This window comes from Roseovarius gaetbuli (assembly GCF_900172365.1).
GTDB classification, from domain to species: domain Bacteria; phylum Pseudomonadota; class Alphaproteobacteria; order Rhodobacterales; family Rhodobacteraceae; genus Roseovarius; species Roseovarius gaetbuli.
In genome coordinates, this window is sequence record NZ_FWFJ01000002.1 from 111,449 (window position 1) to 168,523 (window position 57,075).

Here is a 57,075-nt window from a genome sequence, read left to right on the forward strand (position 1 = left end):
TGGACATCGGGGCGCGAGGCCGGCTGGGGCCTGTTCCTGATCGTGATCATCCTTGGCGGCATTTATGGCGGTATCTTCACCCCCACAGAGGCGGCGGCGGTCGCGGCGGTCTATTCCTTCTTCATCGCCTGTTTCGTCTATAAGGACATGGGCCCACTCTCGGCCTCGGATGGCACCTCGATCAGCCTGATGCGCAAGCCACAGGCGCTTCTGACGGCCTTTGTGCATCCGGATACGAAAAAGACCCTGCTGGACGCGGGCAAGCTGACGGTCACACTGCTTTTCGTGATCGCCAACGCGCTGATCCTCAAGCACGTTCTGACCGACGAACAGATCCCGCAAAGCATCGCCAACGCCATGCTGAGCGCGGGCTTTGGCCCGGTGATGTTCCTGGTGATGGTCAACGTGATCCTGCTGATCGGTGGTCAGTTCATGGAGCCCTCGGGCCTTCTGGTGATCGTGGCGCCGCTGGTGTTTCCGATCGCGATGGAGCTGGGCATCGACCCGATCCACCTTGGCATCATCATGGTGGTGAACATGGAAATCGGCATGATCACCCCGCCGGTCGGCCTCAACCTCTTCGTCACCTCGGGTGTGGCGGGGATGCCGATGATGGCGGTGGTGCGCGCGGCGCTGCCCTTCCTTGCGGTGCTCTTCGTGTTCCTGATCATCGTGACCTATGTGCCATGGATTTCGACGTTCCTGCCCAATACCTTCATGGGTCCCGAAATCATCACCAACTAGCGCCGCTCCCTCGGACGCTATGACAAAAACCGCACCACGCAGGCCCCGGCTTGCGTGGTGTTTTTCTTTTCAAATCCCGGCGACCGCGCTCATTTCAAAATAACCCGAGGGCAGGGTTTGAAACCGCGCCCGGCCCGCGCTACATGCCGCCAGAGCGGGAAATCCTTTACCGCGCCACATTTCGCCGATAACCATAAGCCCCGCCCATCCCGGACAGGAGACAGCCGCGTGACCAAAAAGCCCCAAAGGCACCAGCCATGAGCGTTGATCGCGACGTCTTTCTCGCCGCCATGCGCCAGGTTGCGGCCACGGTCACGGTTGTCACCACCGATGGCCCCGCCGGGCGCGTCGGCGCCACGGTCAGCGCCTTTACCTCGCTCACCGCCGATCCGCCCTCGGTTCTGGTCTGCCTGCGCTCCGATAGCCGGATCGCGCGCGCCGTCATCGAAAACCGGGCCTTCTGCGTCAATGTCCTGCCCGAAGATGCCGTCGACGTGGCTCAGGCCTTTGCCGGCCCCTCGCCGGACACCCCCAGCGACCGGTTTTGCGGCCTCGCAGTCACCCATAGCGACCAGGGTCCGATCCTGCCCCGCGCCACCGCCTTTTCCTGTGCGCTCAACGACCAGATGATCCACGGCAGCCACGCGATCTGCATCGGCAGCGTGCTGGATCTGGCAAATGCCGGGGAAAAGCCGCTGACCTACCTCAGCGGCAGCTATCATATCGTGCGCCCCCACGAGAGCTAGAGCATGTCGCGTGTTCGAGAAGCTCAAAACCGGCTCCCACTTTTGAGCAACATGCTTTAAGCGCGCCCTGCCCTTCTTCTTGGTCCAAATACTCAAATCTCCAGTGCTGGCCAAACCGGGCTGCGCCTGCCATATCTCGCGCGACATTTGCCAAGCCGGAGCGCGCCCATGACCAGGATCATCACCTCCCTTTCCGATATCGCCGCGAATTACGACGCCTTGTTCGTCGATCTTTGGGGCTGTGTGCATGACGGGGTGCGCGCCCTGCCCGCCGCCGTGGCGGCGCTTCAGGCCTATCGCGCAAGCGGCGGCGCCGTGGTTCTGGTGACCAATTCGCCGCGCGCCCGTCACGGCGTCGAAAAACAGCTGGTCGGCTTCGGCGTGCCCGAGGATGCCTGGGATACCATCGCCACCTCGGGCGACAGCGCGCGCGCCGCGATGTTTCGCGGTGTGGTCGGCGAAAAGGTGTTCTTCATCGGCGAGGATCGCGATACCAAGTTCTTCGAGCCGCTGCACCTGATCGAAAACCCCGCCGATATCCGGCGCGTGCCGCTGGACGAGGCCGAGGGCATCGTCTGTGCCGGCCCGTTCGATCCCACCGCCGACCCCTCGGTGATGCGGCCCGAGTTCCTTTATGCCAAGCAAAAGGGCATGAAATTTCTCTGCGCCAATCCCGATATCGTGGTGGATCGCGGCGAAAGCCGCGAGTGGTGTGCCGGCGCCCTGGCCCGGCTTTATATGGAAATGGGCGGCGAGAGCCTCTATTTCGGCAAGCCGCACCCGCCGATCTATGATCTTGCCCGCCGCCGCCTTGCAGAGCTTGGCCGCGACGTCGAGGACGCGCGCATTCTGGCGATTGGCGACGGGGTTCTGACCGATATCGCCGGGGCCATGGGCGAGGATATTGATTCTCTTTTCATCAGTGGCGGCCTTGCGGCGCAGGAAACAAAAACGTCGCAGCAGCCCGAACCAGAGGCCCTAAGCGCTTACCTTGAAAAGGAAAACTCATCACCAAGCTATGCCATCGGGTTTCTGCGGTGACAGAAAGGGCTTGATTTTGCTGCGGCTGCGAAGTAATAAAATTCCAATACAGGCACTTTTTACGCCTTAATATTACGCACCGAACCACGCAACACACCACCCGGAGGGGCGCATGTTGGATAATATGCCACGCGGCACGATCTGTATCGAAGACATTGAAATGGGCATGACGCGCCATCTGCGCAAAGTTGTCACCGACCGCGACATCGAGATGTTCGCCGAGGTTTCGACCGACCGCAATCCGGTGCATCTTGATGATGATTATGCCCGCGACACGATCTTTGAAGGTCGCATTGCCCATGGCATGCTGACCGCCGGGCTGATTTCGGCGGTGATCGGCGAGCAACTGCCCGGTCACGGCACCGTCTACATGGGGCAAAGCCTCAAGTTTCTTGCGCCTGTGCGCCCCGGCGACATGGTTCATGCCGAGGTCGAGGTGATCGCGATTGACCACGGCAAGCGCCGGGTTCAGCTTGATTGCCGCTGCCTGGTGAATGGCAAGAAGGTTCTGATCGGCGAAGCCACCGTTCTGGCGCCCTCGCGCAAGTTCGACTAAGGCGCGCGCGCTCTTTGCCTCTTGCGCCGCCCTTGGTGTGACCGCATTCTGCGGCCATGAGTGACACTCCCACATGGGGCGTTGTGGCGACCGTCAAGGCGCCTGCCCGCGATATATTGAACTTTGCCGCCTATCACCTTGATCTGGGTGCGCATCGCGTTCACGTCTATCTTGATGCCCCGAATGACGAAGCCGAGGCCGCCCTGCGCGCGCATCCCAAATGCCGGGCGGTTCTGTGCGACGAGGGCTATTGGCGTCGGCGCCGCCGCAATGGCCGCCCCGATGCCCATCAGCCCCGCCAGAGCCTGAACGCCACCCACTGCCTGAACAAACGCCCGCAGGTGGATTGGCTGGCCCATATAGATGTCGACGAGTTTCTGTCACCTCAAACCCCGCTTCCGGCGCAACTGGCCGCCCTGCCCGCCGGGACCCTAAGCGCACGGGCGCGCCCGATCGAGGCCCTGGCACCTGACCCAACCGATCCCCCGCCCGAGGGGCAGAAATGGTTCAAATCCTGCGCTCGATTTCAGGGACGGCGTCGCGAGGACACCAATGCGATCTATCCAACCTTCGGCCCACACCTTAATGGCGGATTTGTCAGCCATGTTGCGGGTAAGGTCTTTGTGCGTACCGGGCTTGAGAACATAAGCCTGCGGATTCACAACGCCTTTGTCGACAAGGTGATGGATGACACACCGGTCGAGCTTTCGCAGACGCGGCTCTGTCATCTGCATGCCCCAAGCTGGGAGCGGTGGCAATCGGCCTTTGCCTATCGGCTCCGGCACGGCTCTTACCGCGAAGGGCTAAAGCCCGCGCCAATGGCCGATGGTGTCGGGCTGAACATGCATGCGCTGTTCTCGATGCTTGAGGAGGATGGCGGCGAGACAGCCCTACGACGGTTCTTTGACGAGGTTTGCACCGCCACACCGGCCCTGCGCGCGCGATTGCAAGAGCGCGGCCATCTGCATAAAGTGGCCCTCGATCTTGACCGCAAACGCGCTCTGCATTTCCCCCAACACCGCTAATTGTTGCCATTTTGGGTACAATCATCGGCGTGGACGGGCGCATTGTCATCGCTTCCGCGCACTCCATTGACCAGCCCCCCTATATTCAGGTAAGTGCAAGCCACCGGATCACCCATGTGGAGAACCACAGGCCCAAGAGGGGCCCGATCCGGTATCATACGTACGGGCCATGATTGTGTCCGTAAATCGCGGATACCCATGACCAAATTCTCAGATCTGAATCTTAATCCCAAAGTCCTCAAAGCTGTCGAGGACGCCGGATATGAAACCCCGACCCCCATTCAGGCGGCGGCGATCCCCCCCGCCCTGGAAGGGCGCGACGTCTTGGGCATCGCCCAGACCGGCACCGGAAAGACCGCAAGCTTCACGCTGCCGATGCTGTCGCTTTTGTCGCGTGGACGTGCGCGCGCGCGCATGCCGCGCAGCCTCGTGCTCTGCCCGACGCGAGAGTTGGCCGCACAGGTGGCCGAGAATTTTGATACCTATTCCAAGTACCTGAAACTGACCAAGGCGCTGCTGATTGGCGGCGTGTCGTTCAAGGAACAGGACAAGCTGATCGACAAGGGCGTGGACGTTCTGATCGCCACTCCCGGTCGCCTTCTGGACCATTTCGAGCGCGGCAAGCTGTTGCTGACCGGGGTTCAGATCATGGTCGTGGACGAGGCCGATCGCATGCTTGACATGGGCTTTATCCCCGATATCGAACGCATCTTCAGCCTAACGCCCTTTACCCGCCAGACGCTGTTTTTCTCGGCCACGATGGCGCCCGAGATCGAGCGCATCACCAATACCTTCCTCTCCGCGCCCGAGCGCGTCGAAGTCGCCCGACAGGCCACCGCCTCGGAGACAATCGAGCAGGGCGTTGTCATGCTCAAGGCCTCGCGGCGCGACCGCGAAGCCAGTGAGAAACGCAACCTGTTGCGGGCGCTGATCGAGCGTGAGGGTGACAAGTGCACCAACGCCATCGTGTTCTGCAACCGCAAGGTCGACGTGGATATCGTTGCCAAATCGCTGACCAAATACGGCTATGACGCGGCGCCGATTCACGGCGATCTGGATCAGAGCCAACGCACCCGCACGCTTGACGGCTTTCGCGCCGGCGATCTGCGGTTCCTGATTGCCTCGGACGTGGCGGCGCGTGGCCTTGATGTGCCCGCCGTGAGCCATGTGTTCAACTTCGATGTGCCGAGCCATGCCGAGGACTACGTGCACCGAATCGGTCGCACGGGGCGCGCCGGACGTGACGGCAAGGCGCTCATGATCTGCATCCCGCGCGACGAAAAGAACCTCGCCGCGATCGAGGATCTGTTGCAAAAGCCGATTCCGCGCGTCGATAACCCGCTTCAGTCGGGCGCCGCACCCGAGGCAGAGGCCGAAACCGCCCCTGCCCCCGCGCCCGAGAAAAAAGCCGCCAAACCGCGCGTAAGCCGCCGCTCGAAAAAGTCCGAAGAGCAAAAGCCCGACGCGCCTGTGGCCAAGGCCGAAGAGACAGCAAAACCGCAAGAGACCGCTGAGTCGGCCCCCGTTGCCACCCAAGAGGCAACACCGGAGCCGCAGCACACCGCCCCCAAGCCAGAGCGCAAAGAGCGCTCCTCGCGCCGGGGCGGCGGCGGCGGATCTGATCGCGGACGTCAGGATCAAAGCGGCGGCAAGGTCAAGGGCATGGGTGACCATCTGCCCGGCTTCATCGCGCTGAGCTTTGACGAGCGGCGCACCCGCTAGAAGGTCTCCTGCGGGCCAGCCTGAAGGGGCTGGCAAGCCCCTCCCCGTTTTTCCTAACGGGCAATCACGATATCGGCCTGCAATCCGCCAAGGCGGTCGCTTTGCCCAAGGCGAAGCGTGCCACCATGGGCGCGTGCCACGTCAAGCACGATGGACAGGCCAAGCCCCACCCCGGTGCCACGGTTTTGGTTGCGCGCGGGTTCCAGCCGGGTAAACGGCTTTACCGCCTCGTCGCGGTTCTCGGCGGCAATACCGGGCCCGTCATCCTCGACCCGGATGCGCAGCGATTTTTCAGTCAGCACAACCGAAACCTCGGCGCGGCTTCCATAGCGGACGGCGTTGTTGATCAGGTTCTCGACCGCGCGCCGAATGCTGCCGCTGCGAAGGCTGATCTCGCCCTCGCCGCTGGTCTTGGTGAGGGTCACGTTGACCTCGCTGCGCTGCGCGTCCTCGACGATCTGTCGGACAAGGGCAATCGGGTCGACCGGCTCTGCCTCGCCCTCCTGAGCGCCACGCGCAAAGGCCAGAAACCCGTCCAGAAGCCGCTGCATATCCTCGACATCGCGCAGCATCGGCTCGGCCTCGTCCTCGTCCAGCATCGCCAACCCAAGCCGCAGCCGCGTCAGCGGTGTGCGCAAGTCGTGACTGACCCCTGAGAGCATCAGCGTGCGCTGTTCGATCTGGCGCTCAATCCGGGCGCGCATGTCCAGAAACGCGCCCCCCGCCGCGCGCACCTCGACCGCTCCGGCCGGACGATAGGGCACATGGCGCCCGCGCCCAAAGGCCTCGGCGGCCTGCGCCAGCCGGGTGATCGGACGCAGCTGATTGCGCAGGTAGAAATAGGAAATAACCGTCATCAGAGCGCCAAAAAAAACCATGTTTACAAGCAATTGATGCGGTTGGCGCGCCGACACCCGGCGCCGGTCAAACTGCATCTCCACCCCCTGCCCGTCGCGCAGAAAATACAAGCGCACCAGGTCATCATTCGGCAGGTCGACCACCTGAAGATCAAGAAACACCTTTTTCAATTCGCGTGTGACCACGATCCCGGAAAAGTCGAACCAGCGGCGGGTGTCGGACGCCGGGATATCCGCCTGGGGCAGGACGTTCACCTCGATATCAAGCGTCTCGGCCAGCGGTTGACCGACGAGCGCCTCGGGCGGGCGGCTGCCTTCGCCAAGCACCGCGACGATTTCGCGGCTGACCGTCTGGGTCATCTGTTGCGTCACACCCTCGAAATGGCGTTGAATGAACACGACCGAAACAACAAGCAACAGCGTGATCACCGGCAAAAGCAGGATCAGCGTTGCCCGCCCATACAGGCTTCGGGGCATATAGGGTTTGATCCAGCGAAAAGACATGGCCTAAACCTAGACTCCGGCGCACAGAGAAGGAAGAGCCATGCACCTCCCCCAAGGCGAAAGGCCGCCATTCGGCCACCCCGAGACGATTGGTCGGGATGTGCGCCGCATTCTGGCACCCAACCCCTCGCCGATGACGTTCTGGGGGACGAATACCTATCTTCTGGGGGCGCGCGATCTGGCGGTGATTGACCCCGGACCGGACGATTGCGCGCATCTTGCGGCGATCCTCGGCGCGCTCGGGCCGGGCCAGAGGATAAGCCACATCTTCGTGACCCATTCGCATCTTGATCATTCGCCCCTCGCCGCGCGTCTCGCTGGCGAGACCGGCGCGCCCGTACTGGCCTACGGCGATGCGCGCGCGGGCCGCAGCCCGGTGATGACCGCCCTTACCGAGACTGGCGAGATCGGCGGTGGTGAAGGTGTCGATCACGGGTTCACCCCCGACATCGCGCTTGTTGATGGTCAGGTGGTGACCGGCGACGGCTGGCAGATCAAGGCGCATTGGACACCGGGGCATTTTGGCAATCACCTGTGCTTTGAAAGCGGCGACAGCGTCTTTAGCGGCGATCTGGTGATGGGTTGGGCAAGCTCGCTGGTCTCGCCCCCCGACGGCGATCTCACGCATTTCATGGCCTCCTGCGCGCGGCTCCATGCGCTTTGCGCGCGCCGCCACCTGCCCGGCCACGGCGCCCCGATTGACGCCCCCGCTACGCGGCTTGACTGGCTGATCGGCCACCGCCTTGGGCGCGAAGCCGCGATTCTCGAAGCGCTTGCCGCCGGTCCGCGCACGGCCACGCAAATCGCCCGCGAAATCTATACCGACACTCCGGCCAAGCTCATGCCCGCCGCCGCCCGAAACGTTCTGGCCCATCTGATTGATCTTATGCAAAAATCCCGGGTTTTCCCGCAGGGTCCCCTGCATGCCAACAGCCATTTCGCCCGCCCGGCAAAGAATGATGCGCCAAGGTGAAGTTTTTGTCACAATCCCTCTGGACCTCGCGAAATCTGATTGCTATACGGCCAGCGTGTTCCGGCGTAGCTCAGCGGTAGAGCAGTTGACTGTTAATCAATTGGTCGTAGGTTCGATCCCTACCGCCGGAGCCAAAATATACCGCAAGATCAGATAGCTACGCAGAGCCCGCTTCGGCGGGCTTTCTGCGTTTTTAGAACTTGTTATTATGTTTTGGCACCGATCATTTACCTTAACTGCGGAAGTTCGGTGGGTAACGGACTTTGGAAATTTGAAAGCGGGACACGGCTTGCGCTCCGCCTCCGTTGACAAATATCAATGAGCGCCCAGAGCTAACCATCCATTGTGGAGTCTAGGCATTGAGGGAGTTCAGTTAATGAGGCCCAGTTGCTTTTGGGGGAGAAGGCAGTCTTGTTTTTTCAGGATGAACGCAATTTGATGATCGCTCTCGATTCAGATGGCAAGTTCATCCGCATTGATCCGCCAGGACATCCCAAAACTTCGATAGATTTGCGTATATCCTGCCAAAGGATCACCACCGGTCAACGGCTCCTTGACGAGAAAATCGACACGATGCTGAAAGCATGCCGGGAGTGCAACAGTGATATCCCGCCCCTGCTGCCTCCTCCCGCCATCGCGAGGACAAAGGACGGAAGATCGATGCTTGTCGAAGCATTGCTTTTACCGCGCGAATTGGGCGAGTTGATCGGAGGGGCACGGTTCATCCTTGCCGTGCGCGAAGTGTCCAGCCCACTCATATCTCGCAAGTCGCGCATGCGACATAGCTTAGGGCTAACCGCAACCGAGGCGGATTTTGCCGACTTTCTGGCGCGGGGGATGAGCGTAAAGGAGGCTTCTGAGCGGCTTTGTATTTCCGTCTGGACGGGGCGCAGTCACCTGCGGTCGATCTTTCAAAAAACCGATACGCATCGCCAGGGTGAATTGATCGCCCTGTTAAATCAGGAGAAACTGTAATCCTTCACCAACGCTTGATAGCAGCGATACATCTCAAAATCTCAGAAATCTTGGAGAGGTCACCAAACGCAAGGTAAATTATTCTCGCTCTTAAAAAGTAAGTGTCTGCATTCCAAAAGTGAGAATTGGTGGGAAATCACCGCAACAAATTGGAAAGGCTGGTGGTAACGTTTTGAAAATCATCCTTCAAATCCTGTTCGTCTTCTCAATTATCGCGATAGCGACGGCAGGCTATCGCGAGTTTTCGAGTCGGCCGAAAACCAAGACCACATATATGACAAGCCCTGTGCTTGAGGGAACGCTCAGCGAAACAGTCACCGCGACAGGGTCGTTGAATGCCGTCGTGACCGTTGAAGTGGGTTCTCAATTGTCGGGGCGTATTGCCGAACTGCTCGTCGACTTCAACGACCCTGTTACAAGTGGTCAACCCGTGGCGCGCCTTGATCCGGGTACGTACCAGGCGCGCAGCGCCGAAGCCAATGCCGCCTTGCAAATGGCCCGCGCAAGCGTTGCTGTGAAGGAGGCAGAACTCAATCGTGCTCAAGCGGAGCTTGAAGACGCCCGCGCAAATCTCGAAGTTCTCACTGCGCGTCTGGATGGCGCGCAGGCTCGCTTTGATGCGGCCAATGCCGCGCTGGAACGCAAGCGTACTCTCAGAACACGCAACCTGATCACCACAGAGGAATTCGAAGACGCTGAACTCGAACACAAGATCGTGGCTGCTGAACTAAAAGAAGCGCGTGCGATTGTGCAAGCCCATGCGATCAAGGTTAAGGTAGGCAAGGCTGATGTCAGCCGTCAGAAAGCCGATCTCGTGAATGCTCAGGCTAACATCCCTCAAAAAGAGGCACTTCTGAATCTTGCCGAGATCGAGCTTGATCGAACGGTTATCCGCTCGCCGATCAACGGCATTGTTATTGGAAGAGATGTTTCGCAAGGTCAAACCGTGGCCGCAAGCCTTGAGGCACCAACACTCTTCACCATCGCGCAAGACCTTATCGAGATGGAAATCCATGCCCGCATCGACGAAACAGACATTGGCAAGGTCAAGCTTGGACAATCCGCCAAGTTCACGGTGGACGCCTTCCCGGATCGCGCGTTCGAAGGAACTGTCAAACTGGTCAGGAAATCGCCGGAGGTGGTGCAGAATGTCGTGACCTATACGGTCATAATCGGAACTGAAAACACGGAACAGCTCCTGCTTCCTGGTATGACTGCCAATATCCGCCTGCTGGTCATGGAAAGCGAGCCACTCGTGAAAGTCCCTCGCGCCGCGATCGAGTTCTCACCGGATAACATGTCCGCCCAATCTGAAAACTATCCTCCAGGGTCCGCTGTATGGCTTCTCGATGGCAACGGAACGCCCCGCCCGGTCGAGGTCGAGACTGGCGCGCATGACCGCACACATACTGCAATTCTGGACGGCAAGCTGCAGCCCGGGGAGAAAGTTATCACCAATGAGATTCAACAGGATGCCGAACGACGGTTTCTCGGAATCAGGATCGGCTTTTAGGAGGCTGCCAGTGTCACTCATTGAGGCAAATGATCTTCAAAAGGACTATTTCTCAGAAGCGGGCAGGCTTCCAGTTCTCCGAGGTGTCTCCCTGAAGATCGTTGCAGGCGAGTTTGTCGCAATCATGGGGCCATCGGGGTCCGGCAAGACGACACTCATGAATCTTCTTGGCCTGTTGGACACTCCATCCGGTGGGCGCCTCTGCTTCGATGGCCGGGACGTCACGCAACTCAAGCCCGACGAACAAGCGGACATACGCAACACACGTATCGGATTCGTCTTCCAATCCTACAATCTCCTACCCCGCCTGACAGCCATAGAAAATGTTGAGCTTCCGCTGGTCTATGCCGGTGTGTCACGCGGCGACAGGCTTGAAAGAGCGCGAGGCATGTTGGACGCCGTAGGCCTGGCCGGCCGAACCCAACATTGGCCGAGCCAGCTATCCGGCGGAGAGCAGCAGCGCGTTTCGATCGCGCGCGCCATGGTGTCAAAACCAGCACTTGTCCTCGCCGACGAGCCGACCGGCGCGCTTGACACTCAGACAGGTGCAAGCGTGATGGCGCTATTACAGGACATGATAAGACAAGGTACGACCGTTGTCCTCGTCACGCACGACGAGGCAGTGGCCCGGCATGCAGAACGAACCATTCGGCTCTTCGATGGCAAAGTGTGTACTTCTCCAGGTCAGGAAACCGCGATGGGCGCGCAATCTGCCGTGCAAACTGATCACGCCGGGAAAGCAGCAGAATGAACATGTTTGAAACCCTGCGTATTGCCATCCGCTCGATCTCCTCAAATCGCATGCGGTCCGGGCTGACAATGCTCGGCATCATCATCGGCGTGGCGTCCGTCGTCACCATGGTCGCTCTCGGATCCGGCGCGCGCACAATGGTCGCAGAGCAGATCCGATCGCTTGGGGCGCATGTGTTGATGGTGTTGCCCGGCGAAGCGCGCGAGCAAGGGGTTCGCAAGGAGGCCGGATCGGCACAATCGCTTACAGAAAGCGATGCGCGCGCCATTGCGTTTGAGCTTTCGACGGTCGCCGTTGCAGCGCCGTCGATCCGGGGCGTTTTCCAGATAGTGTCTGGCAACCGAAACTGGCGCACGACGGTCAATGGCACGACGACGGATTATTTCTTCGTGCGGGAATGGGCGCTTGCAGAGGGTCGATATTTTACCGACGAAGAAACCCTGGCCGGCGCAAAAGTTACACTGATTGGGCAAACGATAGCCGAGCACTTGTTTGACAAAGACGAAAGCCCGGTCGGACAGACAGTGCGGATAGCGAACGCGCCGATGACGGTGATCGGCGTGCTTGCAGAAAAAGGCCCAACGGGCACAGGGCGTGATCAGGACGACGTCGTGTTCCTGCCGATTTCGACCGCACGGCAGCGGCTCATCGGGGGGGCAAACCAGGTCAATCGAGAGGCCGTTGGCTACATCCTTGTAAAGGCGGCTTCGAATGACGTGATGTCTGTCGCTGAGCAGCAGATCGCTTGGCTACTGCGTCAGCGGCATGGGCTCAGACCGGCGCACCCGGACGATTTTCGCATCACTGATCCCGCCGCGACAATGGCGGCTCAAACGGCCTCGACCCGGGTACTATCCTGGCTTCTGGCCTCCGTGGCGTCGGTCTCGCTCGTGGTGGGGGGGATCAGCATCATGAATATAATGCTGGTCTCGGTGGCTGAGCGGCGGCGCGAGATCGGTTTGCGGCTGGCTGTCGGCGCACGGCGAAGCCATATCCGCACACAGTTTTTGGTTGAAGCACTCGTGATCTGTCTCTTGGGTGGTGTAATCGGCTTGATCGTCGGCATGGTCGGCACGGCCCTGCTTGCCGCATTGGCTGGCTGGCCGGTTTTTCTTTCCCCTGCCTCAATGGCAATGGCGATGCTATTTGCAGGGGTGACGGGAGTATTTTTTGGCTACTACCCTGCTCGAATCGCAGCAAGATCCAACCCGATTGATTGCTTAAGGAGCAACTAAGGTATTGCGAGTTTTCCGTCATAAAAAGATTTGGCATAGTATTGCCTGATCGGTGGTGAGGGCTCAGACGCGCGGTTGCCGCTGAGGAATTGAGCCTTGAAGAAGCATCAAAACGATTATCAATCTAAATCCTGATGGCCTGGAGCCAATCGCGTTGGGTTTTCCCTGAAATCAAAACGCATGGGCAAGCGCGCCTGTAGATTTTCTGAATTACGTCTAAGGCCACAACCTTTGTCTATCTCCCATATACCATTCGGGCTAGCAAAAATAAGCTAAAAAAAACACGTTTGGCCAAGCTCGTCCGAGTGATGTGGGGTTTTTCATTTTCTGTTTCACTGCAGATACCAACAACAAAATGGAGGGTAACATGAAAAAGATTTTTGCAATGACTGTCGCTGCCGTTCTCGGCTTTTCGGGTATGGCGTTCGCAGGTGAGCCGCAAGGTCAGGCATCCGGACAAGGGTGTACCAATACCACAGCTGGGGATCAGAAAAATCCGGGGAAGCTGTTTCAGGCCTTTAAAAATGGAGAGGGCCCTGCTGCTTTCGAAGGGCTTAATCCAAAGGAAATTGCAGAACTTGCTGGGGACGTTCCGTCGGGCAAAGTATCTGACATAATCAAGCTCGTCTGCGACAATAGCCCGAGCTGAGGCGACTGGTATTCAAGGCATTGCATTTAGCACGGCCAAGCCTTGAAGAAGAGCCCCCGTTTGGGGGGCTCTTTGTTTGTTCTTTTCCCCTTGCGCGCTCAAACCGCCGTCGCCCTTCGATGCGACGTGCGCGCGGGGCGTCCAAGCAGATTCCAATTGTGACAGCGGCACCAACTACCACAAGATTGGTCCCAAAAATGACACCTAATACTTACCGGATATGACCGCCATTCCTCGAACATCGGTGATCTGATCATCGACGTACCTGTCAGGTAGGCTGTAACGCAGAGCGTGAGGCCAGATTACCAGCGACATCAGAGGTGGGCCGCCACCCAACGTTCAGCGAAACCGGGTACGCTGTTTGGTGTTTGCTGTTGCACGTGCAGAGTGCGGTCCGTCTGTCGGCGAGAGGGCGTCAGGACGATCCGTCACGACGAAGGAAATCAATGAACAGCGTCGTTGCCCGGTCAGGTGTTTCACTTTTCCAGATCGCCACGGTCTGAAGCTGCTCTGACACGTCCTCCAGTGGTACGACGATCAGTCCGGCCCCGACGGAACCGCGCACGCTTTCCGTCAGGATCGTGACACCCATGCCGCAGGCGACAAGGCCCAGAATGCCAGCCGAATTGAAAGCCTCCTGGACAACGCGGGGCACGAAACCCGATCTGCGGCACAGCGGGATCAGATAGGCGTGGAAATGTTCCCAATCCTTCGATGTTCCATGCACAAAGTCTTCATGCGCCAGCTCTTCGAGGCGAATGCTGCTGCGATTGGCAAGGGGGTGATGTTCGTAAAGAACGCAGACAAAGCGCTCGGACTGGATCAGGCATTGATCATAACCAAGGCGGCTAATCGGACCGGTGACAAAGCCGACGTCCAGCTCTCCAGCGTCGAGTTTGTGAAGCTGGGCGGTGGTGACATCGTGATGCGGTTGCAACACAAGGCCCGGCTGTTGCGCCTGAAAATCCTTGAGCCGACGCGGCAGCAGGCCGGCAATCGCCATATCCGTATAGCCGATGCGCAACCGTCCGATCTGGCCGTCATGCACGCGGCGGGTGTTTTCGACCGTGTTCTCGACGGCATTGATCACGCCGCGACAGCCCTCGAGAAAGGTCGTTCCGGCCTGCGTGATCTGAACACTGCGGTTCGTGCGATCAAAAAGCCTCACCCCAAGCTGATCCTCAAGGTCGCGCACGGCGCGGCTCAGGGCGGGCTGGGCGATGCCCAACCGCTCGGCGGCGCGGCGAAAGTGAAGCTCTTCCGCGACGGCCATAAAATAACGGATATGCCGAAGACCAAATTTCATGATGCCCACAAAGTATCAAAGCCAACTAATTTGATATTATACTTGCATGGCCCTTCATGCCAACCTGCGAAGATAATAAAAAACCAACGCACGACATGGAGAGACCAATGCCAACTTTCAAAACGCTGCCCGTCGCGGCATCCGCGCTCACGCTCGCCCTTGCCGGACAATCGGCGATGGCCGCCGATGTTGTCATCAACCTTGGCTATGCCGCCGCCGAAGGCAGCTCTTACGCGGTGCTTGCCGACAAGTTCGAGGAGCTGGCCGAAGACTATTCCGGCGGCACCATCGACGTCAAAGTGCGCTGCTGTGGTCAACTTATGGGCGAAGACGAGGCCTTTAAGGCGATGCAGCTTGGCACGGTCGATATGCATGTGATCACCGGTAACAACATCTCGCCCCACTTCCCGCTGATGGATGCATTTGTGCTGCCCTATATTTTCGAGGATAAGGCCCACGCCTACCGCGTGCTCGAAGGCGAGGTCGGACAGGGGTTTGCCGATCAGCTGCACGAGGCCACCGGGGTTTACCTTCTGACCTATGGTTTTGTCGGCGATCGCGATTTTTACAATTCGCGCAACCCGATCACCAGCATGGCTGATATGGCCGGGCTCAAGGTGCGCGTGCCCAAGAACCAGGTGATGATTGATACCTTCACCGAATTTGGCGCCGCTCCCATTCCGCTGCCCTGGGCTGACACGCCGACCGCCTTGCAAACCGGCACGGTCGAGGGCGCCGACAATGGCACCTCGTTCATCAAGTCGCAGAAATTCTATGAAATCATGCCCTATTTCACCGCGCTTGAGCATTTCACCTATTTCTCGCCGCTCTTTGCCAGCCAGCGGATCATGGACAAGCTTGACGATGACCAACGCGCCGCCGTGATGCGCGCCGCACGCGAGGCGGGGATCTATCAGAAAGAGGAAATGACCCGTCAGGTGGATGAAATCCGGGCCTTTCTCGTCGGCGAAGGCGGCATGAAATCCGCCGAGTTCGATCGCACCGATTTCATCGCCGCCGGGCAGCGGGTGCAGGACAATTATGCCGCCGACAAGGGCGAGGATTTTACCTCGCTGGTGACGGCAATCCGCGCAGCAGCGCAGTAAACCCGCCTCGTCACCCAAGACCTTCGGGCGCGCGATCCCTGCGCGCCCGCTTACCCTCATGACCAGGAGGTCACCGTGCTCGGCAAGCTTGACCGGTATTTCGAGGAAGTGCTCTGTGCCTTTTTCCTCTGCGTCGTTGTCGGCTCTGTGCTGATGCAGGTGGTGTTGAGGTTCCTGTTTGACACCGCTGCGGTCTGGGCCGAAGAGACCGCCGTTTATGGCATGATCTTTGCGGTCTACCTTGGCGCGACGATGGCGGTGCGCGAGCGCGCCCACATCCGCATCACCCTTCTGGTAAGCCGCCTGCCCCGCGCGCTTCAGGTTGGCTGCATCATGCTGGCCGATGCGCTCTGGGTCGGCTTCGTGATTTTCATGATCGTGCAGACTGTGACCTATACCCAGCTTTTGTTCAACGTCACCTATCAGACCCCCGGTCTGGGGATCGAGCAACGCTGGGTTCAGATGTTCATTCCGATGCTGTTTGCCCTGATGCTGTTTCGCATTGCCCAGGTCTATTGGCGCTGGCGCTCTGACGCCTACGAGGGGCTGCCGCTATGAGCGATATGAGCAATCCGAAACCCCGCACCTCGCTGGCGCCGGTCCTCGTGCTTGTCGCGATGATCATCGGCGTGATGGTGGCCGTCCTCGGGGGGGCCAACGGGCCGATCCTGATGGCCGTGGTCTTTGTCTTCACCATGGCGATCGGCGTGCCCATTCCCTTTGCGGCCGGCATTGCCACCGTCGCCGGGCTGATCATCGCGGACATCCCGATGACCCTGATGGCGCAGGCCGCCTGGACTGCATTTGAACCCTTTCCTCTGGTGACGATCCCGCTGTTCATTCTTGCCGGGCAGCTAATGGAACAGGGCGGCATGTCCGAAAAGCTGGTCAATATTGCGCAAAAGCTTGTCGGCGCCTACAAGGGCGGTCTCGGGCTTGTGACCGTCGTTGCCTGCATGTTCTTTGCCGCCCTCTCGGGCTCTGGCCCGGCGACCACCGCCGCGATTGGCTCCATTACCATCCCCGCGATGCAGGCAGAGGGCTATCGCTCGCGCTTTGCCGGGGCGATTGCCGCCTCGGCCGGGGCCTTGGGAAGCATGATCCCGCCCTCGAACCTGTTGATCATCTTCGCGCTTGTCACCGACGTGTCGATCCCACGCCTGTTTCTGGCAGGTATCGTGCCGGGCATCGTGCTGGGCCTGATGCTGATGGTGGTGGTCTTCGTGATCTCGGCCAAAAACGGCTATGGCGGCACCGGCGAAAAATTCCGCTGGGGGCCGCTGCTCGCCGCGTTCTGGGAGGGCAAATGGGCGGTCATGGCGCCGGTGATCATCCTTGGCGGCATCTATGCGGGCATCTTCACCCCATCCGAGGCCGCAGGCGTGGCCGTCGCCTATGGGTTGTTCGTGGGCATGTTCATCTATCGCGGCCTGACCTGGGCCAAGCTGTTTCATGCGTTCAAGTTTACCGCCATCGTCATCGGCTCGGTCTTGTTCATTCTCGGCTCGACCAAGGCTTTTGGGCAACTCGTCACGCTGTTTGACATCCCAAGCTCGGTTCTGGCGCTGTTTCAGGGGCTGGTGGACTACCCTTGGCTGGTGATGCTGTTGATCGGTGTGTTCTACATCATCGTCGGCATGTGGCTTGAGAGCATCCCGCAGATTATCATCTTCACCGCCGTCTTCTATCCGCTGGTGACAAGCCTCGGGGTTGATCCGGTAGTCTTTGGCATCTTCACGGTGATGACCTGTGAAATCGGTTTCCTGACCCCGCCGATCGGCGTCAACCTGTTCGTCGCCGCGCGGATCAGCAAGATCAGCATCGAGGAGATTTCGGTCGGGGTTCTGCCGCTGTTGATCCCCTACGTCCTGATGATCCTGCTTCTGGTGTTTTACTCGGACTGGGTGACCTATCTTCCAAATCTTGTTTATGGACCGACACGATGACAACAAAGCCCCAAGACCTTCCCCTGCTGGGATATGTGGATCGCCTGTCGGCGCGGCCCGGTGAAACGCTGGCCTTCAAGGTCTCGTCAACCGCAAGCCGCCCGTTCAACGCGCGCCTTGTAAGGTCCATAAGCGCCGATCCCAACCCCAAGGGGCCGGGCATCATCGAAGAGGACGCATCCGCGTTTTTCGCCACCCAATCCTTTGCCTCCGTGCACCGCCCCTTCGCGGCGGGCTCTTACGGGATGGCGAAGGAGGTGGTGCAGGCCGCGCCCGAGTCCGCGATCATGCTTTCGGCGATCATCTTTCCCATGTTGGTCCCCGGTACCGTTCAAACCGTGCTTGGCTTGGGCCCCTATGACCTGCGGCTTGACGAAAACGGCGCGGCAAGCCTCTGCCTCGGGGATCAGATTGTCACGACAGGCCAGCCCGTCAAGCTGCGCCAATGGAGTCGGATCACAGCGACGGTGACGCCTAATGCTATCACCCTTGAACAGCAGCCGTTGACGCGCGTTGCCGCTGCGCCACACGTGGTCACGCAAAAGGGCAGTGCCCCCCTTGCAGCCACAGCCCGCCCCACGGTTGCCGCGCGCCTTGTGGGCGATCAGGTGAGCCAGCACTTCAACGGCAAGATCGAGGCCCCCACAATTGCCATTGACGGTCAGCCGCTTTGCGCATGGGACTTTTCCAAAGGCATCAAGACCACAACCGCAGAGGCCACGACCGGCCCGGACCTGGCGCTTGTGAACTTTCCGGCGCGGGCCGTGACCGGCGCGCTCTGGGACGGATCGGAGATGAACTGGACCCACAAGCCCGCGCATTACGCGGCCATCCATTTTCACGGCGACGATATCTATGATTTCGGCTGGGACACCGATTTTATCTTTACGGTGCCCGACGACATGCCCTCGGGCGTCTATGTGATGCGGTTGGAGTGTGACGCGAATGAGGACGCCATCCCGTTCTTTGTCTGCCCCCCGCTGGGGCAGCCCAAGGCCAAGCTCTGTGTGCTGATCTCGACCTTTACCTATACGATCTACGGCAACCATGCGCGGCCCGATTATGACCCATCCTGGCAAAACCGCATCGCCGACTGGAACGCCTACCCCCATAACCCGGCAGAGCATCCCCAATATGGGCTTTCGACCTATAACTATCACGCCGACGGCTCCGGGATTTGTCACGCCTCGCATCACCGCCCGCTGTTCAACCTGCGCCCCGGTTACCTGACCTTTGGCACGACACCCTGTTCCGGCCTGCGCCACTTTCCAGCGGACATGCACCTGATAAGCTGGCTGCACGCCAAGGGCATCGACTATGATGTGATCACCGACCGCGAGTTGCATGACGACGGCGTCGCGGCGATCAAGGGATACGGCGCTGTCACAACCGGTACGCATCCGGAATATCACACCGCCAACACCCTTGATGCGCTGCGCGACTATCGCGATGGCGGCGGAACCTTGATGTATCTGGGCGGCAACGGGTTTTACTGGCGTATCGCGGTGCATGGCGAAAATGACAGCCTGCTTGAAATCCGCCGCGCCGAGGATGGCATCCGGGCTTGGGCGGCGGAACCGGGCGAATACTACAACGCGTTTGACGGGGGCTATGGCGGGTTGTGGCGGCGCAATGGCCGCGCCCCGCAAGATCTTGTCGGGATCGGCTTTGCCGCCCAGGGCGAATTCTTCGGCGACCCCTATTGCCGGGTCACACGCGACCCCGCGTTTGACTGGGTTTTTCAGGGGATCGACGACGACCTCATCGGGGATTTCGGGTTTTCGGGCAATGGCGCGGCGGGGTTCGAGCTTGATCATATGGACCACCGGATCGGCACACCTGACAGCGCCGTTCTTCTGGCCCGCTCGGTCACGCGGGACGCGGGCTTTATGCTGGTGCCCGAAGAGCAACTGACCCATCTCACCAACCTGACAGGCGGCACCGCCAAGGACGCCATGCATGCCGACATGATCTATGCCGACTATCCCGGCGGCGGGCGTGTCTTTGCCACCGGATCAATCACCTTTTGCGGAAGCCTGCCGTGGAACGGCTATGACAATGACGTGTCGCGCTTGCTTGAAAACGTCATGCTGAAATTCCTGGGCGCGCCTATAACGCCCTGCTGACCGAACCAGGGTTTCAGGTTGGCTGAAAGCGGCCGGATCCACATTCATGAAGCGTGATCCGCCTGCGCGCAGGCGGATCAACAGTGGCCGCCCGCTTGTCTGTGGCAACTCATGGTTTGCCTTATCCAGCAACATAAACTAATTGGAAACCCCACCGACATAATCGGCCCAAAGACAGGATGTTGCCTTGCAGACCCCTTTTTACCTTATCGACAAGTCACGCCTTTTGACCAACATGCAAAAGATTGCATGGCTGCGCGAGGCCTCCGGTGCAAAGTCTCTTCTGGCGTTGAAATGCTTTGCGACATGGTCGGTGTTTGACTTTATGGCGCAGTATATGGATGGCTCAACCTCGTCTTCGCTTTACGAGGTGAAACTGGGATTTGAGAAGTTTCCGGGCGAGACCCACGCCTATTCGGTGGCCTACGCCGATCACGAAATAGCAGAGGTTCTGGCCAATTGCGACAAGGTCATCTTCAACTCTATCGGGCAACTTGATCGGTTTGATGCCGCCTCGCAGAACCACATCCGCGGTTTGCGGGCCAACCCCGGCGTTTCGACCTCGGAGTTTGACATCGCCGACCCCTCGCGCCCCTTTAGCCGACTTGGCGAACATGACCCGGCACAGATTGCCGCCGTGGCGGATCGCATCAGCGGGCTGATGTTTCACAACAACTGTGAGAATGACGATTTCGACCGGTTTTCAGAGATGCTGGCGCTGATCGAAGAGCGGTTCGGCGACACCCTGCACCGGATGGATTGGGTCAGCCTTGGGGGCGGCATCCACTTTACCGGCGCGCAGTATCCGCTGGATCGTCTAGCCGAGCGGCTCAGGCAGTTTTCACAGACATATGGCGTGCAGGTCTATCTTGAACCGGGCGAAGCGGCGATCACCGGGGCCGCCACGCTAGAGGTCACGGTGCTGGACACGCTTTACAACGGCAAGAACCTGGCCATCGTCGATAGCTCGATCGAGGCGCATATGCTTGACCTTCTGATCTATCGGGAACCGGCAAAGATTGCCCCCAATACCGGCGCGCATGACTGGGTGATCTGCGGCAAATCCTGTCTTGCCGGGGATATTTTCGGCGAATTCAAGTTCGATGCCCCGCTCAAACCGGGCGATCGGATTTCGTTTCAGGACGCCGCAGGCTATACAATGGTCAAGAAGAACTGGTTTAATGGTGTGAAGATGCCCGGCATCGCCATCCGCGAACTGGACGGAAGCATCGTAAAGGTGCGCGACTTTGGCTATGAGGATTTTCAATCCGCTCTCTCTTGAATCAAACAAACAGACGAGGTCTTTTGAATACATGAAACGCAATGTTCTTATCATCGGTGCAGGTGGCGTAGCGCAGGTCGTGGCGCATAAATGCGCGCAAAACAATGACGTACTGGGTGACCTGCATATCGCCAGCCGCACGGTTTCAAAATGCGACGCGATCATTCAGAGCGTGCATGACAAGGCGGCGATGAAACAGGACGGCGTATTTGAGGCGCATGCGGTCGATGCCATGGACAGTGACGCGGTCGAGGCCCTCTTGAAAAAGACCGGCGCGCAGATCGTGATCAACGTCGGCTCGCCTTTCGTGAACATGACCGTACTTGAAGCCTGCATTCGCACCGGTGCCGCCTATATCGACACGGCGATCCACGAAGACCCTGCCAAGATTTGTGAAACGCCGCCCTGGTATGCCAATTACGAATGGAAGCGCCGCGAGGATTGCGCCAAGGCCGGTGTCACCGCGATCCTTGGTGCCGGGTTCGATCCGGGCATGGTCAACGCCTTCGCGCGCTTTGCCGTCGATGAATTCATGGATGAGGTCAAATCCATCGACATCGTCGACATCAACGCCGGCAGCCACGGCAAGTATTTCTCGACCAATTTTGATCCCGAGATCAACTTTCGCGAATTCACCGGCACGGTCTATAGCTGGCAGGAGGGCGCGTGGACGACCAACAAGATGTTCGAGGTTGGCCGCGAATGGGATCTGCCGGTGGTCGGCAAGCAAAAGGCCTATATGTCGGGCCATGACGAGGTGCATTCGCTTGCCGCCAACTATCCGCAGGCCGATATCCGGTTCTGGATGGGTTTTGGCGATCACTACATCAACGTCTTCACCGTGTTGCAAAACCTTGGCCTGTTGTCCGAACAGCCCGTCGTGACCGCCGAAGGCCTCGAAGTGGTTCCGCTCAAAGTGGTCAAGGCCGTGTTGCCCGACCCCTCGACCCTCGCACCGAATTACACCGGCAAGACCTGTATCGGCGATCTGGTAAAGGGCACCAAGGACGGTCAGGACGTCGAAGTCTTTGTCTATAATATCGCCGACCACAAGGACGCCTATAACGAGGTCGGAAGTCAGGGCATTTCCTATACCGCCGGCGTGCCGCCGGTTGCGATGGCGATGCTGATTGCCGATGGCACCTATGACACCGCGACCATGGTCAACGTCGAAGAGCTTGACCCAAAACCGCTGTTTTCATTACTCGACAACATCGGCCTGCCGACGCGCGTCAAGACGGATAACGGCGATTTCGCGTGGGATCAGGCCAAGGCCTGATTGGGCACTGCGGCGGTGCCGCCCCTGCCCTGTTCAGATAAATCAGGCGTCCGGGTCGCAAGGTCCGGGTGCCGAACGTCAGATAACGTTGGCCTTTTCGCCATCACTTGATCCAAATTGGAACACCGGACCTTCGCGCAGATCGCAGCGAAGGTCGGCCCCGAGCCCAAATTTCCTAATACTGCACGATCGACGAACGGGTGCGAAGCACACACAGCTGACACTGCTCCTAGTGCGACCTTTACCAAACCAGACCTACACACCCAAGGTCAGCGCGGCGAGTCAGCTCCTCCAAGTGGGCAAATGGCACATCAAACAGTATGTGATCTTCTTGCTTTTTAGGGCCACAGATCGTGCGCATTTTTTCAAACAATAAGATCGGCGGTCCACACGCGCTCAAAATTGGCACCGGCTTCACGCTGGACGTTGCGAACCGATTCAGAATCCCGGGCCTCATACTCGCAAATCATTCTCTTGCGGTCTGTGCTCCAATAGCTTCTGAGCCACGTCACATCGTAAAGGTCGAGGCAAGGAGCCATGCGCTCTTCGGTGGCGGCAAGTTCCTCTTTTGTCAGTGGCAGCTCGAAACTACGTTCGACGATGAATCTGGGCATCTAGAGTCCTTTTCCTTTGGTCATTTTGCGGTGGGATTGCTTCGCGGTCCGCGCGATCTGGCGCGCGCGCGCCGTGAGTTTAGAGGAGGAAGTCCACTCATCAAGTTCAGCGGGCGTTACCGGGTTTCCAACCTCCTCGCCCAATAGCAATGCAAGAGACTGAGCAAACGCTTTCTCGTTCTTATTCCCGATCTCATTGGCAAACTCATACGCTTTCCGAGCGAAATCAACCGCTCGAGAATCGTCGCCATTCTTTCGTTGGCGTTCTGCGGCGAGGTTTAGGATATAGGCTAGGCGAGACTTGTCGTCGGCAGCTTCGAGAGCCTTTATCGCGTCTCTAAATTCTTGGTCGTTTTGCCGCGAGATGGCAATGATCGCGCGCGAGAATGGACCCATAGCCCCCTCTCCAATCTTGGCGGCGAGCGTACCTAGATCGCTGGCATATCCAATCGCTGTGTCCGTGAGATTGTGTTCCAGCGCAATCATCGCGGCCCAGGTTAGGCACTTGCATTCGCGCCAGCGGTCTTCGATGTCGCGAGCCAACTCCAGAGCTTTCTCGATTTCAGCCGCGGCGCGGACTAGGTCTCCTCCCCAATAGGCTAGAAGTCCTCGGCTCCAGGATACCTCAATATCGGAAAGGCCTTCTTGCTGCGCCAACTGATCGGCGTCATGGCTGAGATCGGTGGCCTTGGGGATGTCACGGCCCAGTTCCAGCAAACAACGGGCGGAATTCGCAAGTTGCCTCACCCTTTTCTGCGCATCCATTCGCCTTGCTGCATCGGCCGCGCGTGTCGTTGCCGCAACCGCTGCCTCAAGGTCCCCCAAATCCTGAAAAAGGACGGATAGCAGGTACTCGCCCTGCGCGACCTCTTCCGCCATAGCGTGCTGACTGGCTTTCGGTATCAGCGATGAGAGGTTGGAGACCAGATTTGGAGCATTACTGTTCGAAATTCCCGAGCTCGATAGGACTTGGACCCCCAGTAGGGACATGGTCAGACTGATCCGTTCGCTGCCGACATTGAGCTTTCCGGCATGGAACAGACCCTTCCGAGCCAATTCCGACGCTTCGGAATTGGCAAAAGACCTCAATGCATTTTGCCCCGCGATTACTGCCGCGCGAGCGGCGAGAATGTGGTTATCGGACATCGCACTATGGTGCAGGATTCGAGCGGCCCGGTCAGGGTTTGCAGCCATTTCCATCGCCAGAAGTTCGGCAACCCGGCCATGCATGAGACGCCGCCTTGTGTTCGATAATCTTTCGTAGGCTGCATCTTTTACGAGGTCGTGGGTGAACTCAATTGAGCCCGCAAGTAGCGGTCCTATGACCTCGTGGTTTTCAAGTTCTTCGATCACATCCAGAGCTATGTGGATATCCATTCCGGATGCTTCGATCACTATGTCTATTGGAATGCTACGCCCAAAAATAGACGCCCAGGAGGCAAGCGAGACTGCCGCCTGGGACAACCGCTCGATGCGACTTGAGAGAGAATCTTGTAGCGAAACTGTTGTCGGACCATTGTTCGCGCGGGCCAGCTCAATCAAATAAAACGGATTGCCTTGTGCTTCCCTTACAAGGCCATTCACGTCAGTAGCCGGGCGCAACTCATGCGCAAGTGCACTGGCTTCGATCGCGGATAGCCCGGTCAGGGCGATCCTCTGAGCGTCGCTGCCAAGTCCCGATATTAGAGTCTGTACCGCTTCATTGTCGTCGACCTCACCGGAGCGTGCAGCCAAACAGAAATGCGCCTGATCTCCGGAGAGATGCCGGATGAGATAGCTCAACAACGCGCAGGAGGACGGCTCCATCCATTGAAGGTCATCCAGAGCAATCAGGACAGGTCCGAGTTGGGATAGATCGGTTAAGAGGTTTCGAAAACCGTCGAACACCTGCTGTTCCGTCAGGGTTTCGGAACTGCCTGACCTGGCACAAAGCATATCACGTAACTTGTGTTGAATATCCGAAACGACCTCAGTTTCGGCCAATTGATCCAGCGCATCCATCCAAACACCGAAAGGGCGCGATCGTTCAACTTCGATCGCACGCGCCGAGAGGCGGCGTTTTCCGTACTCTTTGCCTATTTCAGATAGAAGGGCGGATTTTCCAATGCCGGGTGCGCCAACGATCAAGGCGACGGCGGGGCTGGAGCCACCGAAGGCACTCCGGATAAGCCGACGCTCTGCCTCACGTCCGATGAAGCGGGCCTGAGATCGCGCGCCCGAACCGGAAGCATCACCTTTGGTCTGCGGATTTTCACAAGACGTTTGCAGGTTTGGCGCATGCAGCGGAACGGCTTTGCAGGCCTGATCGAGCGCCTGAGACGGCTCAACCCCAAGCTCCAGCTGAAAGATCTTGCGGCATTGTGCCGCCTGCACCGCCGCATCTTCTGGCCGCCCAAGTGCCAATAGCAACTCAATGACCTTGATGTGAGCCGGTTCCTCAAACGGATTCATTCCAACAAGCTTGTGTGCATATTCAAGCGCAGCAGAGGGCTGGTCGCTGTGGCGGGAAATAAGCGTATCAAGGATCTCCGCACGGAGCCTGCCATATCTTGATCTTTCCGACTGGCACCATTCGTAGAAACCATAGCAATCTGATAGTTCCAGACCGTTCAGAAACTCACCCCGATACAACATCTCTATGGCAAGCAGTGTATCGGTCGTGTTGCTTTCGACGTCACCGGAAGCAGCATCAATAAGTGCAACGTCCACGTCTATAGCAGCGGCGTTCAATTCCACCGTGTTTCTGTTTGCTAAAATCGTTTCTGGCCCAAGTGTCGTGCGCAATTTGCTCAAGGACCAGCGCAAAGCCCCGCGTGGATCCTCAGCCTCTTCCCAGAGCAAGTCGCACAGCTCGCTTCGTGAACGTGGGCGCGGGCTGGAAAGCAAATACCCCAGCAAGCCACGGGTCTTCTTGGAGGCCGGAAGGTCGACAGCTTGTCCGTTCAACGCGACTCGCATGTGGCCGAAAAGTTCGGCATGCAAGGACGGCGTTTCCCGATTTTCTTCCCTTGGTTGCAAATTTCCACTTTCTTCAAACGCTGGTTCAAACGATCGGCTGCGATGGTGTCCTCGTCAACAAGTAACACACGGGCTTCCAAACCCGGAATTCGGAGAAACAAAATGACGACAGCACAATTCAACCCTGTAGCATATAAGACAGCAACCACGCAGCAATGGCAAAGCGCCGCCAAAGCCTGGAGCGAATGGGGCGGTACGCTGCGTGAATGGCTTGGACCCGCCACTGAAATCATGATCGACGTCGCTGCGATCGCCAAGGGCGCAAAAGTTCTGGACGTGGCGGCTGGCGCGGGAGATCAATCGATGCAGATCGCCGACCGTGTAGGTTCGGAAGGCTATGTACTGGCCACAGACATTTCTCCAAACATTCTGGACTATGCTGCGGCCAACGCTCAATCCAGCGGCTACGGCCAGATCGACTTTCGGGTGATGGATGGCGAGGATTTAACAGTCACACCGGAACAGTTCGATGCCGTCGTGTCCCGCGTCGGTCTGATATATTTCCCTGACCAGATGAAAGCCCTGAAGGGCATCCGAAAGGCCCTGAAACCGGGTGGCTGGTTTTCCGCGATTGTCTATTCCACACCAGAAAACAACGGCTTCTTTTCCATACCCGTCGGCATCATACGAACCGCGGCGCAATTGCCTTCACCTGCAAAAGGTCAACCCGGACCGTTCAGCCTCGGTCAGCCCGGTGTCCTGGCGGACTTGCTTCGGGACGCTGGCTTCCAAAACGTACTCGAGAAAACCCTCTCCGCCCCGCTGGAGCTACCAACCGCAGCCGATTGCGTTCGCTTCGAACGTGAAAGCTTTGGAGCACTTCACGAAATGCTCAAAGGGCTCGACGCAGACGAACAATCTAGGGTTTGGAATGAAATCGAAACCGCGCTGTTTGCTTTCGAGAACGGCAATGGCTTTTCCGGCCCCTGCGAACTGATCGTCGTCGCCGGTCAGAAGTGACCTCAAGCAACACAACAATACCGTGGTCAGCAAGCCGCATCGCAACATCAGGATCAATGCGCGGATTAACGCGCCACATCGAAAGCAAAGGAAACCCCCCAATGACAAAAGTAGCAATCATCCAAGAACCCCCCGTCTATCTGAACCTTTCCGCCACCATGGGCCGCGCCGTAGAGCTTGTCGAAAAAGCGGCCCGGGATGGTGCCAAGCTGACAGTGTTTCCCGAAGCCTGGTTTCCCGGCTACCCTACCTTCGTCTGGCGTCTTCCGCCCGGTGCAGGCATGGGCAAAACAGACGATCTATTTGCGAAATTGCAGACCAATTCAATCGACCTGAGCCAGAACGGTTTCGCGCCCTTGCAAGAGGCCGCTCGTGAAAATGATATGGTGATAGTTGCAGGCTACCAAGAGCTCGACGGAGAGGTCTCGGGATCAACTCTGTTCAATTCTTGCATCACCATCGACGCCGACGGCCGTATCGTGAACAACCACCGCAAGCTGATGCCGACCAATCCAGAACGCATGGTATGGGGTTTTGGCGACGGGTCCGGTCTGAACGTGGTCGATACGGCCGTTGGTCGCATTGGCGCCCTAATTTGCTGGGAGAACTACATGCCCATGGCGCGCGCTGCGCTTTATGCCCAAAACATCGACATCTACGTCGCCCCCACCTGGGACAGCGGCGATACCTGGCTGGCCACAATGCAGCACATCGCCCGAGAAGGTGGTTGTTGGGTGATCGGATGCGCCACGGCGCTGGAGGCATCGGACATACCCACCGACATCCCGCACTATAACGAACTGTTCCCGAACAGAGACGAATGGGTCAATCCGGGTGACGCAGTCGTCTACAAACCCTTTGGCGGTGTTTCAGCCGGGCCGATGCATCGTGAAAAAGGCCTGCTGGTGACCGAAATCGACGTCAGCGCCGCGCGCGCTTCACGCCGGAAATTCGACGCAAGCGGCCACTATGCCCGCCCGGATGTCTTCAAGCTCTCAGTTAATCGTGCAGCAATGCAACCCGTAACGTTTAGCGACTAGCCACAAGAAAAGAAGGAGAAATACCATGTCCAATTCAACCTATAGCGGCCAATGCTTCTGCGGGACCGTAAAATTCAGGGTCTCGGGAACAACGGAAGGAATGGGGTATTGCCACTGTGAAAGCTGCCGCTCCTGGTCGGCGTCCCCTGTGAACGGTTTCACGCTCTGGAACCCCGAAAGCCTGGAGATCACAGAAGGCGAAGACCAAGTCGGCGAGTACCACAAAACCGAAAACAGCCATCGAAAGTTCTGCAAGAAATGTGGCGGGCACCTAATGACTTATCATCCAGGGATGGGCCTCGTGGACGTCTTTTCTGCAATGCTCCCAGAACTTGAATTCAAGCCCGGATTACATGTCCACTATGGCGAAAGGACATTGTCTGTTCCAGATGGCCTGCCGAAATTTGCCGACCTGCCAAAGGAGCTTGGTGGCTCGGGTGCGCAGCTTGCAGAATGAAACCAATCTGTCTTCAGGGCCGACGGTGACTGGCAGCGCTTAAACCGAACTACTTACCGCCAAGATCGACCGCTCGTTGTGCTTGCAGCAGGCGGCTGTTTTCCGCGTTCCCTTTCAGAGCGGCATGAGGAGATGCACATATTGCCGACATCGGAGCGCATGCGGCGAATGCTCACTTCGTCCGCGTCTCGATTGTTGGAACAAGCGGCAGCGAAAGGTCAGTTTGAAATCCACCGAGATCAATAGTATTGAACGGCTGCTTCGACGACACGGGCCGCATCGCAGAATTAGTTTTGCTGCAACTGCGAGGAATTGCTGCGTGAGCACTAGCTGCATCAGCAAAAGGCGGCTCCGTCCCGCACTGCCGACCTTGGCGAGGAACGCGCCCAAGGTCCGGTTTGGGGCCGAAATGCTTGATGTTTGGGTCGATATTGCATGACGTCGCCCCCTTGACAGGCCTTGGAAAACCCGCTGCATCGAGTCAAACATGCGCGACGTTCCCCACCGGGCGCTTTTTCTTTGCCGACCAATTATGACCGCGCGATCACTTGGGCGCGGGGTCTGGCGCGGCGGGCGCTTGCGCATCGTCCGGTGCGTCGGATGGCGGGCCGGGCATGGCCTTGCACTCCAAAAACACCCGCGCCGTGCAATTGGCACAGATTGAGCGATCAAGCCGGGGCACAATCGTCTCAAGCATTTCTCGTTTGCGGCGAAAGATATGCGCCTTGCCGATCCGTTTGGTCACGTGAAACTGATCCAACTGTCGGCGGAGCGGCGGATAGCGCCCGACCAGCGACAGGGAGCCGCCCATGTCTGTGCGGTTGCGGCTTTCCTCGACAAGCCATTCGGCGCCCGCCAGATCAATCCCGACCGCCCCGTCAATCAACAGGCAGAGATGCTTCTGACCCGGCCTTTGCTTTGCCAGCCTGACAAACTCTTTTTCAAGGTATTCAACCGCGCCGAAATACATCGGCCCCTGAACCCGCAGAAACACCGCTTGCGGGCATTCCGGCAGGCGCCAGTGGATCGGACTCATGAAGGGGCGCCCCTCAACTTCGCCATTGGGCACGTTGACCGGCAGCCCCGGCTTCATCGTCTGGCGCAGGAACAGGGCCAAAGAGACAATAACCCCGGCATAGATCGCAAATTCGAGATCGACCAAAAGAACCGTGATGAAGGTCACCAGAAAGATCGAGGTTTCCGACGGGCTCGTGGTCAGAATGTGCCGGATTTCCCGGATGTCGATCAGCTTCCACGCCACCAGCATGATCAGCCCCGACATCGCCGGAATCGGAATATGGGCGATCAGCGGGCTGACCAGCAGCAGGATCACCAGCAGGAAAATCGCGGCAAGAATCGCCGCCAGCGGCGTCTTTGCACCAGCCTCAAGGTTCAGCGAACTTCGCGTGAACGAACCCGAGCCCATGTAGGCTGAAAAGAACGACCCGCCGATATTCGAGAGGCCCTGCCCGATGATTTCCTGATTGCTGTTCAGCGACTGATGCGATTGCAACGACATCGCCCGCGCGATTGAAACCGCCTCCAGAAGGCCGATCAGGGCCAGGGCAAACGCCCCCTGAGACATCGTGCGCACGATTTCAAACGACATTTCCGGCACCGCGACAGGCGGAATGCCCGAGTCGATCGCCTCGACAAAGGCCACGCCATGCGCGCCCGAGTTGAGCACAAAGGCCAGCCCGCTGCCGACAACAAGGGCAATCAGGTAATTGGGCCACATCGGGCGGTATCGCTTGACGACAACCGCCGCGACGAGGGTCGTGACCGAGACCGCCAGAACATGCGGGTTGAGATCCGGCAAGACGCGCCAAAGCTCTTGTCCCAATTCAACAAGGTCATCGGGACGCGGTAACGACTTGCCTATGAAGCCCGGCAACTGACTTAGGAAAATCAGGATTGCGGCCCCGGCCGTAAAGCCGACCATGACCGAATGCGAAACAAGGCTAACCAATTGCCCGAGGTTCACGAGGCCAAGGCAAAGCTGAAAGAACCCCGCCAAGAGGGTGATGCTGAACACCGCGCTGATGAATTCGGGCGATCCGGGGGTGAAACTTTCGGACAGGGTTGCGAAGATCACCACGGAAATGGCCGTCGTCGGGCCGGATACAAGATGCCACGAACTTCCGAAAAGCGCCGCGATCACCGGCGTGACCATCGCCGTATAAAGACCATACTGCGGCGGCAAGCCCGCGATGGCGGCAAAGGCAATCCCCTGCGGCAGCACGATCGCGGCATTGGTGATGCCGGCAAAAACATCGGCGCGAAAAGTTCGCTTGTTGACCAGGGGAAGCCATTCCAGAAACGGCATCATCGCACGAAGACGTTCGCGCGCGGTCAGTTTCTGTTTGCTGTTCGACGGCAACAAATGCGGCGCTTCATCCGCCGGTTGCCCAAAACGCCAAGTCATTCGAAGCCGCCTTCAATCCATTCGGTCGCGATAATTACACATTCGCCGCCGAACAAGCCGAGGCGCTATCGCAGTCTTGCCGCCAGAATAGGACTTAAAGACCTCAATCCAAAGACATTCTTATAGTGCCAGTTTGGGGAAATTCCGCGGCTTTCATGGCCGCCTGCACGCCGCGCATCGCCGCGCATCGCCGCGCAGGACATGCAAAAGGGCGCGGTGCACAAGCAACCGCGCCCTTTTATCTAAGGTCAGACTGTTCCGTCTCAGGCGCTGAGGCGGCTGATCACTACGGTGACCTCGGGGCGTTTGCCCACTTCGTTCTGCGTGCTCTGACGCGCAACCCGGCGCAGACCCTCTTCAAGCTTGTCATCATCGCCCAGTGTCTTGTCATTGGCGCGGCCAAGGAACTGGCTCAGGTCTTCTTCAAGAACATCGACCAGCGGCGCATGGCTGCGCCCCGTGGTGGCAAGGCCCATGGTTTCGCACCAGGGTTCGCCAAGCGGGTCATCGTCTTCGTCCAGGATGATGTTGATCATCACATGCCCGTTCAGAGCCATGCGAATACGATCGCGCACCACGCCATCCATCGCCCCGATCTTAACCGAGCCATCAAGATAGGTCCGCCCGGTCTCGATATATTCGGCGACCTTGGGCTTGTTGCCGCTCAGATCAATCATCATGCCATTCACGGCAAGCATCCCGCCAAGCCGGTTGGACTTGGCAAGTTTTACATGCTCGCGCAGGTGGCGGTGTTCGCCATGCATCGGAATAACCGTCTGCGGCTTGATCAGCTTGTGCATCGTGTCAAGGTCCGGCCGATTGGCATGGCCCGAAACGTGATAGCGGTCATCGCCCTCGATCACATCGACGCCCATTTCGCTGAACTGGTTCATGATCCGGATCACGCCGCGCTCATTGCCCGGAATCGTCTTGGACGAGAACAGGAAGGTGTCACCCTCTTTCAGGGTCATCCCTTGATATTTGCCATTGGCAAGCTGGGCACTGGCGGCGCGCCGCTCGCCCTGGCTTCCGGTGACGATCAGCATGACGTTTTCACGCGGCAGGCCTTTGGCGTCTTCCGGGCTGATGGTGCTGGGAAAATCCTTGAGCACGCCGGTCTCGACGCTGGCCTCGATCATCCGGCGCATCGCCCGCCCCATAAGACAGACCGAGCGCCCGGCGCGTACCCCCGCCTCGGCAAGGGTTTTGACCCGCGCGACGTTACTGGCGAAGGTGGTGCAGATGAACATGCCCTTGGATCGCTCGACCAGTTCCGTGATCGGCGTGGCCACGGTCGCCTCGGAGCGGCCCTCATTGGTGCTGAACACGTTTGTGGAATCGCACATCAGCGCCTTGACACCCGGCGCGGCAAGGCTTGCCCACAAGTCGTGATCAAAGGCTTCGCCGACCACAGGGGTTTCGTCGATCTTGAAATCGGCGGTATGCACAATCCGCCCGCCCGCGCTGTCGATCACAAGGCCAGAGCTTTCGGGGATCGAATGCGAAATCGGCACAAAGCCAACACTGAACGGGCCCGCCTGGGTCACTTCGGGCCAAGGCGAAACGGTCTTTACCGCGCTTTCGGGGTGGCCAAATTCGCTCATCTTGCGGCGGGCAAGGTTCGAGGTGAAGGCACGCGCATAGATCGGCGCGCCAAGCTTTTCATAGCAATGCGCCACGGCGCCGAGATGGTCTTCGTGGGCATGGGTGATGAACACCGCCTCAAGCTGATTGCGCCGCTCGGCCAGCCAGGTGATATCGGGCAGGATAAGATCCACCCCCGGCGTGCCGTCCATATCCGGGAAGGTGACGCCGAGATCCACCAGGATCAGGCGTTCTTTGCCGGGTTTGCCATAGCCATAGACATAGGCATTCATACCAATTTCGCCCGCCCCACCAAGGGGAAGGTAAATCAATCGTTCACTACTCATGGGGCGTCAGCCCTCCTTGTTATACGCGTCGATCACGGTCAGCCCGTGCATCGTCAGATCATCTCGGTACACGTCGAAAATCGCGTGCCCCTGCTGGAATAACGGCGCCAGCCCGCCGGTTGCGACCACTTTCATGGCGCGGCCTCTCTCGGCCTTTATCCGGTCACATATCCCATTGATCAGCCCGACATAACCCCAGAACACCCCCGATTGCATGCAATCGACGGTATTGGTGCCTATGACGCGCTCGGGTTTGGTGATATCCACATGCGGCAGGGCGGCGGCGGCCTCGTGCAGAGCCTGAAGCGACAGATTCACCCCCGGCGCAATCACCCCGCCAATATAGGCGCCATCACTTGCGACCACATCAAACGTCGTGGCGGTGCCAAAATCCACCACGATAAGGTCGCCTCCGTATAGATCGTAACCCGCCACCGTATTTACAAGCCTGTCCGGCCCGACCTGCGTGCCCGCGTCCACCCGCACATCCACCGGCAGGCGGCATTCGGGCTTGCCAACCACGAGCGGGCGACAGTTGAAATAGCGATCCGAAAAGACCCTGAGATTGAACACCACCCGCGGCACCGTCGAACTTATCACCACAGAGCGGATATCGGCCTTGATGCCGAAATGGTTGAGAAGCGTGGAAAACCAGACGAAGTACTGATCCGCCGTGCGCTGATGCTCGGTCGAGGTGCGCAGCGTGCACAGGAATTTCTCACCATCCCAGATCGAAAAGACCGTGTTGGTATTGCCGCAGTCAATCGCCAGTAGCATCGCCCGCCTCCTCGCTTAGAAAAAAACCTCGGCGGCGGCAATCACGTGGCGCCCCTTGGGGGTTGATAGAACAAGATTGCCCGCGCCGTCCACCGTCTCAAAGGTGCCGGTCACCTCTTCGCGGCTGGTGCGCGCGGTGATCACCTCGCCCAACCGCGCCGCGCGCGCGAGCCAGGCGTTGCGAATGGGCTCGAAGCCATAGGTCACGAATTGCGCCTCGACGCGGGCATAGGCCGGGGCCAGAAGATCCAGAAATTCCTCGGGGCTGATCGCCACGCCGGTGCCTGACAAGACCGACACCGGACGCACTGCGCCCGGCTCGACCGCGCTGCCCTCCGGCGCCTCGCGCAGGTTCACGCCAATGCCGATTGCAAAATGGCTAAGCCCTGCGCCGCTGCCGGCACTCTCCAACAGGATCCCGGCCAACTTGCCACCGTTCAACAACACATCATTGGGCCACTTGAGCGCAAAGGCCTCGGCCCGCCCGGTGGCCGCGACAAGCGCCTCGAACAACGCCAGCGAGGCCACAAAAGAGCGCAGCGCAACCTTGTCCGGCGTCTCATTGGGGCGCATCACAAGGCTGGCGGAAAAATTCCCCTTTGGGTCGCGCCACGCGCGCCCGCGCCGCCCGCGCCCGGCGGTCTGCTCAAGCGCCAGTATCCACTCCGGCCCCGCAAGCCCCGCGGCCACCCGCGCGGCCTCGGCATTGGTGCTGTCCACCGAGGCCAGCACACGCCGTCCATAGCCCGCAGGCCAGTCCCACTCAGAGCCCAATTTCATCGTTCCCAAAATACTCCCGCCGGAGGCACACGCCCGGGCACCGGGCGCCAAAATAAAAGCGACGCGCCCCTTGGGGCGCGTCACATTTGGATCAGACCGGATAAGACATGGCGTCAGTTGACAAGCGTCGCCGCCGCCGCCTGGGCAATTGCCTCGACCCCGAACATATTGATGATGCCCGCAAGCATGATCGCCGCCGAGGCCATCAGGAACGCCCATTGCACCGGCGAACGCCCGGTTTCAAGCGCTTCGCCCTCTTCGCCGAAATACATGTAGAACACGATACGCAGGTAATAGAACGCCCCGATCACGCTGGCGACCACACCGGCCACCGCGAGCCAGGCAAGCCCGCCCTCATAGGCGGCGCGCAGCACGTAAAGCTTGCCGAAAAAGCCAAGAAGCGGCGGTACGCCGGCAAGGCTGAACAACAAGATCAGCATCGCAAGCGCCCGGCCCGGCTGGGCCTTGGCATACATGTTGAGACTACGGATATCGGTCACTGGCTGGCCATCGCGCTCCATCGACAGGATAAAGGCAAAGGTGCCGATATTCATGGTCACATAGATCGCCATATAGATCAGCATCGCCTGCACACCAAACACCGTCCCCGAGGCCAAGCCCATGAGCGCATAGCCCATATGCGCAATCGACGAATAGGCCATCAGGCGCTTGATGTCGGTCTGCCCGATTGCCGCCACGGCGCCAAGGAACATCGACAACAGGCTAAGCGCCGCCAGCACCTGCTGCCAGTCACCAACCACGCCGCCAAAGGCGTCATGCACAACCCGCGCGAACAGCGCCATCGCGGCCATCTTCGGCGCGGTGGCAAAAAACGCGGTGATGGGCGTCGGCGAGCCCTCGTAAACGTCGGGCGTCCACATGTGGAACGGCACGGCGGAAATCTTAAAGGCCAGACCCGAGATCACCAGAACCAGACCGATCAAAAGACCGATCGGCGCCTGCCCCTCTGCGGCCGCGATGATACCGGAAAACAGCGTCGTACCCGCATAGCCATAGGTCAGCGAGGCACCATAGAGCAGCAAGCCCGAGCTGAGCGCGCCCAGCACGAAATACTTGAGGCCGGCCTCGGTCGACTTGGCACTGTCGCGGCGCAGCGAGGCGACCACGTAAAGCGCCAGCGACTGAAGCTCGAGCCCCATGTAAAGCGCCATCAGGTCACCGGCACTGACCATCACCATCATGCCAACCGCCGACAGGGCGATCAGGATCGGATATTCAAACCGCAGGATATCGCGGCGCTGCATATACTCCTGCCCCAGCACCAGAACGGCGGCGGCCGACAAAAGGATCGTCACCTTGGCAAAGCGGGCAAAGCCATCATCGTTGAACATGCCACCAAAGGCGGTGTGGGTGCCATTGCCGGTGGCGCCAATCCAAAGCGCCATGAGCACGAACAGCCCGGCGGTCAGCCAGACCAGCATGCCCGCCATCTTGTCCTTGCCCGTGTAGGCGACCAGCAACAGGGCGGCCAGTGCGTAGACCGAGATCACGATCTCGGGCAGGATAACAGTCAGATCAGCCTGCATCTTCAGGGCCTCCGGTTCAATGCGAGGTTTCGGCAACCTGCGTGGCGCTCGACGCCACGGCCTGTGCCGTCTCATAGTTGGAAATCAGCGCCTCGACAGAGGGGCCGGTGATATCGGTGACCAGCCGAGGATAAACCCCGAGCAGCAGCGTCATCACCACCAGCGGTGCAAAGATTGCCCGCTCGCGTTTGCTCATATCGGTGATGGTCTTCAGGCTTTCCTTGATCAGATCGCCCATCACCACCCGGCGATACAGCCAGAGCGCATAGGCCGCCGAGAGGATCACGCCAGTGGTCGCCACCGCCGCCACCCAGGTGTTGACCTGGAAAATCCCGACCAGCGTCAGGAATTCGCCGACAAAACCCGATGTGCCCGGCAGGCCGACATTGGCCATGGTGAAAAACATGAAGATCAGCGCATAGGCCGGCATCCGGTTCACCAGACCGCCATAGGCGTCGATGTCGCGGGTGTGCATCCGATCATAGATCACGCCGACACAGAGGAACAGCGCGCCCGAGATAAAGCCGTGGCTGATCATCTGGAAGATCGCGCCGTCGATGCCCTGTTGGTTGGCGGCAAAAATACCCATGGTGACATAGCCCATATGCGCCACCGACGAATAGGCGATCAGCTTTTTCATGTCTTCCTGCGCAAGCGCGACCAGCGAGGTATAGACAATCGCGATCGCCGACATCCAAAGCACCAGCGGCGTCAGAACCTCTGCGCCAATCGGGAACATCGGCAGGCTGAAGCGCAAGAAGCCATAGCCCCCCATCTTGAGCAGGATCGCGGCAAGAACGACCGAACCGGCCGTCGGCGCCTGCACGTGCGCATCCGGAAGCCAGGTATGCACCGGCCACATCGGCATCTTGACCGCGAAGCTGGCAAAGAAGGCCAGGAACATCAGGGTCTGCATGCCGCCGACAATGTGAATGCCGAGGATCGAGAAGCTGTCGCTGGCGAACTCATGCTTGAGCAGCGCCACGACATCGGTGGTGCCCGCATCCGAGAACATCGCCACCATCGCCACCAGCATCAGCACCGAGCCGAGGAAGGTGTAGAGGAAGAACTTGAACGACGCATAGATCCGCGCCTTGCCGCCCCAGATGCCGATGATCAGGAACATCGGGATCAGGCCGGCCTCGAAGAACAGGTAGAACAGCACGAGGTCAAGCGCCATGAACACGCCAAGCATCAGCGTTTCCAGAAGCAGGAAGGCGATCATGTATTCCTTGACGCGGCTGGTCACATTCCAGGAGGCCGCAATCGTCAGCGGCATCATGAAGGTGGTCAGCATCACGAAAAGAACGCTGATCCCGTCGACGCCCATCTTGTATTGCAGCCCAAGCAGCCACTCGCGCTGTTCCACGAACTGAAAGCCGGTGTTCGCGGAGTCAAAGTCAAACAGGATGAACAGCGAGACCACGAAGGTCAGCGATGTCGCAATCATCGCCACCCATTTGGCGTTTTTCTGTGCCGCTTCATCTTCGCCGCGCAGGAAGATGGCCAGAATGGCCGCCGCAACCGCAGGGATGAAGGTGACGATGGAAAGAAGGTTATCCATTAGTGTGCCCCTCCGAAGATCGTCATCCATGTCACCAGGATCACGATCCCGATCACCATGGCGAAGGCATAGGTGAAGATATAGCCAGACTGCGCCCGGCCCGCGAGGCGGGTCAGACGGGGGATAAGCCCCATCGCCACACCGTTGAGCGACCCGTCGATGATATCGCCATCGCCGCGCTTCCAAAGGAGATGCCCGAGGGCCTTGGCGGGACGCACGAAGAGAAAGTCATAGATCTCGTCGAAGTACCATTTGTTGAGCAGGAACAGGTAGAGCGGTCGCTGGCTCTCGGCCAGTTTGCCCGGCATGCTCGGGTTCCAGATATAGAACCAGAGAGCGGTGACAAAACCGAGCAGCATGGCGATGAACGGGCTGACCTTGACCCAGGTCGGCGCGTGATGCGCGTCGTTCAGCACCGTGTTGTCGGGATGCATGAAAATCGCGCCCTCGGGTGCCATGCCATGCGCCATCGCGGCGGGGGCCGCAGCGTGCGCGTCGCCGCCTTGCGTGGCCGCCTCGCCATGCCCGGTCTCGGCGGTCGGCGCGTCGTGGCCGGTGGTGGCCGCGCCGTGACCGGCATCGGCCGTCACCTCATGGACGGGCATGCCGAAGAACTTGTTGACCTGTTCATGGCTGCCGAAAAAGCTGTTGTACCAGACCATGCCAGAGAAGATCGCGCCAAGCGCCAGAACACCAAGCGGCACCAGCATCACCATCGGGCTTTCATGGGCGTGCTCGTGGGTGTGCTTGTCACCGCGCGGCTTGCCAAAGAAGGTCAGGAAGATCAGCCGCCAGCTGTAAAAGCTGGTGAACAGTGCCGCGATCACCAGCATCCAGAAGGCATAGCCGCCACCAGTTCCGGCCCAGGCACTCTCGATCACCGCGTCCTTGCTGAGGAAGCCGGCAAAGCCGATATGGGTCAGCGGAATGCCGACACCGGTGATGGCCAGCGTGCCGATCATCATCGCAATGAACGTATAGGGCAGCTTTTTGCGCAAGCCCCCGTAATTGCGCATGTCCTGTTCGTGGTGCATCCCGTGGATCACCGAACCAGCGCCAAGGAACAGCATCGCCTTGAAGAACGCATGCGTCAGCAGGTGGAACATCGCCACCGAATAGACGCCGACACCGGCGGCCACGAACATATAGCCAAGCTGGCTACAGGTCGAATAGGCGATGACGCGTTTGATGTCGTTCTGCACAAGGCCCACGGTCGCCGCGAAAAACGCGGTGCTGGCGCCAAGGAAGACGATAAGCATCTTGGCCTCGGGGGCATATTCCATCAGCGGCGACATCCGGCAGACAAGGAAAACCCCCGCCGTGACCATGGTGGCCGCGTGGATCAGGGCCGACACAGGCGTCGGGCCTTCCATCGCGTCCGGAAGCCAGGTGTGCAGGAAAAGCTGTGCCGATTTGCCCATCGCGCCGATGAACAGCAGGAAGGCAATCAGATTGGCGGCATTCCATTCGCTCCACAGGAACGTCAGCTGTGTTTCAGCCAAGGCAGGCGCGGCGGCAAAGATGTCGTCGAACTTGATGCTGTCGGTCAGGAAATAAAGCGCCATGATCCCGAGGGCAAAGCCAAAGTCACCGATCCGGTTGACCACAAAGGCCTTGATCGCGGCGGCATTGGCGCTTGGCTTGCGATAGTAAAAGCCGATCAGAAGATACGAGGCAACGCCCACCCCTTCCCAGCCAAAGAACATCTGCAGCAGGTTGTCAGAGGTCACCAGCATCAGCATCGCGAAGGTGAAGAACGACAGATACGCAAAGAAGCGCGGGCGATAGCTCTCGCTCTCCTTGAAGTTCTCGTCATGCGCCATGTAGCCCATCGAATAAAGATGCACGAGCGCCGAGACCGTGGTGATCACGATCAGCATGATCGCGGTCAGCCGATCCAGACGAATGGCCCAGGCGGTATCAAGCGTGCCCGACTGAACCCAGTCGAGAATATGCACGCTATGGGTCACACCGTCATGGCCCAGAAAGATGATCCAGCTCAGCAGAGCCGACAACATCAACAGCCCCGTGGTCAGCCATTGTGCGCCCTTGTCACCAATGATCCGCCAGCCAAAGCCCGCGATGATCGCCCCTACAAGAGGCCCGAAGAGGAGAATGGTTTCCATGACTTCAGCCTTTCATCACGTTGACGTCTTCCACGGCGATGGTGCCGCGGTTCCGGAAGAAACAGACCAGAATGGCAAGACCGATGGCGGCCTCGGCGGCGGCCACGGTGAGCACGAAAAGCGTGAACACCTGTCCGACCAGATCGCCGAGGAAACTTGAGAAGGCCACGAAGTTGATATTGACCGACAACAGGATCAATTCGATCGACATCAAAAGGATGATCACGTTCTTGCGGTTCAGAAACAGGCCGAAAATGCCTATCACGAATAACGCCGCCGCGACCGTTAGATAATGTTCAAGTCCGATCATGTCTGTCCCTCCGGGCCTTGCCCGTCCGTCTTTTTTATAGGTCCCCGGTGCGGGGGGTGTGCCCCGAACCGCTTGTCTTAATCGCGCCGTCGGCTCAGAGCCCCTGCCCCGGCTTCACGTCTTTAAGTTCCATCGCCTCGGCCGGATCGCGCCACATCTGGTGCAGCACGTTCTGGCGTTTCACCTTCGGGCTGTGGCGCAGCGTCAGAACGATCGCCCCGATCATCGCCACCAAAAGAATGAGCCCGGCCAGCTGGAACAGAATGAAGTATTTGTCATAGAGCAGCAGCCCAAGCGCGGCGGTGTTTTCAATCCCGTCGGGGGCAATGGCGGCGCGCGCGCCCATCGCGCCCTCGGAGGCATCCCAGGCGCCAAGGGCAAGGCCAAGCTGCATCATCAGGATCACCCCGATCAGCAGGGCCAGCGGCATGTATTTCGCCATTTCCGCCTTGAGCTCGGCGAAGTCGACGTCAAGCATCATCACCACAAAAAGGAACAGAACCGCGACCGCGCCCACATAGACGATGATCAAAAGCATCGCCACGAATTCGGCGCCAAGCAGCACGAACAGACCCGCCGCAGAGATAAAGGACAGGATCAGCCACAGAACCGAATGCACCGGGTTCCGGCTGATCACGGTGAACAGCCCCCCGATCAGCAAGGAGACCGCAAACAGATAAAAGGCCATGGCCGCAATCGTCATTTGTCATTTCCTTTTTCTTCGCTCTCATCCATCACCTCGCGCGCGAAATCCATCGCGCGGGTCATCGACGGAATACCGGCAAACATCGACATCTGTGCGATGGTTTCGGCGATCTCTTCCTTGGTGGCCCCGGCCTCTAGCGCGTGGCGCACGGTCAGGCGGATTTGCGTATCGCTCTGCGCGCCCAGCATGGTCAGCCCGGCCAGCGTCAGCAACAGCCGGGTCTTGGCGTCAAGCCCGTCCTTGCTTGCGCCCTTGCCGAAACTCATTTCCATGAATTCCTTGGGCATTGTCGGCCAGAGCTTTTCAAACCCCTTCGGCGAAAAGGATTCGAGCGCGGGGTTCATGGCCTTGGCCATTTCCTGCGCCTGGTTCATCATCATTTCAAAGGGGTTTTTTGGATCGGTCATCTGTAAGGTGCATCCATTTCAAGGTTGCGGGCAATCTCGGCTTCCCAACGGTCACCGTTGGCCAAGAGGCGGGACTTGTCGTAAAACAGCTCTTCGCGGGTCTCGGTGGCAAATTCGAAATTCGGCCCCTCGACGATGGCATCCACCGGGCAAGCCTCCTGGCAGAAGCCGCAATAGATGCATTTGGTCATGTCGATGTCATAACGCGTCGTGCGGCGCGATCCGTCATCGCGGGGTTCGGCGTCGATGGTGATCGCCTGCGCCGGGCAAATCGCCTCGCAGAGTTTGCAGGCGATACAGCGCTCTTCACCATTGGCATAGCGGCGCAGCGCGTGTTCGCCGCGAAAGCGCGGGGAAAGCGGGCCCTTCTCATGCGGATAGTTCAGCGTCGCCTTGGGCGCGAAAAAGTATTTCAGCCCAAGCTGAAACCCTTTGATAAAGTCCGAGAGCAGGAAATACCCCGCCGCGCGTCCGTAATCTATCTTTGCCATGGATCAGCTCCTAACGTCTTGCAGACGGGTCTTGCCCGCGTTTTCAAGGCCATGCAATCGCGTGCAGACATCTTGCGCGTCGGCAAGAAATCCGACGATGGCCTTGTTTGAGCCTGCACAAAGGATGAGTTCGACCTTACATTCCATCATCAGCCGCCAATCGCCCAACGGGCCCAGAAGCCGCCGAGTACTTCGAATTTTGCAAGGAACGACACGATCACAACCCAGCCGATGCTCATCGGGAGGAACACTTTCCAGCCGATCCGCATGAGTTGGTCATAGCGGTAGCGCGGCGTGATCGCCTTGACCATCGCGAAGATGAAGAAGAAAAACGCCATCTTGCCGATCATCCAGAGCACGCCGTCGGGCAGGCCCGGAATGGGCGAGAGCCAGCCACCGAAGAACAACAGGCTCATCAGCGCGCACATCAGGAAGATGGCGATATATTCACCGGCCATGAACAGCAGGAAGGGCGTGCTGGAATATTCCACCTGATAGCCGGCCACCAGTTCTGATTCCGCCTCGGGAAGGTCGAACGGCGGGCGGTTGGTCTCGGCCAAAGCGCTGATGAAGAACAGGAAAACCATCGGGAAATGCGGCAGCCAGTACCAGCCGAAAAAGCCATATCCGGTGTCCTGCGCGCGCACGATTTCGCCAAAGTTGAGCGAGCCGGTCGAGATGATAATTCCGATGATGATCAGACCGAGGCTGACCTCATAGGAAATCATCTGCGCCGCCGAGCGCAACGAGCCAAGGAACGGGTACTTCGAGTTGCTGGCCCAGCCCCCCATGATCACGCCGTAGACCTCAAGCGAGGAGACCGCGAAGACGAAAAGCACCGCCACGTTGATATCCGACAGCACCCAGCCGTCGTTGAACGGAATGACCGCCCAGGCCAGGATCGCCAGAACGAAGCTCGTCATCGGCGCCAGCATGAACACAGCCTTGTCGGCGCCGGCGGGCACCACGATTTCCTTGACGACGTATTTCAGAGCATCCGCCACCGATTGCAGGATGCCAAAGGCCCCCACCACGTTGGGCCCGCGCCGCATCTGCACCGCCGCCCAGATCTTGCGGTCGCCGTAAACCAGGAACAACAACGAGATCATGACGAAGGCCACGACGGCCAGACATTGCGCCACGATCAGCACTGCGATCCCAAGCGGGGTTGTAAAGAATTCAGACATCAGGCCCTCACACCATCGGTATTCCATTTTCCGCACAATTGGCGGCGACGACTTCGGCGTCGATTGTCTTTAAGCCTCGGGGCAATGCCGCCGAGATGGTATAAATCGCATCGCCGCGCCAGACGCCACCCTCTTCGGCCAGATTCGTGCGCAGATGGCGCGCAAATCCATATCCGCGGATCAAAGCGTATTGCGCCGCGGCGCATTCGGCGTAGCGATCGACATCCTCGCGGCCACGCGCACCGCGCATGCTCACGTGGAAATTCACCAGATCGCCATCCAAAAGCCGCGTCTCAACCCCACTGTAATCGGGTTGAAACGCGGCGGCATTGCCTGCGCCGGCCTCGGCGCAGCCACTCAGCCCCCCCAAAAGGGAGAGCGCCACAGGCGTTATGATGCCCGCGCGCATCTTCACTCTGCGGCCAGCGGGCTTGCGGCCCGTGCTTTGGCATTAGCGCTCAGCGTGCCCATCACCTCGCTTGCGCGCGCAATCGGGTTGCTGAGATAGAAATCCGACACGGCGGTGCGGAAATCGGCCTTTCCAAGCTTGGCCTTGGCCAGCGGCGCCCAGTCGTTTTCCGGCACCTTGTCGATCTTCTTGAGATGCTGCACCTCGGCCACCAGAGCCTTGCGCAGTTGCGCGATGCTGTCATAGCCAAGCACCGCTCCGATTTCACCCGACAACGCGCGCAGCACGGCCCAGTTTTCCTTGGCCTCGCCTGGCGCAAACCCGGCACGCAGCGCCAGTTGCGGGCGCCCTTCTGTATTGACGAACAGGCCCTGTTCCTCGGTATAGGCGGCCCCCGGCAGGATCACATCGGCGCGATGCGCGCCGCGATCGCCATGGCTTCCCTGATAGATCACGAACGGCCCGGCGGCGATCTCAACCTCATCGGCGCCAAGGTTATAGACCACATCAGCACCCTCAATGGCGGCCTCAAGACCACCCTCTGTCACTGCGCCCACATCCATCGCGCCCACACGGGCGGCGGCAGTGTGCAGCACTAGCATCCGGCCCGAAAGCGCCATGGCCGCGGCCAGAACCGCCTCGCCGTCCGCCTCGCGCAAAGCGCCCTGACCGACGATCACGATTGCGTCCTCGGGAACGTTCAAGACGTCAAGCGCGGCGCGGTCGGTGCCGACATGGGTATACTCAAAGGTCAGGTCGATCTTGGGGCCGACAACGGTGACATCGGCGCCATTGATCCAGGCACGGCGCATTCGGGCGTTGAAAACCGGCGCCTCGACCACCGGATCGGTGCCGATCAGAACGATATTCTTTGCACTATCAAGGTCTTCGATGGCCACATTGCCGACATAGGCGCTGCGGTTTCCGATGGGCAAGCGGGCCTTGTCGGTGCGGCATTCAACCTGTCCGCCCTGCCCCTCGACCAGTTGCTTGAGCGCAAAGGCCGCCTCGACCGGCACCAGATCACCGACCAGACCGGCCAGTTTCCTCGCGCCCTTGATCGCATCCGACGCCTTGGCAAGCGCTTCGCCCCATGTGGCCGGGCGCAGCTTGCCGTTCTCGCGAATATAGGGCTTGTCCAGACGCTGACGGCGCAGACCGTCCCAGACAAAGCGGGTCTTGTCGGAAATCCATTCCTCGTTCACGCCGTCATGGTTGCGCGGCAGGATGCGCATCACTTCGCGGCCCTTGCAATCAACCCGGATATTGCTGCCGAGGGCATCCATCACGTCGATGGTCTCGGTCTTGGTCAGCTCCCACGGGCGGGCGGTGAAGGCGTAGGGTTTGCTCACAAGCGCGCCAACCGGGCAAAGGTCGATGATATTGCCCTGAATGTTGCTGTTGAGGGTCTGGCCCAGATAGCTTGTGATCTCGGCGTCTTCGCCGCGACCGGTCTGGCCCATCTGCATGATGCCGGCCACCTCGGAGGTAAAGCGCACACAACGGGTGCAGGAAATGCAGCGCGTCATGTGGGTTTCGACCAGCGGGCCAAGATCAAGATCTTCGCTGGCGCGTTTGGGCTCGCGATAGCGGCTGAAGTCGACGCCATAGGCCATCGCCTGATCCTGAAGATCGCATTCGCCGCCCTGATCGCAGATCGGGCAATCCAGCGGGTGGTTGATCAGCAGGAATTCCATCACGCCTTCGCGCGCCTTCTTGACCATCGGGCTGTTGGTTTTCACCACCGGCGGCTGGCCTTCTGGGCCGGGGCGCAAGTCCTTGACCTGCATGGCACAGCTGGCCGCCGGTTTGGGCGGCCCGCCGACGACCTCGACCAGACACATCCGGCAGTTGCCGGCAATCGACAGCCGCTCGTGATAGCAAAAGCGCGGCACTTCAACGCCAGCGACCTCACAGGCCTGGATCAGGGTCATTGCCCCTTCTACCTCGATCTCCCGATCGTCGATGATGATCTTGCGTAGGTCAGACATCTGTTCTCACTTTGCTTTCAGAAGAACCCCGATCCTGCTGGAGCGTGCAATCTCGCCATGGCCGAGTGTGCAGAGCGCCGCCGGATCGGACGGGTTCAGTCCTTTGGATTTTACGTATTTCTCGCCGCGCGCACGCATGCGTGCCTTTTCATCGCGGCTCCGGACATAGGCCCGGATTTCGGTATCGCTATAGCCCAGGTCACGGGCCTGCCCGCGCAGATCATAAAGAACCGACAAGCCCTTCAAGGTGCGCGGGTCGATTTCGGGGCATTTGTCGCTGATCTCGATGGCAAGCGCCACCCAGAGCATCGCGTCGTCAATCTGGCTGACCTCGCGCAGCGGCGGCTTGCCGCTACTGGCCATCGCAACCGAAGTTGTCCCGGCAAGCGCGCTGGTCGTGCCAAGGGCAAGACAAAGGGTAAGGATCATACGCATGGGATATCTCCTCTCATATCAGATCCGGGTCGCGCACCACTTGCGCGCCCATCTGCAATGCAGATGGGTTGCGGCGTGGCTGCTATGCAATAACAAACCGCGCAAACCCCTGATATGAAAAGCATTACTTCCATATAATGCATCTACCCGTTACCGAAACCGTATCGCCCGAACGGCCATAAACCGGGCCTTCGCCCTTGGCCACGCCCGACCATTTGATCTCGGATGTGCCGAAACTTTCCAGACAATAGCGTGTCGCCTCATGCAGGGCGGCTTTCTGCGCGCCCTCGATGCCGCGCGATGCACGGCGCACCGAGGCGGTGAAATTGCGGCGGTCTTCCTTTTCGGCCCGCGTCTTGGGCGGATAGTAATTCCCGTCGAAAATCGCGCGTTCCGAGCGCTCGGTACAGCCCGCAAGCATCAGCACCGCAAGTGTCATCATCACCGCATGTTTCATGCCAGCGCCCCCAGAATTGCCATCATCCCAAGCACCGCGCACATGATCATACCGGCCATGTAAAGGATCGAGCGCGTGCTTCCGTTCGGTTTGCCAAGCCCGCCGACATGCACCACCGCCATAATCAGGCGACTTGCAAGAAACAACGAGGCCAGCAGGTTCACCGCGAACGGGTTGGCGCCTGCCAGAATGGCCGCCACCGTCACCGCCACGAAAAAGCCCATGGTCTCGGACAGGTTAAGATAGGCGCGGTGCAACCGGTACACCCGACAGCTGTAATCGGCCGCAGGCTCCGCCCCCGGCGCAAGCCCCAGCTTCATCTTGCCGATCGCCGAGACCGGCGCCATCACCAGCCCGACAATCGCAAGGACGGCAAGCGATACGATCGCGTGGCCATATGAACCAAAGGCGTCCATCATGCTCACTCTGCGGCCACGGCGCTGACGCGGCCGGTGCGCTTGGATTTGATCCGGTCCTCGATTTCGTCGCGGAAGTTGCGGATCAGGCCCTGGATCGGCCAGGCCGCCGCATCGCCAAGGGCACAGATGGTGTGGCCCTCGACCTGTTTGGTCACATCCAGCAGCATGTCGATCTCTTCAGGCTCCGCGTCGCCGCGCACCAGACGGTCCATCACCCGCATCATCCAGCCGGTGCCCTCGCGACACGGCGTGCACTGGCCACAGCTTTCGTGCTTGTAGAATTTCGACAAGCGCCAGATCGCCTTGATGATATCGGTCGACTGATCCATCACGATCACCGCCGCCGTGCCAAGGCCCGAACGCTGTTCGCGCAGGTAATCGAAATCCATGATCGCCTCGCGCATGAATTCGCCCCGGATGCAAGGCACCGACGAGCCGCCTGGAATGACCGCCTTGAGGTTATCCCAGCCACCGCGAATACCGCCGCAATGCTTTTCAATCAGCTCTTCGAAGGTGATCGACATCGCCTCTTCGACGACGCAAGGATTGTTGACGTGACCGCTGATGGCAAAAAGCTTGGTGCCGGCGTTGTTGGGGCGACCAAAGCCCGCGAACCAGTCCGGGCCACGCCGTAGGATGGTCGGAACGACGGCAATCGATTCAACGTTGTTGACCGTGGTAGGGCAGCCATAAAGCCCCGCGCCCGCCGGAAACGGCGGCTTCATGCGCGGCATGCCCTTCTTGCCTTCAAGGCTTTCCAGAAGCGCGGTTTCCTCGCCACAGATATAGGCGCCGGCACCGTGATGCAGGTAGATGTCGAAATCCCAGCCCGACTTGCAGGCGTTCTTGCCCACAAGACCGGCGTCATAGGCCTCGTCAATCGCGGCCTGAAGGGCCTCGCGCTCGCGGATATATTCGCCGCGAATGTAGATGTAACAGGCATGCGCCTGCATCGCGAAGGACGCGATCAGACAGCCCTCGATCAATGTATGCGGATCATGGCGCATGATCTCGCGGTCTTTACAGGTGCCGGGCTCGGATTCGTCGGCATTGACCACAAGATAGCTGGGTCGCCCGTCACTTTCCTTGGGCATGAACGACCACTTGAGCCCGGTGGGAAAGCCCGCGCCGCCCCGGCCCCGCAACCCGCTCGCCTTCATCTGGTTGACGATCCAGTCGCGCCCGTTCTGCAAAATCTTTGCCGTTCCATCCCAATGCCCCCGGGCGATCGCGCCTTTCAGGCTTCGATCGTGCATCCCGTAGATATTGGTAAAGATACGGTCCTGGTCCTTCAGCATAAGGCTCTACCTCTGATTATTCTGGCGCAGCCGCCAGATTTGATAGGTCACCACCAACGCCCAAATGAGCGCGGCAATCGCGGCAAGGTCGAACAGAAAGACAAACCGCACCGGCCATCCCATCTGTCCGCCAAGCCATTGGGCGGCCATCCAGATCAGCATGGTCGCCGCAATAACCACACCAGCGGTGCGGCCTTTGCGTGCCATTTGCAGATCCTTGTCGCGCTCGCCCATCGCTTGCATCATCCTTCGTATACGCCGCCCTTGGCGACGCGTTTGGAAAACTCGGTCTCACCGCCAGCCGCCAAAACCTTGGCCTGTTCGACCCAGTTGTCACGGCTGACCCGGCCCTTGAACCCCTTGAGGTTCTGGTCGACCCAGGTCACTTCGTCTGCACCCCAGCCGGCGATCTGGTCAAAATGAAAAAATCCCAGCTCGTTGCACAGTATCTCAAGTTTCGGCCCGACGCCCTTGATCTGCTTGAGATCATCGGCTTTGCCACCTTTCGGCGCGCTCAGCGCCTCGGGGCGGGTTCCGGCCCCTGCCGGTGCGTCACTTGCCGCCGGTTTCGCCTTGGCCTTGGGTGCCGCCGCGGGTTTGTCGTCTGCCTCGCCCTCATAGCGCCACTCGCCTTTGCGCGCCGAGAGTTCCTCTTCTCCGCTCAGCGTGGTGCCGGATTTCACAACCAGCACATCACTCTTGGCCTCGACGGGTGCCGGCACAGGGGCCTCTGCTACGTGGGCCACTGCGGTTGTTGCCGGATGGTCCACGAGGGCCGTGCTCTCTTCCTCGTCGGGGGCGACATAGCCGGTGACCCCGGTCACCTCTGCCATCTTCGCCTTGATGTCCTTGCCCTCGATCCCGCGATCCTCCGGCGCGTAGCCGGTACAGATCAGCCGCGAAATCACCAGGCCGAAAAACGCCGCACAGGCCAGGCCGAGCAGCAGCGCCGCAAAAAAGCCGACCTCACCGTACGTGGCCCAAAGAACCAGCAAACCGACCAATACGGCCAATCCCCAGCAAACCAGCTGGCAGGTGCTCAGTTTCGATGTATCAGACATAACAAGTTACCCCCTGTGGTTATCAAGCAGGCGCGTTCAATAAATACCGCCCTTCTTGGCCCGGGCAGAGAACTCTGTCTCTTTCCCCTCAGCCAGCAATTTTGCCTGCTCAACCCAAGTGTCCCGGCTGACCCGTCCTTTGAACCCCTCAAGGTTCTGATCGACCCAGCTGACCTCGTCCTCAGTCCATTTCGCAACCTGATCAAAGTGGTAAAAGCCCATGTCATTGAGCAGCTTTTCAAGCTTCGGCCCAACGCCCTTGATCATCTTGAGATCGTCCGCCCCGGATTTGCGCGGGGCCTTCATCATCTTGGGCTTTTTGCCCGGCCCGGCGGGGGCTTGCGGCTCGGCCGCCTGTTTCACCGGCTTGGCGGCCGGTTTGGCGGCTGGCTTGGCGGTGGCCTTGGCCTGCGCCTCGGCCTTGGTGGCCCTGGTCGCATCGGCCTTTGCCTTGGCTGCCGGTTTCGGCGTCTCTGCCTTGGCCGCCGGTTTCGACGTCTCTGCCTTGGCCGCCGGTTTCGACGTCTCTGCCTTGGCCTTGGCGCTCACATCCACCGGCGCCTCGTTCTGCTTGACCGAAGACGCGGCGGGCTTGTGATTGGCGCCCTTGTCGCGCCAAGGCGTCAGGATCGGCACCTCGGTGCCGTCAATCCGCTTGACGGTATCGCCGATGTCGCTGGCCAGCTGCGCGCTTGCATTATACTTTGCGCTTCCGCTGTCAAACTCACTCAGACTGGTGAGGCCGGATTTCGGCTCGGCGGCGTAGCGGCCATTTTGCGGGCCCGGTGTGGGCACCTTGCCTGCGGCCAGATCGTCGATCATCCGCGCGAAACCCTCGGCGGTCAGATCCTCGTAGTAATCCTTGCCGATCTGGGCCATCGGCGCGTTGGCGCAGGCGCCAAGGCATTCGACCTCTTCCCAGGAAAACTTGCCATCCGCCGACAGTTCATGCGCGCGCGGGGCGATCTTTTCGCGACAGACCGCAATCAGATCCTCGGCGCCGCAGATCATGCAGGTGGTGGTGCCGCAGACCTGAATGTGCGCCACGGTGCCGACCGGCTGAAGCTGGAACATGAAATAGAAGGTCGCCACTTCGAGGGCGCGGATATAATCCATGCCAAGCATGTCTGCGACATGCTCGATCGCCGGACGGCTGAGCCAGCTTTCCTGTTCCTGCGCCCGCCAGAGCAGCGGAATGATCGCGCTGGCCTGACGGCCCTCGGGGTATTTGCTGATTTGCCCTTCGGCCCACTCAAGATTGGCGGCGGTGAAGGCAAAGCTTGCGGGTTGCTCGTGATGAAGACGGCGTAGCATCTATGCACAGGCTCCTGTGGTCAGTTTGACGCCCCCGTCGGTAAGCCGCTCGGCCCCGCCAGAGGTAAGTTTATAGGCCGTGATATCGAGGACCTGCTGGCGCGTCAGCCCGGTCTGAAATTCGACCGGAAGGTAATCGGATTCACCAATCAGCGTACATCCGACACTGGCGACAGCCGTGTCATAGGCGGCGATGTCCTGGGTCGACACACCTTGCGGCGGAAGGGCACAGGCGGCGGTCAGTCCAAGGCAGGCCCCGGCGAATACAGTCTTGCGCATCATTGGGCACATAGCTCCTTGTTAATCGTCAATGTATCGGCGTCGGTATCCATGACAGCCTCGCCCCCGGCGAGCATCTTGCCAATCACCGGGCGCATTTCCTTGACCGAAAAGCCCGCCGCGGGAAGCTTGTTATCGGCCTCGCCACGGGTCATGGAACATCCTTCGGTCGCCATGAAGGCCAGAAAGTCCTGGCGCAGTTGCTCGGCGCTGCGCGGCGCGACCTTGGGGGTCGGCGCGCTCTTGGCCATATCCCCCGACAGTCCCTTGAAGGTGTCGCACAGGCCCTGTTCCAGGTAGACCAACTTTTCATCCTGCGACAGGCGCACTTCGCTCATCCGCAGCATCTTTTCCATCAGCAAGCGCACTTCGGCCATCTCGACGCCAACCCGGCCAAGCAGGGTTGGGGCCTGCTCGCTGGTCATCACGCAGTTATTGTCAGCCAAGGCTGCAAAGAAGCGCTCGCGGCCTGAATAATCAAGCTTACCACCGCAGGCACCGCCAAAGGCAACCAATTTCCCGTCGATGATGCGCGCCCGCTCTTCCACGATAAGGCGCTCTGTGATCGCCTTGGTTTCGGCCTTATCGTCAAACCCGGCTGCGGGCATGATCTTGTCGGCGCGAAATGGCGACATCCGACAGCCGTTTTCGGCCATCACCGCGACAAAGGCCTCGATCCGATCCGAACTTACGGTCTCAGCCTGCGAAAGCGCCGGCAGTGCAACCAAAGCCAGACCAAATATCACCTGTCTCATCATTTACCCCTGCCCCATCATTGCGACCATCGCAACAACCGATACAAAAGCACCGGCGAAACCGGCCGCCAAATGCGTGCCCGTCGCAAACCCGCCGCGCGCATAAATCCACGCATCATGAAAGCCAGTATAGGCAAACACCGCGAAAAGCACCGCGATCACCTTGAGGTCACCATAAAGCGTCGCCGCCAGGGCCAGAACGCCCATGCCGACAAATCGATCCGCCATCACCTCGGGCAACTTGTCCGCCCGATGCTGCGCCGCCGCCATCCCCGCCACCGGGTCGCGCAGAAACAGGGCCGCAAGCGTCCCTGTCACCAGCACCCCTGCGCCCGAAAGCGCGATGGCAAGGCTTGTCAGCGTCATTAGCGGTCGATCTCCCCAAAGACGACATCCATCGTCCCGATGATAGCCGCGACATCGGCAAGCTGATGACCGCTGGCGATGTGATCCATCGCCTGAAGGTGCAAAAAGCCCGGCGCGCGGATCTTGGCGCGGTAGGGTTTGTTGGAGCCATCGGCCACAAGGTAAACGCCAAACTCGCCCTTGGGCGCCTCGACCGCGGCATAAACCTCGCCTGCGGGGACGTGAAAGCCCTCGGTGTAAAGCTTGAAGTGGTGAATGAGCGCCTCCATCGAGGTTTTCATCTCGCCACGCGAGGGCGGCGTGATCTTGCCTCGGGCAAGCACATCGCCCTGCCCCTCGGGGGCGCGCAGCTTTTCAATCGCCTGATGGATGATCAGCAGCGACTGGCGCATTTCCTCCATCCGGACAAGATAGCGGTCATAGCAATCACCATTCTTGCCGACGGGAATCTGGAACTCGAACTCGTCATAGCATTCATAAGGCTGTGCGCGGCGCAAATCCCAGGCCATGCCAGAGCCGCGCACCATTACGCCCGAAAAGCCCCAATCAAGCGCCTCTTGCTCGCTCACCACGCCGATATCGGCGTTGCGTTGCTTGAAGATGCGGTTTTCGGTCAGAAGGCCGTCAATATCGGCAAGAACGCGCGGAAATTCCTTTGCCCATGTCTCGATGTCGTCGAGCAGGTCAGGCGGCAGATCCTGATGCACACCGCCGGGCCGGAAATAGGCCGCGTGCAGACGCGCACCGCACGCCCGCTCGTAAAAGCACATCAGCTTTTCGCGCTCTTCAAACCCCCAGAGCGGCGGCGTCAGAGCGCCGACATCCATCGCCTGCGTGGTGACGTTGAGCAGGTGATTGAGGATACGCCCGATCTCGGAATAAAGCACCCGGATCAGCGAGGCGCGACGCGGCACCTCGACACCGGTCAGCTTTTCAATCGCCAGACACCAGGCATGTTCCTGATTCATCGGCGCCACGTAATCGAGCCGGTCGAAATACGGCAGGTTTTGCAGGTAGGTGCGCGATTCCATCAGCTTTTCGGTGCCACGATGCAGCAGGCCGATATGCGGATCGCAACGTTCTACAATCTCGCCGTCAAGCTCAAGCACAAGGCGCAAAACACCATGCGCCGCAGGGTGTTGCGGGCCGAAGTTGATGTTGAAATTGCGGATTTTCTGTTCGCCGGTCAGGGCGTCGTCGAATTTGGTGCCGTCCATCATGACCGCCCTCCGTCAAGCTTGTCCCGGAACGCCATGACCCAAAGCAGAACCAATGCACCAAGTGGAATGATTGCCACCAGCGCGACCCAGTTCGGAATGCCGAATTTCGGCAAAAGCCGCCAGAACGGAACCACGATCAAAGCGGCAAAGATTACCATAAACAACAGGCCACCACCGCCCATGCCGTAACCGCCCATGCCAAATCCACCGCCCATCATGCCGACCCCTCTTTCTTCTCATCGCCCGGAAGGATGTATTCGGCACCCTCCCACGGACTCATGAAATCAAACTGGCGGTATTCCTGCACAAGGCTGACGGGTTCATAGACGACGCGCTTGTGCACCTCGTCATAGCGCACCTCGGTATAGCCGGTGGTCGGGAAATCCTTGCGCAGCGGATGACCGCGAAAGCCGTAATCAGTCAGGATGCGGCGCAGATCGGGGTGCCCCGAGAACAGGATGCCGAACATGTCGAAGACTTCGCGCTCGAACCAGTTGGCAGCCGGGTAGACCTCGGTGATCGAGGGCACCATATCATCGGAACGCACGGCCACCCGAAGGCGGATGCGATGGTTTTGATACATGCTCAGCAGGTGATAGACCACGTCATAGCGCTTGGCCCGCTCGGGGTAATCGACGGCGGTGATATCGACCAGCGAGGAAAACGCACAGTTCTGATCGGTTTTCAGAAACTCGACCAGCCCGGCGATGTTGGACAGGGCCACATCGACGTTCAGCTCGCCATGGGCAATCTCCCAGCCGATCACGCAATCGCCACGCTTGGCCTCGACATAGCCGCCCAGTTCTTTCAGTGCCTGACTCATCTGATAATCGTCCCCGTCCGGCGAATTTTACGCTGCAATTGCAGGATGCCATAAACAAGCGCCTCTGCGGTCGGCGGACAGCCGGGCACATAGATATCGACCGGCACAATCCGGTCACAGCCGCGCACCACCGAATAGCTATAGTGATAATAGCCGCCGCCATTGGCGCAGGAGCCCATCGAGATCACATAGCGCGGCTCCGGCATCTGGTCATAAACCTTGCGCAGCGCCGGGGCCATCTTGTTGGTCAGCGTGCCGGCCACGATCATCACGTCCGACTGGCGCGGGCTGGCGCGAGGGGCAAAGCCGAACCGCTCGACATCATAGCGCGGCATCGCCGTATGCATCATCTCGACCGCGCAGCAGGCCAGACCAAAGGTCATCCAGTGCAAGCTACCGGTGCGCGCCCAGTTGATGATGTCCTCGGTCGAGGTCAGCAGAAAACCCTTGTCCTGCAAGTCGGCATTGAGCGCCTGAGTCGCCACTTCGCGATCCGGCCCGGCCGTGTTGGCGCCAGTCATCACACCCATTGCATCACTCCCATTCCATCGCTCCTTTGCGCCACTCATAGGCAAATCCGGCGGTCAGGACGGCCAGAAAGACCATCATCGACCAGAACCCGGCCATGCTGACATCCTTGAAGGCGACCGCCCAGGGGAACAGCATCGCGATTTCAAGGTCGAAGATGATGAACAGGATCGAGACCAGGTAGAATCGGACATCGAATTTCATCCGCGCATCATCAAATGCGTTAAAGCCGCATTCATAAGCGCTTACTTTTTCAGAGTCCGGGTTGCGAACGGCCAGAACGACCGCTGCAAGGATCAGAACAAGGCCCAATCCAATGGCGATGGCCAGAAAAACGAGGATGGGAAGGTATTCCCTCAGCATCTCTTCCACGGGGTGGCTCCTTTCATGCGCGTGCACACGCATTCAGATGGCTGCAAATCTATTCCGGGTTTAAACCTGCCCCTGCATGGGGTCAACCGAGCGCGCGCATAAACGCGGGCCGGAAACGGACGATTTTAGCATTTTGTATGCCACGGTATGCTGCGGACATGCCGGATTGGCCATGAAATCTGACCAGCTTGGCATCGCCCGGCTCAGAACACGGCCTCGGCGAATCTTCTCAGGCGCCGCCGCTCTGCCAGCTCGGCTTGCGACGCTCAAAGAAGGCACCGATCCCCTCGGGGGCCTCTTCGCCGGCCCAACAGTCTGCAAGTTGGTCGATGGTATGGGCAATGACATCGGCATCAATCTGCGGGCCAAAACCGCGCAAAAGCGCCTTGGCGCGGGCCACGGCACCGGGGGCGCACTCAAGGTAAGGCGCGATTTCGGCCTCGATGGCGGCGTCAAGATCGCCCTCGGGCACGGCGCGGGCCAAAAGGCCAAGGCCCATGGCCTCGGCCGCATCAAAGCGACGCCCCGACATGAAGACGCGCCGCGCATTGGCCTCGCCCATGCGGGCGGCCACATAAGGCCCGATGGTCGCCGGGATAAGCCCGAGGCGCGTCTCGGTCAGCGCCATCACTATGTTGTCGGCGCCAATCGCCACATCGCAGACCGAAGCCAGCCCGATACCGCCGCCAAAGGCATTGCCATGCAGCCGCCCGATCAGGGGCTTGGGCAGGGTGTTGAGCGCCTGCAACATATAGGCGAGCTTGCCCGCCTCCTGACCACGCACACCGGGCTCTGCCTCGAACTGTTGGCGCATCCAGGCCAGATCGCCGCCGGCGCAAAAAGTCTTGCCCTTTGCTGCCAAAACCACGGCGCGACAGCTCTCATCGCGGCCCAGATCATCGGCGGCACTGTGCAGCTCGGCAATCATCTGCGCCGACATCGCATTATGTTTGTCCGCCCGGTTGAGCCAAAGCGTCACCACACCGCGCCCGTCGCGCGTTACCTCAAGTGTCTCGTACATCGCTATCCCCTGTCCCTGTAAGAATTTCCTGCGAAAATTCTCAATCCCGCCCGCCACGCATCGCCCGCGCCATTTCGGCCGCTTTCAAAAGCACATCCCGGTCAAGGCCGCTGTCATAGCCGAGCTCCTCCAGCTTCTGATGCACCGTCTCGGTCGCCACATTCCCCGCCGCCCCCGGCGCATAAGGACAGCCGCCAAGCCCGCCAACGGCCGCATCAAACACCCGCAGCCCTCTGGCCAGCGAGACCTCGATATTCTCAAGCGCACGCCCGGAGGTGTCGTGAAAATGCCCCGCAAGCCGCGCCACCGGCACCACGTCGCTCACGGCGGCAAGCATCGCTTCAACCGCCTCGGGGCGGCCCTGCCCGATGGTGTCGCCAAGGCTTATCTCATAGCACCCCATCGCCCAGAGCCGCTCTGCCACCATCGCCACCTGCGCCGGGGCGACCGGCCCGTCATAGGGGCACTCGACCACGCAAGAGATATAGCCGCGCACCCGCACCCCTTGCGCATTGGCGGCCTCCATCACCGGCGCGAACCGCGCAAGGCTTTCCTCGATCGTGGCATTGATATTGGCCTTGGAAAACCCCTCAGAGGCGGCACCGAAGATTGCAACCTCATCGGCGTCGGCCTGCATCGCATCCTCAAAGCCGCGCAGATTGGGGGTCAGCGCGGCATAACTCACCCCCTCGGCGCGCCGAATGCCCCGCAGCACCTCACCCGAGTCGGCCATTTGAGGCACCCATTTGGGGCTGACAAAACTGGCAACCTCGATCCGGCCGAATCCGGCGCCACTCAGGCAATTCACCAAGGCCACCTTCTCGGCTAAAGGAATACGCCGTTTTTCATTCTGCAACCCATCACGCGGGCCCACCTCAAATATCTCGACCCGCTCGCCCATCACCTTTCCCTTTCATCGTTCCAAAAATACTCAATTCCGGTCCGTGCCCAGTTCTCATCCCGTCCGGTTCTCATCCCGTCCAGTTCTCAGCCCGTCCAGGGCTCATAAAACGTCTGCTCATAAACCCTTGCGCTTTGCGGCCCCGGCAGGCTTGCCTGAAACCCGGGGCGCTCGCCGAGCCGATCATACCATTTTTCGGTCTCGGGAAAGCCATCCAACCTGACGAAGTGGCGCGCCATGTAAACCGCCTGCCCGACCGCGATATCACAGGCCGAAAAGCCACCTGTCAAAAGATAATCGCGGTTCTCGACCGGCGTCGACAAACGGGCCTCGATCGCGCGATAGCATTTGGCGATGCGCGCCGCCTCAAGCTGCATCACGATCGGGCTGCGCATGGCATCCTCATAAAGCACGATATGTTGCTGCGTCAGGGCCGCCACATGCTGACTAATGGTTTCGCCAAAATGCAGCCAGACAAGCCAGCCCATCCGGTCCATATCCCCCGGCACGCGGCCAAGCCCCGCTTCGGGAAAGCGCTCGCAGAGATATTCCATCATCGCCCCGGATTCAAACATCCGCTCACCGTCGATCTCAAGCGCAGGGACCCGTCCCGCAGGCGACAGGCTCAGGAATTCCGGCGCACGCAGGGATTTGTCAAAGGCGCGCTCGACCACCCGAAACTCGACCCCCAGTTCGTGCAACAACCACAACACCCGCATCGAGCGGCTTTGCGGCACGTGATGCAGTGTA

At 59.6% G+C, this 57,075-nt stretch carries 57 protein-coding genes and 1 tRNA gene (2 of these 58 only partly in view); 22 read left to right on the top strand and 36 right to left on the bottom strand.

The features are described 5' to 3' along the window. From ROG8370_RS01770 to ROG8370_RS01795, 6 genes are all read left to right on the top strand, one after another. On the top strand, window positions 1–744 hold the 3' portion of the coding sequence (locus ROG8370_RS01770; RefSeq protein WP_085825374.1) for a TRAP transporter large permease. It extends 630 nt beyond the left edge of the window; 744 of the gene's 1,374 nt are visible here — the last part of the coding sequence; its start codon lies beyond the left edge, outside the window; the stop codon is at window positions 742–744. Window positions 745–1,001: 257 nt separating this feature from the next. Continuing rightward, window positions 1,002–1,490: a flavin reductase family protein gene (locus ROG8370_RS01775; protein WP_085825375.1), complete on the top strand. Its 489-nt coding sequence runs from the start codon at window positions 1,002–1,004 to the stop codon at window positions 1,488–1,490. Between the two features lie 168 nt (window positions 1,491–1,658). After that, window positions 1,659–2,531, top strand: coding sequence for a TIGR01459 family HAD-type hydrolase (locus ROG8370_RS01780; protein WP_085825376.1), 873 nt, complete (start codon window positions 1,659–1,661; stop codon window positions 2,529–2,531). Between the two features lie 112 nt (window positions 2,532–2,643). Then, window positions 2,644–3,087 (top strand): MaoC family dehydratase, encoded by a 444-nt coding sequence (locus ROG8370_RS01785; RefSeq protein WP_073198418.1) that lies wholly within the window; start codon window positions 2,644–2,646, stop codon window positions 3,085–3,087. Between the two features lie 56 nt (window positions 3,088–3,143). Further along, window positions 3,144–4,112, top strand: coding sequence for a glycosyltransferase family 2 protein (locus ROG8370_RS01790; protein WP_085825377.1), 969 nt, complete (start codon window positions 3,144–3,146; stop codon window positions 4,110–4,112). Between the two features lie 198 nt (window positions 4,113–4,310). Continuing rightward, window positions 4,311–5,834 carry a DEAD/DEAH box helicase gene (locus tag ROG8370_RS01795; protein WP_085825378.1) on the top strand — a complete coding sequence of 508 codons (1,524 nt, stop codon included), beginning with the start codon at window positions 4,311–4,313 and terminating at the stop codon, window positions 5,832–5,834. 53 nt (window positions 5,835–5,887) lie between these two features. Here ROG8370_RS01795 and ROG8370_RS01800 read toward each other — a convergent pair whose 3' ends face one another. Next, complete coding sequence (locus tag ROG8370_RS01800; RefSeq protein ID WP_085825379.1) at window positions 5,888–7,195, bottom strand: ATP-binding protein; 1,308 nt, start codon at window positions 7,193–7,195, stop codon at window positions 5,888–5,890. 40 nt (window positions 7,196–7,235) lie between these two features. Here ROG8370_RS01800 and ROG8370_RS01805 point away from each other — a divergent pair, with 40 nt between their 5' ends. From ROG8370_RS01805 to ROG8370_RS01835, 7 genes are all read left to right on the top strand, one after another. Next, the gene (locus ROG8370_RS01805) at window positions 7,236–8,168 is read left to right on the top strand and encodes an MBL fold metallo-hydrolase (protein WP_085825380.1); all 933 of its coding nucleotides are present in this window, start codon (window positions 7,236–7,238) and stop codon (window positions 8,166–8,168) included. A 59-nt stretch (window positions 8,169–8,227) separates the two neighbouring features. Next, window positions 8,228–8,302 (top strand) — tRNA-Asn (locus ROG8370_RS01810). 277 nt (window positions 8,303–8,579) lie between these two features. Beyond that, on the top strand, window positions 8,580–9,143 hold the full coding sequence (locus ROG8370_RS01815; RefSeq protein WP_212580040.1) for a helix-turn-helix transcriptional regulator: 564 nt from the start codon (window positions 8,580–8,582) through the stop codon (window positions 9,141–9,143). A 172-nt stretch (window positions 9,144–9,315) separates the two neighbouring features. Beyond that, window positions 9,316–10,656 (top strand): efflux RND transporter periplasmic adaptor subunit, encoded by a 1,341-nt coding sequence (locus tag ROG8370_RS01820; protein ID WP_085825382.1) that lies wholly within the window; start codon window positions 9,316–9,318, stop codon window positions 10,654–10,656. A gap of 10 nt (window positions 10,657–10,666) precedes the next feature. After that, complete coding sequence (locus ROG8370_RS01825) at window positions 10,667–11,407, top strand: ABC transporter ATP-binding protein (RefSeq protein ID WP_245827139.1); 741 nt, start codon at window positions 10,667–10,669, stop codon at window positions 11,405–11,407. A gap of 2 nt (window positions 11,408–11,409) precedes the next feature. Beyond that, a complete protein-coding gene (locus ROG8370_RS01830) occupies window positions 11,410–12,642 on the top strand; it encodes an ABC transporter permease (RefSeq protein WP_212580042.1) in 1,233 nt (410 codons plus the stop codon). A gap of 367 nt (window positions 12,643–13,009) precedes the next feature. After that, window positions 13,010–13,291 (top strand): acid shock protein, encoded by a 282-nt coding sequence (locus tag ROG8370_RS01835; protein WP_139838016.1) that lies wholly within the window; start codon window positions 13,010–13,012, stop codon window positions 13,289–13,291. A gap of 415 nt (window positions 13,292–13,706) precedes the next feature. Here the strand turns inward: ROG8370_RS01835 and ROG8370_RS01840 are convergent, their stop codons facing one another. Continuing rightward, window positions 13,707–14,597 (bottom strand): LysR family transcriptional regulator, encoded by an 891-nt coding sequence (locus ROG8370_RS01840; protein ID WP_085825386.1) that lies wholly within the window; start codon window positions 14,595–14,597, stop codon window positions 13,707–13,709. A 107-nt stretch (window positions 14,598–14,704) separates the two neighbouring features. Here ROG8370_RS01840 and ROG8370_RS01845 point away from each other — a divergent pair, with 107 nt between their 5' ends. From ROG8370_RS01845 to ROG8370_RS01870, 6 genes are all read left to right on the top strand, one after another. After that, window positions 14,705–15,703 (top strand): TRAP transporter substrate-binding protein, encoded by a 999-nt coding sequence (locus ROG8370_RS01845; protein WP_245813318.1) that lies wholly within the window; start codon window positions 14,705–14,707, stop codon window positions 15,701–15,703. A 75-nt stretch (window positions 15,704–15,778) separates the two neighbouring features. After that, on the top strand, window positions 15,779–16,261 hold the full coding sequence (locus ROG8370_RS01850) for a TRAP transporter small permease (protein WP_085825387.1): 483 nt from the start codon (window positions 15,779–15,781) through the stop codon (window positions 16,259–16,261). Then, on the top strand, window positions 16,258–17,649 hold the full coding sequence (locus ROG8370_RS01855) for a TRAP transporter large permease (protein WP_245827140.1): 1,392 nt from the start codon (window positions 16,258–16,260) through the stop codon (window positions 17,647–17,649). Before ROG8370_RS01850 ends, ROG8370_RS01855 begins: the two co-directional genes overlap by 4 nt. Beyond that, window positions 17,646–19,775, top strand: coding sequence for a N,N-dimethylformamidase beta subunit family domain-containing protein (locus ROG8370_RS01860; RefSeq protein WP_085825388.1), 2,130 nt, complete (start codon window positions 17,646–17,648; stop codon window positions 19,773–19,775). The genes ROG8370_RS01855 and ROG8370_RS01860 overlap by 4 nt, the downstream gene beginning before the upstream one ends. A gap of 187 nt (window positions 19,776–19,962) precedes the next feature. Beyond that, window positions 19,963–21,057, top strand: coding sequence for a carboxynorspermidine decarboxylase (locus tag ROG8370_RS01865; RefSeq protein ID WP_085825389.1), 1,095 nt, complete (start codon window positions 19,963–19,965; stop codon window positions 21,055–21,057). 31 nt (window positions 21,058–21,088) lie between these two features. Next, on the top strand, window positions 21,089–22,336 hold the full coding sequence (locus tag ROG8370_RS01870; RefSeq protein WP_085825390.1) for a saccharopine dehydrogenase family protein: 1,248 nt from the start codon (window positions 21,089–21,091) through the stop codon (window positions 22,334–22,336). Between the two features lie 365 nt (window positions 22,337–22,701). Here the strand turns inward: ROG8370_RS01870 and ROG8370_RS01875 are convergent, their stop codons facing one another. Both ROG8370_RS01875 and ROG8370_RS01880 read right to left on the bottom strand, forming a co-directional pair. After that, on the bottom strand, window positions 22,702–22,950 hold the full coding sequence (locus ROG8370_RS01875; protein ID WP_085825391.1) for a DUF4242 domain-containing protein: 249 nt from the start codon (window positions 22,948–22,950) through the stop codon (window positions 22,702–22,704). Further along, window positions 22,951–25,932, bottom strand: coding sequence for an ATP-binding protein (locus tag ROG8370_RS01880; RefSeq protein ID WP_085825392.1), 2,982 nt, complete (start codon window positions 25,930–25,932; stop codon window positions 22,951–22,953). On the opposite strand from ROG8370_RS01880, the gene ROG8370_RS01885 reads away from it, so the two are divergent. The 3 genes from ROG8370_RS01885 to ROG8370_RS01895 all read left to right on the top strand — a co-directional run bounded on the left by ROG8370_RS01885 (window position 25,909) and on the right by ROG8370_RS01895 (window position 28,425). Then, on the top strand, window positions 25,909–26,928 hold the full coding sequence (locus ROG8370_RS01885; RefSeq protein ID WP_212580044.1) for a class I SAM-dependent methyltransferase: 1,020 nt from the start codon (window positions 25,909–25,911) through the stop codon (window positions 26,926–26,928). The two genes, ROG8370_RS01880 and ROG8370_RS01885, sit on opposite strands and share 24 nt — an antisense overlap. A 101-nt stretch (window positions 26,929–27,029) precedes the next feature. Next, window positions 27,030–27,968 carry a carbon-nitrogen hydrolase family protein gene (locus ROG8370_RS01890; protein ID WP_085825394.1) on the top strand — a complete coding sequence of 313 codons (939 nt, stop codon included), beginning with the start codon at window positions 27,030–27,032 and terminating at the stop codon, window positions 27,966–27,968. A gap of 25 nt (window positions 27,969–27,993) precedes the next feature. Then, window positions 27,994–28,425 (top strand): GFA family protein, encoded by a 432-nt coding sequence (locus ROG8370_RS01895; protein WP_085825395.1) that lies wholly within the window; start codon window positions 27,994–27,996, stop codon window positions 28,423–28,425. Between the two features lie 544 nt (window positions 28,426–28,969). Here the strand turns inward: ROG8370_RS01895 and ROG8370_RS01900 are convergent. The 32 genes from ROG8370_RS01900 to ROG8370_RS02055 form a co-directional block, all read right to left on the bottom strand. Beyond that, on the bottom strand, window positions 28,970–30,850 hold the full coding sequence (locus ROG8370_RS01900) for a SulP family inorganic anion transporter (RefSeq protein ID WP_085825396.1): 1,881 nt from the start codon (window positions 30,848–30,850) through the stop codon (window positions 28,970–28,972). 263 nt (window positions 30,851–31,113) lie between these two features. Beyond that, window positions 31,114–32,781: a ribonuclease J gene (locus ROG8370_RS01905; protein WP_085825397.1), complete on the bottom strand. Its 1,668-nt coding sequence runs from the start codon at window positions 32,779–32,781 to the stop codon at window positions 31,114–31,116. Window positions 32,782–32,787: 6 nt separating this feature from the next. Then, entirely contained in the window at window positions 32,788–33,558 is a 771-nt protein-coding gene (locus ROG8370_RS01910) for a type III pantothenate kinase (RefSeq protein WP_085825398.1), read from the bottom strand. A gap of 15 nt (window positions 33,559–33,573) precedes the next feature. Beyond that, window positions 33,574–34,338 carry a biotin--[acetyl-CoA-carboxylase] ligase gene (locus ROG8370_RS01915; protein WP_085825399.1) on the bottom strand — a complete coding sequence of 255 codons (765 nt, stop codon included), beginning with the start codon at window positions 34,336–34,338 and terminating at the stop codon, window positions 33,574–33,576. 113 nt (window positions 34,339–34,451) lie between these two features. Next, window positions 34,452–35,885, bottom strand: a complete 1,434-nt coding sequence (nuoN, locus tag ROG8370_RS01920; RefSeq protein ID WP_085825400.1) for an NADH-quinone oxidoreductase subunit NuoN — start codon at window positions 35,883–35,885, stop codon at window positions 34,452–34,454. Between the two features lie 16 nt (window positions 35,886–35,901). Next, a complete protein-coding gene (locus tag ROG8370_RS01925; protein ID WP_073193972.1) occupies window positions 35,902–37,449 on the bottom strand; it encodes an NADH-quinone oxidoreductase subunit M in 1,548 nt (515 codons plus the stop codon). Then, on the bottom strand, window positions 37,449–39,575 hold the full coding sequence (nuoL, locus tag ROG8370_RS01930) for an NADH-quinone oxidoreductase subunit L (RefSeq protein ID WP_085825401.1): 2,127 nt from the start codon (window positions 39,573–39,575) through the stop codon (window positions 37,449–37,451). The genes ROG8370_RS01925 and nuoL overlap by 1 nt, the downstream gene beginning before the upstream one ends. A 4-nt stretch (window positions 39,576–39,579) precedes the next feature. After that, window positions 39,580–39,885, bottom strand: coding sequence for an NADH-quinone oxidoreductase subunit NuoK (gene nuoK, locus ROG8370_RS01935; RefSeq protein WP_073193970.1), 306 nt, complete (start codon window positions 39,883–39,885; stop codon window positions 39,580–39,582). Between the two features lie 94 nt (window positions 39,886–39,979). Beyond that, entirely contained in the window at window positions 39,980–40,588 is a 609-nt protein-coding gene (locus tag ROG8370_RS01940; RefSeq protein ID WP_085825402.1) for an NADH-quinone oxidoreductase subunit J, read from the bottom strand. After that, complete coding sequence (locus tag ROG8370_RS01945) at window positions 40,585–40,998, bottom strand: carboxymuconolactone decarboxylase family protein (protein WP_085825403.1); 414 nt, start codon at window positions 40,996–40,998, stop codon at window positions 40,585–40,587. The genes ROG8370_RS01940 and ROG8370_RS01945 overlap by 4 nt, the downstream gene beginning before the upstream one ends. After that, complete coding sequence (gene nuoI, locus ROG8370_RS01950; protein WP_073193967.1) at window positions 40,995–41,489, bottom strand: NADH-quinone oxidoreductase subunit NuoI; 495 nt, start codon at window positions 41,487–41,489, stop codon at window positions 40,995–40,997. The genes ROG8370_RS01945 and nuoI overlap by 4 nt, the downstream gene beginning before the upstream one ends. A 149-nt stretch (window positions 41,490–41,638) precedes the next feature. Then, window positions 41,639–42,676 carry an NADH-quinone oxidoreductase subunit NuoH gene (gene nuoH / locus ROG8370_RS01955; protein WP_085825404.1) on the bottom strand — a complete coding sequence of 346 codons (1,038 nt, stop codon included), beginning with the start codon at window positions 42,674–42,676 and terminating at the stop codon, window positions 41,639–41,641. A gap of 7 nt (window positions 42,677–42,683) precedes the next feature. After that, the gene (locus tag ROG8370_RS01960; protein WP_085825459.1) at window positions 42,684–43,085 is read right to left on the bottom strand and encodes a YNQ4 family lipoprotein; all 402 of its coding nucleotides are present in this window, start codon (window positions 43,083–43,085) and stop codon (window positions 42,684–42,686) included. 2 nt (window positions 43,086–43,087) lie between these two features. Beyond that, window positions 43,088–45,076 carry an NADH-quinone oxidoreductase subunit NuoG gene (gene nuoG / locus ROG8370_RS01965; protein WP_085825405.1) on the bottom strand — a complete coding sequence of 663 codons (1,989 nt, stop codon included), beginning with the start codon at window positions 45,074–45,076 and terminating at the stop codon, window positions 43,088–43,090. Between the two features lie 6 nt (window positions 45,077–45,082). Then, on the bottom strand, window positions 45,083–45,511 hold the full coding sequence (locus tag ROG8370_RS01970; RefSeq protein ID WP_085825406.1) for a DUF5333 domain-containing protein: 429 nt from the start codon (window positions 45,509–45,511) through the stop codon (window positions 45,083–45,085). 124 nt (window positions 45,512–45,635) lie between these two features. Next, entirely contained in the window at window positions 45,636–45,968 is a 333-nt protein-coding gene (locus ROG8370_RS01975) for a hypothetical protein (protein ID WP_085825407.1), read from the bottom strand. After that, the gene (locus tag ROG8370_RS01980) at window positions 45,965–46,387 is read right to left on the bottom strand and encodes an MAPEG family protein (RefSeq protein WP_245827141.1); all 423 of its coding nucleotides are present in this window, start codon (window positions 46,385–46,387) and stop codon (window positions 45,965–45,967) included. Before ROG8370_RS01980 ends, ROG8370_RS01975 begins: the two co-directional genes overlap by 4 nt. 2 nt (window positions 46,388–46,389) lie before the next feature. Beyond that, window positions 46,390–47,685, bottom strand: a complete 1,296-nt coding sequence (gene nuoF, locus ROG8370_RS01985; protein WP_085825408.1) for an NADH-quinone oxidoreductase subunit NuoF — start codon at window positions 47,683–47,685, stop codon at window positions 46,390–46,392. A gap of 6 nt (window positions 47,686–47,691) precedes the next feature. Continuing rightward, window positions 47,692–47,931 (bottom strand): DUF5337 domain-containing protein, encoded by a 240-nt coding sequence (locus tag ROG8370_RS01990; RefSeq protein WP_085825409.1) that lies wholly within the window; start codon window positions 47,929–47,931, stop codon window positions 47,692–47,694. Continuing rightward, window positions 47,928–48,746 (bottom strand): helix-hairpin-helix domain-containing protein, encoded by an 819-nt coding sequence (locus tag ROG8370_RS01995; protein ID WP_085825410.1) that lies wholly within the window; start codon window positions 48,744–48,746, stop codon window positions 47,928–47,930. The genes ROG8370_RS01990 and ROG8370_RS01995 overlap by 4 nt, the downstream gene beginning before the upstream one ends. Window positions 48,747–48,782: 36 nt before the next feature. After that, a complete protein-coding gene (locus tag ROG8370_RS02000) occupies window positions 48,783–50,060 on the bottom strand; it encodes an NADH-quinone oxidoreductase subunit E (protein WP_085825411.1) in 1,278 nt (425 codons plus the stop codon). Continuing rightward, window positions 50,061–50,342, bottom strand: coding sequence for a hypothetical protein (locus ROG8370_RS02005; RefSeq protein WP_085825412.1), 282 nt, complete (start codon window positions 50,340–50,342; stop codon window positions 50,061–50,063). It lies immediately after the preceding gene. Next, window positions 50,339–51,094, bottom strand: coding sequence for a hypothetical protein (locus ROG8370_RS02010; protein WP_139838017.1), 756 nt, complete (start codon window positions 51,092–51,094; stop codon window positions 50,339–50,341). The genes ROG8370_RS02005 and ROG8370_RS02010 overlap by 4 nt, the downstream gene beginning before the upstream one ends. Window positions 51,095–51,097: 3 nt before the next feature. Next, window positions 51,098–51,460, bottom strand: coding sequence for a hypothetical protein (locus tag ROG8370_RS02015; protein WP_085825414.1), 363 nt, complete (start codon window positions 51,458–51,460; stop codon window positions 51,098–51,100). Further along, window positions 51,460–52,677 (bottom strand): NADH-quinone oxidoreductase subunit D, encoded by a 1,218-nt coding sequence (locus ROG8370_RS02020; RefSeq protein ID WP_085825415.1) that lies wholly within the window; start codon window positions 52,675–52,677, stop codon window positions 51,460–51,462. Before ROG8370_RS02020 ends, ROG8370_RS02015 begins: the two co-directional genes overlap by 1 nt. Beyond that, window positions 52,677–52,898: a hypothetical protein gene (locus ROG8370_RS02025; RefSeq protein ID WP_245827142.1), complete on the bottom strand. Its 222-nt coding sequence runs from the start codon at window positions 52,896–52,898 to the stop codon at window positions 52,677–52,679. Before ROG8370_RS02025 ends, ROG8370_RS02020 begins: the two co-directional genes overlap by 1 nt. Then, window positions 52,895–53,503 carry an NADH-quinone oxidoreductase subunit C gene (locus tag ROG8370_RS02030; protein WP_085825416.1) on the bottom strand — a complete coding sequence of 203 codons (609 nt, stop codon included), beginning with the start codon at window positions 53,501–53,503 and terminating at the stop codon, window positions 52,895–52,897. Before ROG8370_RS02030 ends, ROG8370_RS02025 begins: the two co-directional genes overlap by 4 nt. After that, on the bottom strand, window positions 53,500–54,033 hold the full coding sequence (locus ROG8370_RS02035; RefSeq protein WP_073193952.1) for a NuoB/complex I 20 kDa subunit family protein: 534 nt from the start codon (window positions 54,031–54,033) through the stop codon (window positions 53,500–53,502). Before ROG8370_RS02035 ends, ROG8370_RS02030 begins: the two co-directional genes overlap by 4 nt. 4 nt (window positions 54,034–54,037) lie before the next feature. Then, the gene (locus ROG8370_RS02040; protein ID WP_085825462.1) at window positions 54,038–54,403 is read right to left on the bottom strand and encodes an NADH-quinone oxidoreductase subunit A; all 366 of its coding nucleotides are present in this window, start codon (window positions 54,401–54,403) and stop codon (window positions 54,038–54,040) included. A gap of 229 nt (window positions 54,404–54,632) precedes the next feature. Beyond that, window positions 54,633–55,424, bottom strand: a complete 792-nt coding sequence (locus ROG8370_RS02045; protein WP_085825417.1) for a crotonase/enoyl-CoA hydratase family protein — start codon at window positions 55,422–55,424, stop codon at window positions 54,633–54,635. 40 nt (window positions 55,425–55,464) lie between these two features. Continuing rightward, entirely contained in the window at window positions 55,465–56,325 is an 861-nt protein-coding gene (locus ROG8370_RS02050; protein WP_085825418.1) for a hydroxymethylglutaryl-CoA lyase, read from the bottom strand. 86 nt (window positions 56,326–56,411) lie between these two features. Beyond that, window positions 56,412–57,075: the 3' portion of a glutathione S-transferase family protein gene (locus tag ROG8370_RS02055; protein WP_085825419.1), read on the bottom strand. It continues 5 nt past the right edge of the window; only the last 664 of its 669 coding nucleotides appear in the window; its start codon lies beyond the right edge, outside the window; its stop codon occupies window positions 56,412–56,414.

Coding starts and splice junctions, on each gene's coding strand:
- ROG8370_RS01775 (WP_085825375.1), top strand. CDS start 1,002: ATGAGCGTTGATCGCGACGTCTTTCTCGCCGCCATGCGCCAGGTTGCG.
- ROG8370_RS01780 (WP_085825376.1), top strand. CDS start 1,659: ATGACCAGGATCATCACCTCCCTTTCCGATATCGCCGCGAATTACGAC.
- ROG8370_RS01785 (WP_073198418.1), top strand. CDS start 2,644: ATGTTGGATAATATGCCACGCGGCACGATCTGTATCGAAGACATTGAA.
- ROG8370_RS01790 (WP_085825377.1), top strand. CDS start 3,144: ATGAGTGACACTCCCACATGGGGCGTTGTGGCGACCGTCAAGGCGCCT.
- ROG8370_RS01795 (WP_085825378.1), top strand. CDS start 4,311: ATGACCAAATTCTCAGATCTGAATCTTAATCCCAAAGTCCTCAAAGCT.
- ROG8370_RS01800 (WP_085825379.1), bottom strand. CDS start 7,195: ATGTCTTTTCGCTGGATCAAACCCTATATGCCCCGAAGCCTGTATGGG.
- ROG8370_RS01805 (WP_085825380.1), top strand. CDS start 7,236: ATGCACCTCCCCCAAGGCGAAAGGCCGCCATTCGGCCACCCCGAGACG.
- ROG8370_RS01830 (WP_212580042.1), top strand. CDS start 11,410: ATGTTTGAAACCCTGCGTATTGCCATCCGCTCGATCTCCTCAAATCGC.
- ROG8370_RS01835 (WP_139838016.1), top strand. CDS start 13,010: ATGAAAAAGATTTTTGCAATGACTGTCGCTGCCGTTCTCGGCTTTTCG.
- ROG8370_RS01840 (WP_085825386.1), bottom strand. CDS start 14,597: ATGAAATTTGGTCTTCGGCATATCCGTTATTTTATGGCCGTCGCGGAA.
- ROG8370_RS01845 (WP_245813318.1), top strand. CDS start 14,705: ATGCCAACTTTCAAAACGCTGCCCGTCGCGGCATCCGCGCTCACGCTC.
- ROG8370_RS01855 (WP_245827140.1), top strand. CDS start 16,258: ATGAGCGATATGAGCAATCCGAAACCCCGCACCTCGCTGGCGCCGGTC.
- ROG8370_RS01860 (WP_085825388.1), top strand. CDS start 17,646: ATGACAACAAAGCCCCAAGACCTTCCCCTGCTGGGATATGTGGATCGC.
- ROG8370_RS01870 (WP_085825390.1), top strand. CDS start 21,089: ATGAAACGCAATGTTCTTATCATCGGTGCAGGTGGCGTAGCGCAGGTC.
- ROG8370_RS01875 (WP_085825391.1), bottom strand. CDS start 22,950: ATGCCCAGATTCATCGTCGAACGTAGTTTCGAGCTGCCACTGACAAAA.
- ROG8370_RS01890 (WP_085825394.1), top strand. CDS start 27,030: ATGACAAAAGTAGCAATCATCCAAGAACCCCCCGTCTATCTGAACCTT.
- ROG8370_RS01895 (WP_085825395.1), top strand. CDS start 27,994: ATGTCCAATTCAACCTATAGCGGCCAATGCTTCTGCGGGACCGTAAAA.
- ROG8370_RS01900 (WP_085825396.1), bottom strand. CDS start 30,850: ATGACTTGGCGTTTTGGGCAACCGGCGGATGAAGCGCCGCATTTGTTG.
- ROG8370_RS01905 (WP_085825397.1), bottom strand. CDS start 32,781: ATGAGTAGTGAACGATTGATTTACCTTCCCCTTGGTGGGGCGGGCGAA.
- ROG8370_RS01910 (WP_085825398.1), bottom strand. CDS start 33,558: ATGCTACTGGCGATTGACTGCGGCAATACCAACACGGTCTTTTCGATC.
- ROG8370_RS01915 (WP_085825399.1), bottom strand. CDS start 34,338: ATGAAATTGGGCTCTGAGTGGGACTGGCCTGCGGGCTATGGACGGCGT.
- nuoN (WP_085825400.1), bottom strand. CDS start 35,885: ATGCAGGCTGATCTGACTGTTATCCTGCCCGAGATCGTGATCTCGGTC.
- ROG8370_RS01925 (WP_073193972.1), bottom strand. CDS start 37,449: ATGGATAACCTTCTTTCCATCGTCACCTTCATCCCTGCGGTTGCGGCG.
- nuoL (WP_085825401.1), bottom strand. CDS start 39,575: ATGGAAACCATTCTCCTCTTCGGGCCTCTTGTAGGGGCGATCATCGCG.
- nuoK (WP_073193970.1), bottom strand. CDS start 39,885: ATGATCGGACTTGAACATTATCTAACGGTCGCGGCGGCGTTATTCGTG.
- ROG8370_RS01940 (WP_085825402.1), bottom strand. CDS start 40,588: ATGACGATTGCGGCCATGGCCTTTTATCTGTTTGCGGTCTCCTTGCTG.
- ROG8370_RS01945 (WP_085825403.1), bottom strand. CDS start 40,998: ATGACCGATCCAAAAAACCCCTTTGAAATGATGATGAACCAGGCGCAG.
- nuoI (WP_073193967.1), bottom strand. CDS start 41,489: ATGGCAAAGATAGATTACGGACGCGCGGCGGGGTATTTCCTGCTCTCG.
- nuoH (WP_085825404.1), bottom strand. CDS start 42,676: ATGTCTGAATTCTTTACAACCCCGCTTGGGATCGCAGTGCTGATCGTG.
- ROG8370_RS01960 (WP_085825459.1), bottom strand. CDS start 43,085: ATGCGCGCGGGCATCATAACGCCTGTGGCGCTCTCCCTTTTGGGGGGG.
- nuoG (WP_085825405.1), bottom strand. CDS start 45,076: ATGTCTGACCTACGCAAGATCATCATCGACGATCGGGAGATCGAGGTA.
- ROG8370_RS01970 (WP_085825406.1), bottom strand. CDS start 45,511: ATGCGTATGATCCTTACCCTTTGTCTTGCCCTTGGCACGACCAGCGCG.
- ROG8370_RS01975 (WP_085825407.1), bottom strand. CDS start 45,968: ATGAAACATGCGGTGATGATGACACTTGCGGTGCTGATGCTTGCGGGC.
- ROG8370_RS01980 (WP_245827141.1), bottom strand. CDS start 46,387: ATGATGGACGCCTTTGGTTCATATGGCCACGCGATCGTATCGCTTGCC.
- nuoF (WP_085825408.1), bottom strand. CDS start 47,685: ATGCTGAAGGACCAGGACCGTATCTTTACCAATATCTACGGGATGCAC.
- ROG8370_RS01990 (WP_085825409.1), bottom strand. CDS start 47,931: ATGATGCAAGCGATGGGCGAGCGCGACAAGGATCTGCAAATGGCACGC.
- ROG8370_RS01995 (WP_085825410.1), bottom strand. CDS start 48,746: ATGTCTGATACATCGAAACTGAGCACCTGCCAGCTGGTTTGCTGGGGA.
- ROG8370_RS02000 (WP_085825411.1), bottom strand. CDS start 50,060: ATGCTACGCCGTCTTCATCACGAGCAACCCGCAAGCTTTGCCTTCACC.
- ROG8370_RS02005 (WP_085825412.1), bottom strand. CDS start 50,342: ATGATGCGCAAGACTGTATTCGCCGGGGCCTGCCTTGGACTGACCGCC.
- ROG8370_RS02010 (WP_139838017.1), bottom strand. CDS start 51,094: ATGAGACAGGTGATATTTGGTCTGGCTTTGGTTGCACTGCCGGCGCTT.
- ROG8370_RS02015 (WP_085825414.1), bottom strand. CDS start 51,460: ATGACGCTGACAAGCCTTGCCATCGCGCTTTCGGGCGCAGGGGTGCTG.
- ROG8370_RS02020 (WP_085825415.1), bottom strand. CDS start 52,677: ATGGACGGCACCAAATTCGACGACGCCCTGACCGGCGAACAGAAAATC.
- ROG8370_RS02025 (WP_245827142.1), bottom strand. CDS start 52,898: ATGATGGGCGGTGGATTTGGCATGGGCGGTTACGGCATGGGCGGTGGT.
- ROG8370_RS02030 (WP_085825416.1), bottom strand. CDS start 53,503: ATGAGTCAGGCACTGAAAGAACTGGGCGGCTATGTCGAGGCCAAGCGT.
- ROG8370_RS02035 (WP_073193952.1), bottom strand. CDS start 54,033: ATGGGTGTGATGACTGGCGCCAACACGGCCGGGCCGGATCGCGAAGTG.
- ROG8370_RS02045 (WP_085825417.1), bottom strand. CDS start 55,424: ATGTACGAGACACTTGAGGTAACGCGCGACGGGCGCGGTGTGGTGACG.
- ROG8370_RS02050 (WP_085825418.1), bottom strand. CDS start 56,325: ATGGGCGAGCGGGTCGAGATATTTGAGGTGGGCCCGCGTGATGGGTTG.